Source organism: Streptomyces bikiniensis, assembly GCF_000716625.1.
GTDB lineage: Bacteria > Actinomycetota > Actinomycetes > Streptomycetales > Streptomycetaceae > Streptomyces > Streptomyces bikiniensis.
In genome coordinates this window covers 1-57671 of sequence record NZ_JNXJ01000039.1, presented here as the reverse complement: position 1 = coordinate 57671, position 57671 = coordinate 1, and the positions used below count along the sequence as shown (strand labels likewise).

Annotated in this window: 49 protein-coding genes, 1 tRNA gene and 1 pseudogene (1 of these 51 running past the window's edge); 16 read left to right on the top strand and 35 right to left on the bottom strand. The window is 73.5% G+C overall.

Going from position 1 to position 57671, the window contains the following annotated elements; translation table 11 throughout:
- The 23 genes and pseudogenes from atpD to OO47_RS26165 all read right to left on the bottom strand — a co-directional run.
- Positions 1 to 667, bottom strand: the start of a protein-coding gene (gene atpD, locus OO47_RS26275; protein WP_030218857.1) for a F0F1 ATP synthase subunit beta. It extends 776 nt beyond the left edge of the window; only the first 667 of its 1443 coding nucleotides appear in the window; its start codon is at positions 665 to 667; the stop codon falls past the left edge of the window.
- Positions 667 to 1584 carry a F0F1 ATP synthase subunit gamma gene (locus OO47_RS26270; protein ID WP_030218860.1) on the bottom strand — a complete coding sequence of 306 codons (918 nt, stop codon included), beginning with the start codon at positions 1582 to 1584 and terminating at the stop codon, positions 667 to 669. Before OO47_RS26270 ends, atpD begins: the two co-directional genes overlap by 1 nt.
- 20 nt (positions 1585 to 1604) lie before the next feature.
- Positions 1605 to 3203, bottom strand: a complete 1599-nt coding sequence (gene atpA / locus OO47_RS26265) for a F0F1 ATP synthase subunit alpha (RefSeq protein ID WP_030218863.1) — start codon at positions 3201 to 3203, stop codon at positions 1605 to 1607.
- Positions 3204 to 3343: 140 nt separating this feature from the next.
- Entirely contained in the window at positions 3344 to 4159 is an 816-nt protein-coding gene (locus OO47_RS26260) for a F0F1 ATP synthase subunit delta (RefSeq protein WP_030218865.1), read from the bottom strand.
- Positions 4156 to 4701, bottom strand: coding sequence for a F0F1 ATP synthase subunit B (locus OO47_RS26255; RefSeq protein ID WP_030218869.1), 546 nt, complete (start codon positions 4699 to 4701; stop codon positions 4156 to 4158). The genes OO47_RS26260 and OO47_RS26255 overlap by 4 nt, the downstream gene beginning before the upstream one ends.
- A gap of 41 nt (positions 4702 to 4742) precedes the next feature.
- Positions 4743 to 4973 carry an ATP synthase F0 subunit C gene (gene atpE / locus OO47_RS26250; RefSeq protein ID WP_006346597.1) on the bottom strand — a complete coding sequence of 77 codons (231 nt, stop codon included), beginning with the start codon at positions 4971 to 4973 and terminating at the stop codon, positions 4743 to 4745.
- A gap of 91 nt (positions 4974 to 5064) precedes the next feature.
- Positions 5065 to 5874 (bottom strand): F0F1 ATP synthase subunit A, encoded by an 810-nt coding sequence (gene atpB / locus OO47_RS26245; RefSeq protein WP_030218874.1) that lies wholly within the window; start codon positions 5872 to 5874, stop codon positions 5065 to 5067.
- Between the two features lie 222 nt (positions 5875 to 6096).
- A complete protein-coding gene (locus OO47_RS26240) occupies positions 6097 to 6510 on the bottom strand; it encodes a hypothetical protein (protein ID WP_030218877.1) in 414 nt (137 codons plus the stop codon).
- A gap of 262 nt (positions 6511 to 6772) precedes the next feature.
- A complete protein-coding gene (locus OO47_RS26235) occupies positions 6773 to 8086 on the bottom strand; it encodes an MraY family glycosyltransferase (protein ID WP_030218880.1) in 1314 nt (437 codons plus the stop codon).
- Positions 8087 to 8262: 176 nt separating this feature from the next.
- On the bottom strand, positions 8263 to 9510 hold the full coding sequence (locus OO47_RS26230) for a serine hydroxymethyltransferase (protein WP_030218883.1): 1248 nt from the start codon (positions 9508 to 9510) through the stop codon (positions 8263 to 8265).
- 250 nt (positions 9511 to 9760) lie between these two features.
- Positions 9761 to 10408: an arsenate reductase/protein-tyrosine-phosphatase family protein gene (locus OO47_RS26225; RefSeq protein ID WP_030218885.1), complete on the bottom strand. Its 648-nt coding sequence runs from the start codon at positions 10406 to 10408 to the stop codon at positions 9761 to 9763.
- Positions 10405 to 11052, bottom strand: coding sequence for an L-threonylcarbamoyladenylate synthase (locus OO47_RS26220; RefSeq protein WP_030218888.1), 648 nt, complete (start codon positions 11050 to 11052; stop codon positions 10405 to 10407). Before OO47_RS26220 ends, OO47_RS26225 begins: the two co-directional genes overlap by 4 nt.
- 58 nt (positions 11053 to 11110) lie before the next feature.
- Positions 11111 to 11992 carry a peptide chain release factor N(5)-glutamine methyltransferase gene (gene prmC, locus OO47_RS26215; protein ID WP_051716228.1) on the bottom strand — a complete coding sequence of 294 codons (882 nt, stop codon included), beginning with the start codon at positions 11990 to 11992 and terminating at the stop codon, positions 11111 to 11113.
- A 74-nt stretch (positions 11993 to 12066) separates the two neighbouring features.
- Positions 12067 to 13143, bottom strand: coding sequence for a peptide chain release factor 1 (prfA, locus tag OO47_RS26210; RefSeq protein WP_030218893.1), 1077 nt, complete (start codon positions 13141 to 13143; stop codon positions 12067 to 12069).
- A gap of 96 nt (positions 13144 to 13239) precedes the next feature.
- On the bottom strand, positions 13240 to 13464 hold the full coding sequence (gene rpmE / locus OO47_RS26205; RefSeq protein ID WP_030218896.1) for a 50S ribosomal protein L31: 225 nt from the start codon (positions 13462 to 13464) through the stop codon (positions 13240 to 13242).
- A 135-nt stretch (positions 13465 to 13599) separates the two neighbouring features.
- Positions 13600 to 14652, bottom strand: a complete 1053-nt coding sequence (locus tag OO47_RS26200) for an LCP family protein (protein ID WP_030218899.1) — start codon at positions 14650 to 14652, stop codon at positions 13600 to 13602.
- Between the two features lie 209 nt (positions 14653 to 14861).
- The gene (gene rho, locus OO47_RS26195) at positions 14862 to 16949 is read right to left on the bottom strand and encodes a transcription termination factor Rho (protein WP_030218901.1); all 2088 of its coding nucleotides are present in this window, start codon (positions 16947 to 16949) and stop codon (positions 14862 to 14864) included.
- Between the two features lie 414 nt (positions 16950 to 17363).
- Entirely contained in the window at positions 17364 to 18281 is a 918-nt protein-coding gene (thrB, locus tag OO47_RS26190; RefSeq protein ID WP_030218904.1) for a homoserine kinase, read from the bottom strand.
- 313 nt (positions 18282 to 18594) lie between these two features.
- Positions 18595 to 19665, bottom strand: coding sequence for a threonine synthase (gene thrC / locus OO47_RS26185; RefSeq protein WP_030218906.1), 1071 nt, complete (start codon positions 19663 to 19665; stop codon positions 18595 to 18597).
- Positions 19666 to 19671: 6 nt separating this feature from the next.
- Positions 19672 to 20964 (bottom strand): homoserine dehydrogenase, encoded by a 1293-nt coding sequence (locus OO47_RS26180; protein ID WP_030218910.1) that lies wholly within the window; start codon positions 20962 to 20964, stop codon positions 19672 to 19674.
- A gap of 144 nt (positions 20965 to 21108) precedes the next feature.
- Positions 21109 to 22500 carry a diaminopimelate decarboxylase gene (lysA, locus tag OO47_RS26175; protein ID WP_030218913.1) on the bottom strand — a complete coding sequence of 464 codons (1392 nt, stop codon included), beginning with the start codon at positions 22498 to 22500 and terminating at the stop codon, positions 21109 to 21111.
- Positions 22501 to 22516: 16 nt separating this feature from the next.
- A complete protein-coding gene (nrtL, locus tag OO47_RS26170; protein ID WP_030218916.1) occupies positions 22517 to 23491 on the bottom strand; it encodes an ArgS-related anticodon-binding protein NrtL in 975 nt (324 codons plus the stop codon).
- Between the two features lie 485 nt (positions 23492 to 23976).
- Positions 23977 to 24411 (bottom strand): annotated as a pseudogene (locus OO47_RS26165) (response regulator); the annotation flags it as partial.
- A gap of 160 nt (positions 24412 to 24571) precedes the next feature.
- Here OO47_RS26165 and OO47_RS26160 point away from each other — a divergent pair.
- Positions 24572 to 24643: transfer RNA gene (locus tag OO47_RS26160), tRNA-Arg, on the top strand.
- Between the two features lie 1523 nt (positions 24644 to 26166).
- Positions 26167 to 26859 (top strand): thioesterase II family protein, encoded by a 693-nt coding sequence (locus OO47_RS26155; RefSeq protein ID WP_324606529.1) that lies wholly within the window; start codon positions 26167 to 26169, stop codon positions 26857 to 26859.
- A 50-nt stretch (positions 26860 to 26909) separates the two neighbouring features.
- Here OO47_RS26155 and OO47_RS26150 read toward each other — a convergent pair whose 3' ends face one another.
- Positions 26910 to 27341 carry a PPOX class F420-dependent oxidoreductase gene (locus OO47_RS26150; RefSeq protein WP_030218921.1) on the bottom strand — a complete coding sequence of 144 codons (432 nt, stop codon included), beginning with the start codon at positions 27339 to 27341 and terminating at the stop codon, positions 26910 to 26912.
- A 624-nt stretch (positions 27342 to 27965) separates the two neighbouring features.
- On the opposite strand from OO47_RS26150, the gene OO47_RS26145 reads away from it, so the two are divergent.
- The 5 genes from OO47_RS26145 to OO47_RS26125 all read left to right on the top strand — a co-directional run bounded on the left by OO47_RS26145 (position 27966) and on the right by OO47_RS26125 (position 35711).
- Positions 27966 to 30221: a HEAT repeat domain-containing protein gene (locus OO47_RS26145; protein WP_030218923.1), complete on the top strand. Its 2256-nt coding sequence runs from the start codon at positions 27966 to 27968 to the stop codon at positions 30219 to 30221.
- A 132-nt stretch (positions 30222 to 30353) separates the two neighbouring features.
- Entirely contained in the window at positions 30354 to 31208 is an 855-nt protein-coding gene (locus OO47_RS26140; protein ID WP_051716229.1) for a hypothetical protein, read from the top strand.
- Positions 31205 to 32482, top strand: a complete 1278-nt coding sequence (locus tag OO47_RS26135) for a sensor histidine kinase (RefSeq protein WP_030218928.1) — start codon at positions 31205 to 31207, stop codon at positions 32480 to 32482. Before OO47_RS26140 ends, OO47_RS26135 begins: the two co-directional genes overlap by 4 nt.
- A 264-nt stretch (positions 32483 to 32746) precedes the next feature.
- Entirely contained in the window at positions 32747 to 34126 is a 1380-nt protein-coding gene (locus tag OO47_RS26130) for an FtsW/RodA/SpoVE family cell cycle protein (protein WP_030218930.1), read from the top strand.
- A 109-nt stretch (positions 34127 to 34235) separates the two neighbouring features.
- A complete protein-coding gene (locus OO47_RS26125) occupies positions 34236 to 35711 on the top strand; it encodes a penicillin-binding transpeptidase domain-containing protein (RefSeq protein ID WP_030218934.1) in 1476 nt (491 codons plus the stop codon).
- 37 nt (positions 35712 to 35748) lie between these two features.
- Here OO47_RS26125 and OO47_RS26120 read toward each other — a convergent pair whose 3' ends face one another.
- A complete protein-coding gene (locus OO47_RS26120; RefSeq protein ID WP_030218937.1) occupies positions 35749 to 36867 on the bottom strand; it encodes a ferritin-like domain-containing protein in 1119 nt (372 codons plus the stop codon).
- 235 nt (positions 36868 to 37102) lie between these two features.
- Between OO47_RS26120 and OO47_RS26115 the strand changes: the two genes are divergently transcribed.
- The 3 genes from OO47_RS26115 to OO47_RS26105 all read left to right on the top strand — a co-directional run bounded on the left by OO47_RS26115 (position 37103) and on the right by OO47_RS26105 (position 39548).
- Entirely contained in the window at positions 37103 to 37825 is a 723-nt protein-coding gene (locus OO47_RS26115) for a TetR/AcrR family transcriptional regulator (RefSeq protein WP_030218939.1), read from the top strand.
- Positions 37826 to 37850: 25 nt separating this feature from the next.
- Positions 37851 to 38147: a hypothetical protein gene (locus OO47_RS26110; RefSeq protein WP_030218942.1), complete on the top strand. Its 297-nt coding sequence runs from the start codon at positions 37851 to 37853 to the stop codon at positions 38145 to 38147.
- A gap of 126 nt (positions 38148 to 38273) precedes the next feature.
- Positions 38274 to 39548 (top strand): C40 family peptidase, encoded by a 1275-nt coding sequence (locus OO47_RS26105; RefSeq protein ID WP_030218945.1) that lies wholly within the window; start codon positions 38274 to 38276, stop codon positions 39546 to 39548.
- 5 nt (positions 39549 to 39553) lie between these two features.
- On the opposite strand, the gene OO47_RS26100 is transcribed toward OO47_RS26105, so the two are convergent.
- The 6 genes from OO47_RS26100 to OO47_RS26075 form a co-directional block, all read right to left on the bottom strand.
- Positions 39554 to 40081: a DUF6584 family protein gene (locus OO47_RS26100; protein WP_030218948.1), complete on the bottom strand. Its 528-nt coding sequence runs from the start codon at positions 40079 to 40081 to the stop codon at positions 39554 to 39556.
- Between the two features lie 76 nt (positions 40082 to 40157).
- Positions 40158 to 41393 carry a styrene monooxygenase/indole monooxygenase family protein gene (locus OO47_RS26095; RefSeq protein ID WP_030218951.1) on the bottom strand — a complete coding sequence of 412 codons (1236 nt, stop codon included), beginning with the start codon at positions 41391 to 41393 and terminating at the stop codon, positions 40158 to 40160.
- 40 nt (positions 41394 to 41433) lie between these two features.
- Positions 41434 to 42069 carry a GTP-binding protein gene (locus OO47_RS26090; RefSeq protein ID WP_030218954.1) on the bottom strand — a complete coding sequence of 212 codons (636 nt, stop codon included), beginning with the start codon at positions 42067 to 42069 and terminating at the stop codon, positions 41434 to 41436.
- 109 nt (positions 42070 to 42178) lie between these two features.
- Complete coding sequence (locus OO47_RS26085; RefSeq protein ID WP_051716235.1) at positions 42179 to 42610, bottom strand: DUF742 domain-containing protein; 432 nt, start codon at positions 42608 to 42610, stop codon at positions 42179 to 42181.
- A 5-nt stretch (positions 42611 to 42615) separates the two neighbouring features.
- Positions 42616 to 43107: a roadblock/LC7 domain-containing protein gene (locus OO47_RS26080; protein ID WP_030218958.1), complete on the bottom strand. Its 492-nt coding sequence runs from the start codon at positions 43105 to 43107 to the stop codon at positions 42616 to 42618.
- Entirely contained in the window at positions 43104 to 46169 is a 3066-nt protein-coding gene (locus OO47_RS26075; RefSeq protein ID WP_407696361.1) for a nitrate- and nitrite sensing domain-containing protein, read from the bottom strand. The genes OO47_RS26080 and OO47_RS26075 overlap by 4 nt, the downstream gene beginning before the upstream one ends.
- Positions 46170 to 46540: 371 nt before the next feature.
- On the opposite strand from OO47_RS26075, the gene OO47_RS26070 reads away from it, so the two are divergent.
- On the top strand, positions 46541 to 47374 hold the full coding sequence (locus OO47_RS26070; protein ID WP_051716236.1) for a hypothetical protein: 834 nt from the start codon (positions 46541 to 46543) through the stop codon (positions 47372 to 47374).
- A 4-nt stretch (positions 47375 to 47378) separates the two neighbouring features.
- On the opposite strand, the gene OO47_RS26065 is transcribed toward OO47_RS26070, so the two are convergent.
- A complete protein-coding gene (locus tag OO47_RS26065; RefSeq protein WP_078489928.1) occupies positions 47379 to 47825 on the bottom strand; it encodes a MarR family winged helix-turn-helix transcriptional regulator in 447 nt (148 codons plus the stop codon).
- A gap of 582 nt (positions 47826 to 48407) precedes the next feature.
- Here OO47_RS26065 and OO47_RS26060 point away from each other — a divergent pair.
- Together OO47_RS26060 and OO47_RS26055 are read left to right on the top strand one after the other, a co-directional pair.
- The gene (locus tag OO47_RS26060) at positions 48408 to 49253 is read left to right on the top strand and encodes a lysozyme (protein WP_030218969.1); all 846 of its coding nucleotides are present in this window, start codon (positions 48408 to 48410) and stop codon (positions 49251 to 49253) included.
- 209 nt (positions 49254 to 49462) lie between these two features.
- Entirely contained in the window at positions 49463 to 50362 is a 900-nt protein-coding gene (locus OO47_RS26055) for a lytic polysaccharide monooxygenase auxiliary activity family 9 protein (RefSeq protein WP_030218973.1), read from the top strand.
- A gap of 57 nt (positions 50363 to 50419) precedes the next feature.
- Here the strand turns inward: OO47_RS26055 and OO47_RS26050 are convergent, their stop codons facing one another.
- Both OO47_RS26050 and lon read right to left on the bottom strand, forming a co-directional pair.
- Positions 50420 to 51031: a DUF4240 domain-containing protein gene (locus OO47_RS26050; protein WP_033210359.1), complete on the bottom strand. Its 612-nt coding sequence runs from the start codon at positions 51029 to 51031 to the stop codon at positions 50420 to 50422.
- A 134-nt stretch (positions 51032 to 51165) separates the two neighbouring features.
- Positions 51166 to 53577 carry an endopeptidase La gene (lon, locus tag OO47_RS26045; protein ID WP_030218980.1) on the bottom strand — a complete coding sequence of 804 codons (2412 nt, stop codon included), beginning with the start codon at positions 53575 to 53577 and terminating at the stop codon, positions 51166 to 51168.
- 131 nt (positions 53578 to 53708) lie between these two features.
- On the opposite strand from lon, the gene OO47_RS26040 reads away from it, so the two are divergent.
- Positions 53709 to 54347, top strand: coding sequence for a GNAT family N-acetyltransferase (locus OO47_RS26040; protein WP_030218982.1), 639 nt, complete (start codon positions 53709 to 53711; stop codon positions 54345 to 54347).
- A 76-nt stretch (positions 54348 to 54423) separates the two neighbouring features.
- Positions 54424 to 55023 (top strand): hypothetical protein, encoded by a 600-nt coding sequence (locus tag OO47_RS26035; protein WP_158708696.1) that lies wholly within the window; start codon positions 54424 to 54426, stop codon positions 55021 to 55023.
- A 322-nt stretch (positions 55024 to 55345) separates the two neighbouring features.
- Here OO47_RS26035 and OO47_RS26030 read toward each other — a convergent pair whose 3' ends face one another.
- A complete protein-coding gene (locus OO47_RS26030; RefSeq protein WP_030218988.1) occupies positions 55346 to 56425 on the bottom strand; it encodes an alpha/beta hydrolase family protein in 1080 nt (359 codons plus the stop codon).
- 84 nt (positions 56426 to 56509) lie between these two features.
- Between OO47_RS26030 and OO47_RS26025 the strand changes: the two genes are divergently transcribed.
- Positions 56510 to 57475, top strand: a complete 966-nt coding sequence (locus OO47_RS26025) for an ArsR/SmtB family transcription factor (RefSeq protein ID WP_033210350.1) — start codon at positions 56510 to 56512, stop codon at positions 57473 to 57475.
- The last annotated feature ends 196 nt before the right edge of the window (positions 57476 to 57671 follow it).

The following is a 57671-nucleotide window of genomic DNA, read 5'->3' as shown; positions in this document are numbered from 1 at the left end:
AGACCAGCGCGGTCTTGTCGAGAACGCCGGCCTCCTCCATCTCGACCATGAGGTCGTTGCCCTCACGGGTGCGCTCGCCGACGCCCGCGAAGACCGACACGCCGTCGTGCAGCTTGGCCACACGGACGATCATCTCCTGGATCAGAACGGTCTTGCCGACACCGGCACCACCGAACAGACCGATCTTTCCACCCTTGACGTACGGGGTGAGGAGGTCGACGACCTTCAGGCCGGTCTCGAACATCTCGGTCTTGGACTCGAGCTGGTCGAAGGCCGGGGCCTTGCGGTGGATCGTCCAGCGCGGCGCGTCGGCCACGGTGGAGGCGTCGTCGTTCAGGACCTGACCCAGCGTGTTGAACACGCGGCCCTTGGTGACGTCACCGACGGGGACGGTGATGCCCGTGCCCGTGTCGGTCACCGGGGCCTGGCGGACCAGGCCGTCGGTGGGCTGCATCGAGATGGTGCGGACCATGCCGTCACCGAGGTGCTGGGCGACCTCGAGGGTCAGCGTCTTCTTCGCGCCCTCCTCGGCCGGGTCCGGAACCTCGACGTGCAGGGCGTTGTAGATCTCCGGCATCGCGTCGACGGGGAACTCCACGTCGACGACCGGGCCGATGACCCGGGCGACGCGGCCCGTGGCGGCGGCCGTCTCAACAGTGGTCGTCATTACTTGTCACTCCCCGCGGTCGCGTCGGCCAGGGCTGCGGAGCCACCGACGATCTCGCTGATTTCCTGGGTGATTTCGGCCTGGCGGGCCGCGTTGGCAAGTCGGGAGAGCGTGGTGATGAGCTCTCCCGCGTTGTCGGTGGCCGACTTCATCGCGCGGCGGGTGGCGGCGTGCTTGGAGGCAGCCGACTGGAGCAGCGCGTTGTAGATCCGGCTCTCGACGTAGCGGGGCAGAAGGGCGTCGAGGACGTCCTCCGCCGACGGCTCGAAGTCGTACAGCGGGCGGAGCGTGTCCGGCTCGCCGGCCTCCTTCGCCACCTCGTCGAGGCTGAGGGGCAGCAGCCGGGCCTCGACCGCCGTCTGCGTCATCATCGAGACGAACTCGGTGTAGACGATGTGGAGCTCGTCCACACCACCCTCGGCCGTGTCCTTCTCGATCGCCTCGATCAGCGGTTCGGCGATCTTCTTGGCGTCCGCGTACGTCGGCTCGTCCGTGAAACCGGTCCACGAGTCGGCCAGCTTGCGCTCACGGAAGTTGTAGTGCGCGATGCCGCGTCGGCCGACGACGTAGATGTCGACCTGGCGGCCTTCGGCCTCCAGCTTCCTGGTGAGCTGTTCCGCCGCCTTGATGGCGTTGGAGTTGAAGGCGCCGGCCAGACCGCGGTCGCTCGACAGGAGCAGGACCGCGGCGCGGGTCGGGTTCTCCGACTCGGTGGTCAGCGGGTGCTTGTCGTTCGCACCCGTGGCCACCGCCGTGACCGCGCGGGTGAGCTCGGTCGCGTACGGAGTCGACGCCTGCACCTTGCGCTGCGCCTTGACGACACGCGAGGCGGCGATCATCTCCATCGCCTTGGTGATCTTCTTCGTCGCGGTGACGGATTTGATGCGACGCTTGTAGACCCGGAGCTGCGCTCCCATGAGTCAGGTCCCTTCCGTCGTCACTTCGAGACGTTGACGGCGGCAGGGGCGTCCTCGCCGAGCAGCTTGCCGTCAGAGGTCTCGAACTGCTTCTTGAACTCCGCGATGGCGTCGCCGACGGACTGGAGGGTGTCGTCCGACATCTTGCCGCCCTCACGGATGGAGGTCATGAGGCCCGAGTGGTTCTGGCGCAGGTGCGCCAGGAGCTCGGCCTCGAAGCGACGGATGTCGGCGACCGGGACGTCGTCCATCTTGCCGGTGGTGCCGGCCCAGATGGAGACGACCTGGTTCTCCGTGGGCATCGGCTGGTACTGAGCCTGCTTGAGCAGCTCGACCATCCGCTGACCGCGCTCCAGCTGCGCCTTCGAGGCCGCGTCCAGGTCGGAACCGAAGGCGGCGAACGCCTCCAGCTCGCGGAACTGGGCGAGGTCCACGCGGAGGCGGCCGGAGATCTGCTTCATCGCCTTGTGCTGGGCGGAGCCACCGACTCGGGAGACCGAGATGCCGACGTTCAGGGCCGGGCGCTGGCCGGCGTTGAACAGGTCGGACTCCAGGAAGCACTGGCCGTCGGTGATGGAGATGACGTTGGTCGGGATGAACGCGGAGACGTCGTTGGCCTTCGTCTCCACGATCGGCAGACCGGTCATCGAACCGGCACCCATGTCGTCCGACAGCTTGGCGCAGCGCTCAAGGAGGCGGGAGTGCAGGTAGAAGACGTCGCCCGGGTAGGCCTCGCGGCCCGGCGGGCGGCGCAGCAGCAGCGACACGGCGCGGTAGGCGTCGGCCTGCTTCGACAGGTCGTCGAAGACGATCAGGACGTGCTTGCCCTGGTACATCCAGTGCTGGCCGATGGCCGAGCCGGTGTACGGCGCCAGGTACTTGAAGCCGGCCGGGTCGGACGCCGGGGCGGCGACGATCGTCGTGTACTCGAGCGCACCGGCCTCCTCCAGCGCACCGCGCACGGACGCGATGGTGGAGCCCTTCTGGCCGACGGCGACGTAGATGCAGCGGACCTGCTTGTTCACGTCGCCCGAGCGCCAGTTGTCGCGCTGGTTGATGATCGTGTCGACGGCCAGGGCGGTCTTGCCGGTCTGGCGGTCGCCGATGATCAGCTGACGCTGACCGCGGCCGACCGGGGTCATGGCGTCGACGGCCTTGTAGCCGGTCTCCATCGGCTCGTGGACCGACTTGCGCTGCATGACGCCGGGCGCCTGCAGCTCGAGGGCGCGGCGGCCCTCGGTCGCGATCTCGCCGAGACCGTCGATCGGGTTGCCGAGCGGGTCGACAACGCGGCCGAGGTATCCCTCGCCGACGCCGACGGAGAGGACCTCGCCGGTGCGCTGCACCGACTGCCCCTCCTCGATGCCGTTGAACTCGCCGAGGACGATCGCACCGATCTCGCGCTCTTCGAGGTTCAGCGCAAGACCGAGGGTGCCGTCCTCGAACTTCAGCAGCTCGTTCGCCATGGCCGAGGGAAGACCCTCGACCTTCGCGATGCCGTCGCCGGCCAGGCTGACCGTGCCGACCTCCTCGCGCGAGGCCGCGTCCGGCTGGTACGACTGGACGAAGTTCTCCAGTGCGTCCCGGATCTCCTCCGGCCGGATCGTGAGCTCCGCCATCTGGGTTCCCTGCTCTCCTTGTTGGGCCCGAAGTTTCTTAAGGGGTCTGGGGGCCGACCCCCAGGAATCTTCTGCAATCTCTGCACGGCCCAACCGGGCCGCTGGTGATGCTGTGATGCTTTTCTGCTGTGGTGACCGCGTCAGCCGGCCAGTCGACGGGTCGCCTCGTCGAGGCGCTCCGCGACGGTGCCGTCGATGACCTCGTCGCCGACCCGCACCGAGATCCCGCCGAGGACCGCGGGGTCCACGTCCAGGTTCAGGTGCATCTCGCGGCCGTACAGCTTGGCGAGGACGGCGCCGAGGCGCTGCTTCTGCCGGTCCGACAGCGGGACCGCCGAGGTGACGACGGCGACCATCCGGTTCCGGCGCGCCGCGGCGAGCTTGGACAGGGACTCGAGTCCCGCTTCCAGGCTACGTCCCCGGGGCTGGGTCACCAGACGGACGACCAGGCGCTCGGTGGTCGCGTGGGCCTTGCCGCCCAGCAGGCTGCGGAGCAGCGCGCCCTTGGCGGTGGCCGTGGCGGCCTTGTCCGTCAGCGCCGAGCGGAGCTCGGTGCTGGAGGACACGATCCGGCCGAAGCGGAACAGCTCGTCCTCGACTCCGTCGAGGGCGCCCGCCTTCTGCGCCGCGGTGAGGTCGGCGGTGTTCGCCAGCTCCTCGGTCGCGTCGACCAGGTCGCGCGAGCGCGACCAGCGGGAGCGGACCATGCCCGAGACCAGATCGGCGGTCTCGCCGCCCACCTGACCGCTCAGGAGTCGCTGCGCGAGTGCGGCCTTGGCCTCACCCGACTGGGCGGGGTCGGTCAGGACCCGGCGCAGCGACACCTCGCGGTCGAGCAGCACGGTGACGGCGGCGAGCTCGTCCGCGAGCTTCGTCGCGTCGACCGGGGTGTTGTCGGTCAGCGCGTCGAGGGACTCGCGGGCGGCTGCCAGTGCCTCACGGCTCGCTCCGTTCATCGGACGGCCTCGGCCTTCTCCTCGAGCTCGTCGAGGAAGCGGTCGATCGTGCGGCTCTGGCGGGCGGTGTCCTGGAGGGACTCGCCGACCAGCTTGCCGGCCAGGTCGGTGGCGAGCTTGCCCACGTCCTGGCGCAGCGACGCGGACGCCGCCTTGCGGTCCGCCTCGATCTGCGCGTGGCCGGCCGCGATGATCTCCTCGCGCTGGCGCTGGCCTTCCGCCTTCATCTCCTGGATGATCGCGGTGCCCTGCTCCGTCGCCTCCTGGCGAAGACGCGCGGCCTCGTGGCGGGCCTCGGCGAGCTGGGCCTTGTACTGCTCCAGCACACTCTGAGCCTCGATCTGGGCCGACTCGGCCTTCTCGATGCCACCCTCGATGGCCTCGCGGCGCTCGTCCAGAACCTTGTTGATGTTCGGGAGGAGCTTCTTGGCGAGGAAGCCGAAGACGATGACGAAGGCGATCAGGCCGATGACGAGCTCGTCGAGATGCGGGATCAGAGGAGGCTGGGGCTCCTCCGCCGCCGCAAGAAGCAGAGCGTTCACATCAGTGCCTTCCGTAAAAGTGGCTGTCGTCGAAATCGGGCTTAGTAAACGAAGCCCATGACGATGCCGATGAGGGCGAGCGCCTCACAGAAGGCGAAACCCATGATCTGGTTGGTACGGATCAGGCCGGCAGCCTCGGGCTGGCGGGCGAGGGCCTGGGTGCCGTTACCGAAGATGATGCCGACGCCGACGCCGGGGCCGATCGCGGCGAGGCCGTAACCGATGGCGGCGACGTTTCCTTCGACAGCGGCGAGGGTCTGGAGAGCGGACATGCCGGTTCTTCCTTCTCTTTCAAGGACCCGGTGGGGGTTGGCCACCGGACGACTGTTGGTTTGTGAGGTGTGCTGCCGGTCGGGGCCGGACTCAGTGGTGCTCGGAGAGCGCGCCCTGGATATAGCTGGCGGCCAGGAGGACGAAGACGTACGCCTGGACGGCCTGGATGAAGAGCTCGAACGCGGTCATGACGATGACCATCACGAACGACGTCGCGGCGTAGACGATGCCGAGGCCGTTGAGCAGGTACCAAGAGGCCAGCGAGAACATCACGATGAGCAGGTGACCGGCGAACATGTTCGCGAACAGTCGGACCGCGTGCGTGAAGGGCCGGATCAGCAGGTTCGAGAAGAACTCGAGGACGACGACCAGGGGAAGGATCGGGCCGAGCGACTTGTCGTAGCCGACGATGTTCTTCCAGCCACCGACGAAGCCGTGCTTCTTGAAGGTGAGCGAGACCCAGACGACGTAGACGACCAGCGCCAGGGCCACCGGGAACGCGATCAGCGAGGTGACCGGGAACTGGGCCAGCGGGATGATCGACCAGAGGTTCATCATCCAGACGAGGAAGAACAGCGTCACCATGAGCGGGACGTACTTCTCGCCGTCCTTCTTGCCGATGATCTCGTACACGATGCCGCGGCGCACGAAGTCGTAACCGGCCTCGCCGACCATCTGCATCTTGCCGGGGATCAGCTTCGGCTTGCGGAAGGCGGCCCAGAAGAACCCGACGACCACGACGGAGCTCAGGATCGCGAGCAGCATGGGCTTCGTCAGCTCGAAGCTGCCCCACGTGGCGATCGGCTCGTACATGAACGTGTGCAGGCCCGGCGCCGGGAAGCCACATCCGGTGAAGATGTGGCAATCCGGGTCGAAGGCAAGCGTCTGGTCAGCACTCACCGCGGGCTCCTTCAGCGTGGCGCATAGGTACGGCAACCTCGTTGTGTCGGCGCGGCACGCAGCCGCGGGTCGGCACTGGACTGGTCTTACGGATAAGGGGGCGGCGGTTCGGCTTCGAGCCTCGCGCTGGGACAGGCGTCTCGGATGCCCGCGCCCGCAGTGCCGCAGTTGGCACCGGACGATAGCAGGAAGCCGAACGCGGCTTTATCCCGGCCCTACCCTTCACGACTTCGGCCCCGAGTTTCCGGGGTCGATGTAAGCGATCTTGGCCTTCATGTAGGCCCGGGCCTGCGCGGCCACCCACACGACGGTGGCGGCGAGCAGTGTGAAGGCGAAGGCCTTGAAGTCGAACAGCGTGGTGTTCTTGAGCAACGCCAGGAAGATGAAGAGCACCAGGAGCTGGGCCGTGTAGAGCATCAGCCCCATCGCCTGGAACAGGTGCGGCAGCGACTTCGCCGTCCGCTGGAGAACCAGCTGGCCGATCCCCATGAAGAGGATGACCACCAGGGTGCCGACGACCCCGCCGAGCGCGCCCTTGCCACCGGCGACCACCCCGCTGACGACCGTGGCGACTGCGCCGACGGCTGCGGTGGGGACGGCGGTGTGCAGAAGGATGCGTGCGTCGTTGGACGGCATGGCGGTGTCTCCGCTTGATGGAGGGGGCGATGGTGTCGTCATGGACGAGCGTAAGCCCGGTCCGAGGTGGGTCTCGGGGCCAACGGACCGTCGCACTACGGTCTTTCGGCACTGTCGCCGGGTCTCGTGAACGGTATCACAAACTATTTGAATAGGTCTTTACCCATAAGGTGTGCCAGTTGTCACACATGAGAGTTACCCCGCGCGTGTGTGCGCGACAGCGGGGTGGCTTGTCTGGTAATGACCGCCGTCGCGGCCTTCGTCAACTTGGCGTTCCGGCCTTCCGCCGGTCGGTGAAGCGCGCGCGGTTGCCGATGGCGGTGGCGCCGTTGATGCCGGCGGGCACCGGCACCCGCTCCGTCCCGGCCGCGACCGGCTCCGGGGCCGCCTCCGCGACCGGGGCCGGCTTGCGGCGCCGGTAGCGGGGCGGCACGACGGACTCGGCCCAGCGGGGCGCGCGGGGCGTGAAGCGCGGCATCAGGAGCAGCACCAGGCCGATCGCGCTGAGCGCGACGACCCCGAGGACGATCCACATCGAGGTCGAGTGGACCGAGTACGCCAGCGTCCCGAAGGCGATCAGGGCCGACCAGAAGTACATGATCAGCACCGCGCGGCTGTGCGAGTGGCCGATCTCCAGGAGCCGGTGGTGCAGGTGGCCGCGGTCGGCCGCGAACGGCGACTGGCCCTTCCAGGTGCGGCGCACGATCGCCAGGACCAGGTCCGCCATCGGGATCGCGATGATCGTCAGCGGCAGCAGCAGCGGGATGAAGACCGGCAGGGCGGCGTGGGTGGCCTCGCGGGTCGAGCCTTCGAAGAGCTTCAGCACGTCGGGGTCGACCTGGCCGGTGATCGAGATGGCGGAGGCGGCCAGGATCAGGCCGATCAGCATCGAGCCGGAGTCGCCCATGAAGATCCGCGCCGGGTGCATGTTGTGCGGCAGGAAGCCCAGGCACATGCCGATGAGGATGGCGGTGAAGAGGGTCGCGGGGGCGGCGGCCTCGATCGTGTAGCCGTACCAGAGGCGGTAGGCGTACAGGAAGAAGGCGGTGGCGGCGATGCAGACCATGCCGGCGGCGAGGCCGTCGAGGCCGTCGACGAAGTTCACCGCGTTGATGGTGAGGACCACCAGGGCGACGGTGAGGAGCGTGCCCTGTCCGGGGGTCAGGGAGACGACGCCGACGCCGGGGATCGGCAGCCACAGGATCGTCAGGCCCTGCGCGACCATGACGCCGGCCGAGATCATCTGCGCGCCCAGCTTGATGAGCGCGTCCAGCTCGAACTTGTCGTCCAGGACGCCGATCAGCCAGATCAGCGCGGCGCCGGAGAGCAGCGCGCGGGGCTCGTTGGACAGGTCGAAGACGCTGCCGAGGTTCTGCAGGTGGGCGGCGACGAGGAGGCCCGCGCACAGCCCGAAGAACATGGCGATGCCACCGAGCCGCGGAGTCGGTTCTCGGTGCACGTCGCGGGCGCGGATCTCCGGCATCGCCCCGGTCGCGATGGCGAACTTGCGCACCGGACCGGTGAGCAGGTAGGTCACCGCGGCCGTGACACAGAGCGTCAGCAGGTAATCACGCACGGGCTGCCCCACAGGAATCGCTGGCCATCTCAGCCCCACACCCTAGCCGTGCCGTCCATGTGCTGGGAGACACGCGGGGGGCCCGGACGGTTGCGCCGGGGCCCGCCCGATGTCCGTACGACGGAAAACCCGGGTGTCCGTACGGTGGGGAAACCGGCGCCCGTACGGCGCGGAAGTCAGCGTGCGTACGGCGGGAACCGGCCGGTCAGCGCGCGGACCTCGGCCCTTACCCGGGCCGTCTCCCCGGGGTCGTCGCGGAGCGCGGCGGTGAACAGACCGGCGATCCTGGCCATTTCGGGGGCGCCCATGCCCTGGGTGGTGACGGCGGCCGTGCCGAGCCGGATGCCGCGCGCCTCCCCGTACGGCAGGGCGCAGGTGTCGAGGACGATGCCGGCGGCGGCGAGCCGGGTGCGGGCGGTGCGCCCGTCGACGCCGAGGGGGGCGGGGTCGGCGGTGACGAGGTGGGTGTCGGTGCCGCCGGTGATCGGCGCGAAGCCCTCGGCGGCGAGGGCGGCGGCGAGGAACCGGGCGTGCTCGACCACCCGATGGGCGTACGCGGTGAACGCGGGCGCCTCCGCCTCGCCGAAGGCCACCGCCTTCGCCGCGATCGTGTGCATCTGGGCGCCGCCCTGGCTGAACGGGAACACCGCCCGGTCGATCCGGCCCGCGAGCTCCTCCCCGCACAGGATCATCCCGCCGCGCGGGCCGCGCAGCACCTTGTGGGTGGTGGCGCAGACGACGTCGGCGTACGGGACGGGGCTGGGGGCCGCTCCCCCGGCGACCAGACCGATGGTGTGGGCCGCGTCGGCGATCAGGTAGGCGCCGGTCTCGTCGGCGATCTCGCGGAAGACCGCGTAGTCGAGGTGGCGGGGGTAGGAGATGGAGCCGCAGACGATCGCCTTGGGGCGGTGGTGGCGGGCGAGGGCGGCGACCTGCTCGTGGTCGACGAGCCCGGTCTCGGCGTCGACGCCGTACGGGACGAAGTCGAACCAGCGGCCGGAGAAGCTGGCGGGCGAGCCGTGGGTGAGGTGCCCGCCGTGCTCCAGGCCCATGGCGAGGACCGTGTCACCGGGCCTGAGAAGGGCCGCGTACGCCGCCAGGACGGCCGAGGAGCCGGAGTGGGCCTGGACGTTCGCGTGGTCGGCTCCGAAGAGCGCGGTGGCCCGTCGCACGGCGATCCGCTCGACGGCGTCGGCGTACTCGCAGCCGCCGTGGTGCCGGGCGCCGGGGTAGCCCTCGGCGTACTTGTTGGCGAGCGGGGAGCCGAGGGCGGCGAGGACGGCGGGCGAGGTGAAGTTCTCCGCCGCGATCAGCTGGAGGCTGTCGGCCTGCCGCCGCTCCTCGCCGAGCAGCACGTCGGCGACCTCCGGGTCCTGCCGGCGCAGGACGTCGAGGGCGTCGTGAGGGGGCGCGGTGACCGGCATGGCTGACTCCGGGCGTGGAGGGATGTCAGCACCAATGTAGGTACGGGCCGCCGGACCCGCGCGCCGAGAAGCACGGCCGGCCGGCTCAGCGCCGCGCCGCCACCCCGGTCAGAGCCGTCACCACGGGGTCCAGGGCCTGGTTGAGCACCCTCCCCGACGCGCCCCTCGCGCCGCTCGGCCCCGAGGGGCCTCCCGGGCTTCGGGCCGCTGCGCCGGACTCCGCCGCCGGACGGGGCCGGGCCCGATCGGCTCAGCGCCGCGCCGCCACCCCGGTCAGAGCCGTCACCACGGGGTCCAGGGCCTGGTTGATCTCGTCGCCGATCGAGCGGAAGAAGGTGATGGGGGCGCCGTACGGGTCGTTGACCTCGTCCGCGTCCGGGGACGGGGCCAGGAGCCACCCGCGTAGAGCCGCGGCCGCGCGGACCAGGGCGCGCGCGCGTTCGACCATGCCCTCGTCGCGCGGGTCCGGGAGCGTGGCCGGGTCGATGGCGCGGACCAGGCGGGTGAACTCCTTCAGGGTGAAGGTGCGCAGGCCCGCCGAGTGGCCCATCGAGATGACCTGCGCCCGGTGGTCGCGGGTCGCCGTCAGGACGAGGTCCGCGCGGATGACGTGCTCGTCGAGGAGCTCGCGCCCCACGAAGCCGCTGTAGTCCGCGCCGAAGTCGGCGAGGACCAGTTCCGCGTTGGCCTCCATCGGGGCCCCCTCGTGGCCCCAGGTGCCCGCGCTCTCCACGATCAGGCCGCCGCCGAGGGGGTCCCCGAGCCGGTCGCACAGGGCGTGGCGGGTCAGCCGCTCGGTGATCGGCGAGCGGCAGACGTTGCCGGTGCTGACGTGGAGGATGCGGAAGGTGTCGCTGTCGTCGTGCCCCGCTATGCCACGCCCCTCAGGGGCGGTCAATTGGCCACCTCGAGGTCGGGTACGACCTTCCGGAGCTCCTCCGGGGAGAGCGCCCCCTGCCGCAGCAGCACCGGCACCGGGCCGGTCACGTCGACGATGGACGAGGGGACGTTGCCGGGCGTCGGGCCGCCGTCGAGGTAGACGGAGACGGAGTCGCCGAGCATGTTCTGCGCGGCGTCGCAGTCCTCCGGCGACGGGTGGCCGGTGAGGTTGGCCGAGGAGACGGCCATCGGGCCGACCTCGGTGAGCAGTTCGATCGCGACCGGGTGCAGCGGCATCCGGACGGCGACGGTGCCCCGGGTGTCCCCGAGGTCCCACTGGAGGGACGGCTGGTGGCGGGCGACCAGGGTGAGCGCGCCGGGCCAGAAGGCGTCGACGAGCTCCCAGGCCTGCTCGGAGAAGTCGGTGACCAGGCCGTGGAGGGTGTTCGGGGAGCCGATGAGCACGGGCGTGGGCATGTTGCGGCCGCGCCCCTTGGCGGCCAGCAGGTCCGCCACGGCCTCGCCGCTGAAGGCGTCCGCCCCGATCCCGTACACGGTGTCGGTGGGCAGCACGACCAGCTCGCCCCGGCGGACGGCGGACGCGGCCTCGCGCAGGCCCGTCAGTCGGTCGGTCGCCTCGTTGCAGTCGTATCGCCGTGCCATCAGTTCCCGGCCTCCTCGTACGCGTGGTTCGTCATGGCGGTGGTGACGGTCGGGGCCGTCACGGCATTGCCTTGCGGGCGGTCGCGAAGCGCGGCCGGTTGTTCAGGTCGGGGTGGTCGGCGGCGTCCGCCCAGCCGGCCTCCTCGTTGAAGATCCACGGCACCTGGCCGCCCTGGGTGTCCGCGTGCTCGATGACGACGAGGCCGCCGGGGCGGAGCAGGCGGTGGGCGGTGCGCTCGATGCCGCGGATGGTGTCGAGGCCGTCCTCGCCGGAGAAGAGGGCCATCTCCGGGTCGTGGTCGCGGGCCTCGGGCGCCACGTACTCCCACTCGGTGAGCGGGATGTACGGCGGGTTGGAGATGACCAGGTCGACCTGGCCGTCCAGCTCGGGCAGGGCGGTGAGCGCGTCGCCCTGGTGGACGGTGACGCGGGAGCCCTCGGCGTTCCTCCGGGTCCAGACGAGGGCGTCGTCGGAGAGCTCGACGGCGTGCACGCGGGAGCGCGGCACCTCCTGGGCCATGGCGAGGGCGATGGCCCCGGAGCCGGTGCACAGGTCGACGACGAGCGGTTCGACGACGTCCATGGCGCGCACGGCGTCTATGGCCCAGCCGACGACCGACTCGGTCTCCGGGCGGGGCACGAAGACGCCGGGGCCCACCTGGAGCTCCAGGTAGCGGAAGAACGCCCGCCCGGTGATGTGCTGGAGGGGTTCGCGGGCCTCGCGGCGGGCGACCGTCTCCCAGTAGCGGGCGTCGAAGTCCGCGTCCTTGACGTTGTGCAGCTCCCCCCGCTTGACGCCGTGCACGAACGCGGCGAGCTCCTCGGCGTCGAAGCGCGGGGAGGGGACGCCGGCGTCGGCCAGCCGCCGGGTGGCCTGGGCCACCTCGGCGAGCAGCAGACTGCGGGGGCCTGGGGGTCGCCCCCCAGAAAGTGACTGCACGCTGGTCCTCCGTGGTGCGGGGTGGGGCTTGAGGGGTGGCCGTACGGTCCTCGCGGGCCGCACGGCCTCGGCGGCTACGCCGCGGCGAGCTTCGCCGCGGAGTCGGCGTCGACGCAGGCCTGGATCACCGCGTCCAGTTCGCCGTCGAGCACCTGGTCCAGGTTGTACGCCTTGAAGCCGACGCGGTGGTCCGAGATGCGGTTCTCCGGGAAGTTGTACGTCCGGATCTTCTCGGAGCGGTCGACGGTGCGGACCTGGCTGCGGCGGGCGTCGGCGGCCTCGGCCTCGGCCTTCTCCTGGGCGGCGGCAAGGAGCCGGGAGCGCAGGATGCGCATGGCCTGCTCCTTGTTCTGGAGCTGGCTCTTCTCGTTCTGGCAGGAGGCGACGATGCCGGTCGGCAGGTGGGTGATGCGGACGGCGGAGTCGGTGGTGTTGACCGACTGGCCGCCGGGGCCGGACGAGCGGTAGACGTCGATCCGCAGGTCGTTGGCGTGGATCTCGACCTCGACCTCCTCGGCCTCGGGCGTGACGAGCACGCCGGCGGCGGAGGTGTGGATGCGGCCCTGGGACTCGGTGGCGGGCACGCGCTGGACGCGGTGCACCCCGCCCTCGTACTTGAGCCGGGCCCAGACGCCCTGGCCGGGCTCGGTGGCGCCGTTGCCGCCCTTGGTCTTCACGGCGACCTGGACGTCCTTGTAGCCGCCGAGCTCGGACTCGGTGGCGTCGATGATCTCGGTCTTCCAGCCGACGCGCTCGGCGTACCGGAGGTACATGCGGAGCAGGTCGCCGGCGAAGAGCGCGGACTCGTCGCCGCCGGCGCCGGCCTTGATCTCCAGGATGACGTCCTTGTCGTCGCTGGGGTCGCGTGGGACGAGGAGCAGGCGGAGCTTGTCGGTCAGCTCCTCGCGGTCCTTCTCCAGCTGCTTGACCTCGGCGGCGAAGTCGGGGTCGTCGTGCGCCAGCTCGCGGGCGGTCTCGATGTCGTCACCGGTCTGCTTCCAGGAGCGGTAGGTGGCGACGATCGGGGTCAGCTCGGCGTAGCGCTTGTTGAGCTTGCGCGCGTTCGCCTGGTCGGCGTGGACCGAGGGGTCCGCCAGCTTCTTCTCGAGGTCGGCGTGCTCGCCGACCAGTTCCTCGACCGCCTCGAACATGCGGGGGCTCCTGGTTTTCGTCAGTTGCTACGGGGACGCCAAAGCGCCGGTCCCGGCCACCCGCGCGGGGCGACCGTGGACCGGCGCAGGGGCTCGCTACTTGTTGGCGGAGCCGGCGGCCTTGCCGAAGCGGGCCTCGAAGCGGGCGACGCGGCCGCCGGTGTCGAGGATCTTCTGCTTGCCCGTGTAGAACGGGTGGCACTCGGAGCAGACCTCGGCACGGATGGTGCCGTCGGTGAGGGTGCTGCGGGTGGTGAACGACGCGCCACAGGTGCAGCTGACCTGGGTCTCGACGTACTCGGGGTGGATCTCGCGCTTCAAGGTGTCTCCTATGTTCCGGGAGGGCACCGGGTCGCCGCCGCGGGTTGCGGCATGCGTGAACCGGGGCCGACGTACCAGTCTGCCAGGACCGGCCGCATCTCCCCAAACCGGGGTCGGGCCGGAGGTATTCCCGGCCTACCTCACGACGCCCCCGGCCGCTCCGGCGGCGGTGTCCTCCGTGACGGAGGCGGGGACGGGCAGGTCGTCCTTGAGCGCCTTCCAGAGCTGCGCGGACTGCCGCTCCAGGGGCACGACGCGGTTGGGGTCGATCCGGTCGTACGCGACGGGCAGGGTGACCATGTGGACGCTTCCGGCGTCGATGCCGGAGAGGCCCCGGGCGAAGCCCGTCAGCTCCTGGACCGAGTCGAGTTCGGAGTCGGGGGTGATGGCCCTGGTGACGGCGTCGGCGAGGCCGAGGAGCTTCGCCGGGTCGGTGAGGACGCCGACGCCCTTGACCTGCTCGACGAGGGCCTTGATGAAGGCCTGCTGGAGCTGTATGCGGCCGAGGTCGCTGCCGTCGCCGACGCCCTTGCGGGTGCGGACGAGGCCGAGGGCCTGCTCGCCGTCGAGGGTGTGGGGGCCCGGGGCGAGGTCGAGGTGGCTGTCGTCGTCCTTGATGGGCCGGGTGGTGGTGATCCCGACGCCGCCGAGCTCGTCGACGATCTCCTTGAAGCCGGTGAAGTCGACCTCGATGTAGTGGTCCATGCGGATGCCGGACATCGCCTCGACGGTCTTCACGGCGCAGGCGGGGCCGCCGACCTCGTACGCCGTGTTGAACATGGCGCGGTTCCGGCCGGGCACCCCGGCGCCGTGGGCGTCGGTGCAGTCCGGCCTCGTGATCAGGGTGTCGCGGGGTATGGAGACGACGCTGGCCCTCTTGTGGCCCTCGTGGACGTGGACGACCATCGCGGTGTCGGAGCGGGCGCCGCCCTCGTCCCTGCCGTAGGCGCCGTTGTCTCCGGAGCGCGAGTCGGAGCCGAGGACGAGGATGTCCATGGAGCCGTCGTCGACGTCGACGGGGCGCTGGGTGCCGAGTTGGGCGTTGATGTCGACGCCCTGGATGTTGTGGTCGAGCTTCTTGTAGGAGGCGTAGCCGAGGCCGGCGCCGCCGAGGACGAGGACCACGAGGGCCCCCGTGAGGAAGAACGGCACCTTGCGGCGTCGGCCACTGTTCGTCTGCTCGGTCATCGCCCGTCCTTCGGCCCTGGATTCACCTTCTGTGACGGGCGGGCGTCCGAAAGGGTTGCACGCGGCTCCGCGCGGATCCGCGCGGTTCGGGCGGAAAAACGCCGCGCCCACCGTGCGGACACGGTGGGCGCGGCGTTCGGCGCAGGTCACGGCGGGGTCACGGGCCGGGGCCCGGACCGCGCCGTGTGACGCGGATCTCGTGGACCGCGTCAGTCGTTGTTGCTCGCTCCGGGGGTGGTCTTCTGGATCTGGAGGAGGAACTCGCCGTTCGACTTCGTCTGCTTCATCTTGTCGAGGAGCAGCTCGATCGCCTGCTGCTGGTCGAGCGCGTGCAGCACGCGGCGCAGCTTCCAGGTGATGGCGAGCTCGTCGCTGCCGAGGAGGATCTCCTCCTTGCGCGTGCCCGAGGCGTCGACGTCGACGGCCGGGAAGATGCGCTTGTCGGCGAGCTTCCGGTCGAGCTTGAGCTCCATGTTGCCGGTGCCCTTGAACTCCTCGAAGATCACCTCGTCCATGCGCGAGCCGGTGTCGACCAGCGCGGTGGCCAGGATGGTCAGCGAGCCGCCGTCCTCGATGTTGCGCGCGGCGCCGAAGAAGCGCTTCGGCGGGTAGAGCGCGGTCGAGTCGACACCACCGGACAGGATGCGGCCGGAGGCCGGGGCGGCGAGGTTGTACGCGCGGCCCAGGCGGGTGATCGAGTCGAGCAGGACGACCACGTCGTGGCCCAGCTCCACGAGGCGCTTGGCGCGCTCGATGGCCAGCTCGGCGACGGTGGTGTGGTCCTCGGCCGGGCGGTCGAAGGTCGAGGAGATGACCTCGCCCTTGACCGACCGCTGCATGTCGGTGACCTCTTCCGGACGCTCGTCGACCAGGACGACCATCAGGTGGCACTCGGGGTTGTTATGGGTGATCGCGTTGGCGATCGCCTGCATGATCATGGTCTTGCCGGTCTTCGGCGGGGCCACGATCAGACCGCGCTGGCCCTTGCCGATCGGCGACACGAGGTCGATGATCCGCGTGGTCAGCACGCCCGGGTCGGTCTCCAGGCGGAGCCGGTCCTGCGGGTAGAGCGGGGTCAGCTTGTTGAACTCCGGACGGCCGCGGCCGGAGTCGGCCGCCATGCCGTTCGCGGAGTCCAGGCGGACGAGCGCGTTGAACTTCTCGCGGCGCTCGCCCTCCTTCGGCTGGCGCACGGCGCCGGTGACGTGGTCGCCCTTGCGCAGGCCGTTCTTGCGGACCTGGGCGAGGGAGACGTACACGTCGTTCGGGCCGGGCAGGTAGCCGGAGGTCCGGATGAACGCGTAGTTGTCGAGGATGTCGAGGATGCCCGCGACGGGGATCAGGACGTCGTCGTCGGCGACCTGCGGCTCGCCGGCCTGGAAGTCGTCGCGCCCGCGACGCCCGCGGCGGTCGCGGTAGCGGCCGCGACGGCCCCGGCGGCCGCCCGCCTCGTCGTCGTAGTCGTCCTGCGGACCGGACTGCTGGCCGCCCTGCTGGCCCTGGCCGCCCCCCTGGCCCTGGCGCTCCTGGCGGTCCTTGCGCTGGCCGCCCTGGCCGCCGCCCTGCTGGTCGTCGCCCTTGCGGTCGCGCTGGCGGTCCCGGCGGTCGCGGCGGTCGCCGCGCTCGCCGCGGTCCCGGCGGCCGCGGCCCTCGGCGCCGTCGACGGCGCCCTCGGTCCGGGTGTCGGTCTGCGGCGCCTCGGCCCTGACCTCGCGGGTCTCGGTGCGGGCTTCCGTACGAGCCTCGGTCTTGACCGCCTGGGCGGTCTCGGCCGGAGCGGCGCCGTCCGGCGAACCGGCGGGGGCGGTGGCGCGGCGCCGGCGGCGCTCGCCGGCCGGCTGCTCGTCGCCGGCGCCCTGCTCCGACGGGGTCTTGGGCGAGGGCTGGCCCGGGATGTCGATCTGCTGCTGACCGGCGGCCTTCTCGACCTTCTCCGCCTTGGGGGCGGGGGCCTCGGCCGCGGGCTCGGCGGCGGTCTCGCCCGTACGGGCCTTGGAGGTGGCGCGGCGCTTCGGCTTGGTCTCGGCGGCGTCGGCGGCCTTGGCCGGGGCGGCGGAGCCCCCTCCGGCCTGCGCCTCCTTGATGACCTCGATCAGCTGGCTCTTGCGCATGCGCGCGGTGCCCCTGATGCCGAGGCCGGACGCGACCTGCTGCAGCTCGGCCAGGACCATGCCCTCAAGGCCGGTGCCGGAGCGGCGGCGCCGTGCGGTGCCGCCGGTGGCAGCACCTGCGGCGGGCGCGGCGTTGTCGACACTGTTGTCGGCAGTCACGCCCATCAGATCGGTGGTGTCGCTCACGAAGGGTCCTTCCCTGGAGCGGACGTCGGCCATCTGGCTCGGCGACCGGTTGTGCTGTCCGGCAGGGTCCTGGTGTGTGGACCGAGTCCGGGGCGGTGGTCCCGCCGGGTGCGGCGGAAGAGAGGAAACGTGCTGTGGGTCCGGCCCGAGGCCCCCTGCTCGGCCCTCACGAGAGAAGAGCGAGGGGTGTCGTGCCGGTTCCGGAGCGTGCTCGAAACTGCTCAGGCGGGCTGCTCAGGCAGTCGGGGAGGCTCCCGGAAGAATGGGTGGTCCCTGAGGGGACACTCCGCACCGCTCCACAAAGAGGTCGGGTGCAGACTTGAGGTTAACACTACCGGCTCCAACAAACATTCCCCCTCTCGCTCACCGGCAATCTCCCGACCCGGGCGCTGCCCGGCGCCCCGGCCGTCTCACCTAGGGCGCCAGCGGCAGGACGCACGCGCCGGACGCGTCGAGGTCGAGCCGGTTGGCGGCCCATCCCTCGCCCGCGAGCAGGGCGACCTTGTCGGCGGTCCCCCGCTCGGCCAGCGCGAGCACCGTGGGGCCCGCGCCGGAGACGACCGCGGGGACGCCGTCCGCCCGCAGCCGGTTGACCAGGGCGACGCTCTCGGGCATCGCGGGGGCCCGGTACTCCTGGTGCAGCCGGTCCTCGGTGGCCGCGAGCAGCAGCTCGGGGCGGCGGGTCAGGGCCTCGACGAGGAGGGCGGCGCGTCCGGCGTTGGCGGCGGCGTCCACATGGGGGACGGTGCGCGGCAGGAGTCCGCGGGCGGTCTCGGTCAGTACGGGCTTTCCGGGGACGAAAACCACCGGAACGATGGAATCGGAGGGGTCCATCCTGATGGCCCGCGCGGCGCCGGACTCGGTCCAGGCGAGGGTGAATCCGCCGAGGAGACAGGCGGCGACGTTGTCGGGGTGGCCCTCGATCTCGGTGGCCAGCTCCAGGAGGGCGGCCTCGTCGAGCTTCGCGTCGCCGCCTATGGTCACGGCGCGGGCGGCGACGATGCCGGCGCAGATGGCGGCGGAGGAGGAGCCGAGGCCGCGGCCGTGCGGGATGCGGTTGGCGCAGACGACCTCCAGGCCGCGCGGCTGCCCGCCGAGCAGGTCGAAGGCCGTGCGCAGGGAGCGTACGAGCAGGTGGCTCTCGTCGCGCGGGAGCGTCTCGGCGCCCTCGCCGGCGATGTCGACGTGCAGCCCGGAGTCGGCGACCCGGACGACCACGTCGTCGTAGAGCCCCAGCGACAGGCCGAAGGCGTCGAAGCCCGGACCGAGATTGGCGCTGGTGGCGGGGACGCGCACCCGTACGGCGGCGGCGCGGAACGCTGGACCGGCCATCGCTCGATGACTCTCCTTGATTGCGACAACGGGCATTTCAACGGGTATTTCAAGAGAAGTACACCGGGACCCGGCGGGCCGTTTCGGCCACGGGGGCGACAACGGCAACGACACCGCGCATATGCGTCGGGGCGGGTCGGTACAGCCTATCGAAGGAAGGTTCTGTGGCGACATAGGGCGCACAGGAGGCGCACGATGCGTGTCGCGGGCCGACCTGTGCCCCTCTGTGCGTTCCTGATCGGGTTTCACCCCGCGCGCGTTCCCGTACGGGGGACGGTCCTGCGGGACTCGTCCCCCGTACGGAGGAACGGGATCAGGCCAGGCCGAGGCGTTCGGCGGCGGCCGCGGCGTCGACCGGGACGGTGACGGGCTGCGGGGCGCCCGCGACGGCCCAGTCGGGGTCCTTGAGGCCGTTGCCGGTGACGGTGCAGACGATCCGCTGGCCGGGGTCGACCTTGCCCTGCTCGGCGGCCTTCAGGAGGCCGGCGACCGAGGCGGCCGAGGCGGGCTCGACGAAGACGCCCTCCTGCGCGGCCAACAGGCGGTAGGCGCGCAGGATCTCACGGTCCGTCACCTCGTCGATGAAGCCGCCCGACTCGTCGCGCGCGGCGATCGCGTACTCCCACGAGGCCGGGTTGCCGATGCGGATCGCGGTGGCGATCGTCGACGGGTCCTTGACGACCTCGCCGCGCACGAGCGGGGCGGAACCGGAGGCCTGGAAGCCCCACATGCGCGGCCGGCGGGTGGCCAGGCCGTCGGTGGCGTACTCCTTGTACCCCTTCCAGTACGCGGTGATGTTGCCCGCGTTGCCGACCGGGAGGACGTGGATGTCGGGGGCGTCGCCCAGCATGTCCACGATCTCGAACGCGGCGGTCTTCTGGCCCTCGATGCGGACCGGGTTGACCGAATTGACCAGCGCCACCGGGTAGTTCTCGGAGAGGGCGCGGGCCAGGGTGAGGCAGTCGTCGAAGTTGCCGTCGACCTGGAGGATCTTCGCGCCGTGCACGAGGGCCTGGCCCATCTTGCCGAGCGCGATCTTGCCCTGGGGCACGAGGACGGCGGACACCATGCCGGCGCGGACCGCGTAGGCGGCGGCGGAGGCGGAGGTGTTGCCGGTGGAGGCGCAGATGACGGCCTGCGCGCCCTCCTCCTTGGCCCGGGTGATGGCCATGGTCATGCCCCGGTCCTTGAAGGAGCCGGTGGGGTTGGCGCCCTCGACCTTGAGGTGCACCTCGCAGCCCGTGCGCTCGGAGAGGACCTGAGCCGGAACGAGCGGCGTACCGCCCTCACGGAGCGTGACGACCGGCGTCGCTTCCGTGACCGGAAGGCGGTCCCGGTACTCCTCGATGATGCCGCGCCACTGGTGGGTGCCCTTGCTGGTCATGGGTCCTTACTCCCCTTCAACACGCATGATGCTGGCGACACCGCGCACGGTGTCGAGCTTGCGCAGCGCCTCGACGGTCCCGGAGAGGGCGGCGTCGGGCGCGCGGTGGGTGACGACGACGAGGGAGGCCTCGCCGTCCTTGCCCTGCTGGCGGACGGTGTCGATCGACACGCCGTGCTCGGCGAAGACCGTCGCCACCTGGGCGAGGACGCCCGGCTTGTCGGCCACGTCGAGGCTGATGTGGTACCGCGTGACGACCTCGCCCATGGAGCTGACGGGCAGCTGGGTGTACGCGGACTCCCCGGGGCCGTTGGCCTCGTTGAGCTTGTTGCGGCAGACGGCGACGAGGTCGCCGAGCACGGCCGAGGCGGTCGGCGAGCCGCCGGCGCCGGGGCCGTAGAACATGAGCCGCCCGGCGGCCTCCGCCTCCACGAAGACCGCGTTGTACGCCTCGCGGACGGAGGCCAGCGGGTGGCTGAGCGGGATCATCGCGGGGTGCACGCGCGCGGTGACGGACCCGCCGTCGGCGGCCCGCTCGCAGATGGCGAGCAGCTTGATGGTGCAGCCCATCTCCTTGGCGGAGGCGAAGTCGGCGGCGGTGACCTCGGTCATGCCCTCGCGGTAGACGTCGTCCAGGCGCACGCGCGTGTGGAAGGCGATCCCGGCGAGGATGGCGGCCTTGGCGGCGGCGTCGAAGCCCTCGACGTCGGCGGTCGGGTCGGCCTCGGCGTACCCGAGGGCGGTGGCCTCGTCCAGCGCCTCGGAGTAGCCGGCGCCGGAGGTGTCCATCTTGTCGAGGATGAAGTTCGTGGTGCCGTTGACGATGCCCATCACCCGGTTGATCTTGTCGCCGGCGAGGGACTCGCGCAGCGGCCGGATGAGCGGGATGGCGCCGGCGACGGCGGCCTCGTAGTACAGGTCCTGCCCGTGCCGCGCGGCGGCCTCGTAGAGGGTCGCGCCGTCCTGGGCGAGCAGCGCCTTGTTGGCGGAGACGACGGAGGCGCCGTGCTCGAAGGCGGTGGTGATGAGGGTGCGGGCCGGCTCGACGCCGCCGATGACCTCGACGACCACGTCGACGTCCCCCCGTTTGACCAGGGCGGTGGCGTCGGTGGTGATCAGCTCCGGGGCGATGCCCTCGCGGACCTTGTCGGGACGGCGGACCGCCACGCCGGCGAGCTCGACCGGGGCGCCGATGCGCGCGGCGAGGTCGTCGGCGTGCGTCGTCATGATGCGCGCCACCTCTGAGCCGACCACTCCACAGCCCAGCAGCGCCACCTTCAGCGGACGCGTACGCATCATCCGACCTCGTTTCTCGTCCTGCTTCGTATTTCCACGGTCGTGTTTCCACCGTCTCCACGGTGAGGACCAGTCTCACTCACCGGACGGGGGTTTCCGCCCATCGTCCGGATCGTGAGACATGAATTCCATCACCCGACTATTTCATCACCCGACGTCGAGGCGCAGGAGATCTTCCTCCGTCTCGCGGCGGACGATGACGCGCGCCTCGCCGTCGCGGACGGCGACGACGGGCGGGCGGAGCGCGTGGTTGTAGTTGCTGGCCATGGAGCGGCAGTACGCGCCGGTGGCGGGCACGGCGAGCAGGTCGCCGGGGGCCAGGTCGGAGGGCAGGAAGGCGTCCCGTACGACGATGTCGCCGCTCTCGCAGTGCTTGCCGACGACCCGGGAGAGCATCGGCTCGGCGTCGCTGGTCCGCGAGACGAGGGCGACGCTGTACTCGGCGTCGTACAGGGCGGTGCGGATGTTGTCCGACATGCCGCCGTCGACGCTCACGTACGTGCGCAGCCCGTCGAGCGGCTTGATCGTGCCGACCCGGTAGAGGGTGAAGGCGGTGGGCCCGACGATGGCCCGCCCGGGCTCGACGGAGATGCGGGGGGTCCGCAGCCCGGCGGCCTCGCACTCCCTGCTCACGATCTCGTTGAGCGCCTTGGCGATCTCGTGCGGCTCGCGCGGGTCGTCCTCGGAGGTGTACGCGATGCCGAGGCCGCCGCCGAGGTCGATCTCGGGCAGCTCGACGCCGTGCTCGTCGCGCACCTCGGTGAGGAGCTGGACGACGCGGCGGGCGGAGACCTCGAAGCCGGCCATGTCGAAGATCTGGGACCCGATGTGGGAGTGGATGCCGACGAGTTCGAGCCCGTCGAGCTTCAGCGCCCGGCGCACGGCCTCGGCGGCCTGTCCGCCGGCGAGCGCGATGCCGAACTTCTGGTCCTCGTGGGCGGTGGCGATGAACTCGTGGGTGTGGGCCTCGACGCCGACGGTCACCCGGATCTGCACGCGCTGCCGCCTGCCGAGGGACTGGGCGACGTGGGCGACGCGGACGATCTCCTGGAAGGAGTCGAGCACGATCCGCCCGACGCCGGCGCGCACGGCCTTCTCGATCTCCTCCTCGCTCTTGTTGTTGCCGTGGAAGGCGATGCGCTCGGCGGGCATGCCGGCGGAGAGGGCGGTGGTGAGCTCGCCGCCGGAGCACACGTCGAGGTTGAGCCCCTCCTCCGTGAGCCACCGCACGACGGCCCGGGAGAGGAAGGCCTTCCCTGCGTAGAAGACGTCGGCGTCCGGGCCGAAGGCGTCGGCCCAGGCGCGGCAGCGGGCGCGGAAGTCGGCCTCGTCGAGGAAGTAGGCGGGGGTGCCGAACTCCTCGGCGAGGTCGGTCACGGCGATCCCGCCGACGGTGACGGTCCCGCGCTCGTCCCTCTCCACGGTCCGGGACCACACCTTGGGGTCGAGGGCGTTGAGGTCGGCGGGCGGGGCGGAGTAGTGGCCCTCGGGGAGGACGTCGGCGTGACGGGGCCCTGCGGGGTGGGCGGAACGGCTCATGTCTGCGTCTGCTCTTTCAGATCCGATCGGGTGCGCTGATGCCGAGCACGGAGAGGCCACCGGCGAGCACCGTCCCGGCGGCTTCGGCGAGCGCGAGCCGGGAGCGGTGGGCGGCCGAGGGTTTCTCGTCGCCGAGCGGCAGCACGGTGTGCTGGAAGGCGAGCAGGGCGTCGGCGACGGCTTCGAGGTGCCGGGCGACCCGGTCGGGGGCGCGGTGGCGGGCGGCGGAGAGGAGGGCGAGGGGGTGGTCGCGGAGGGCGCCGAGGAGGGGGGCGGCGTGGTGGCGGGGGTGGCCGGGCCGGCCGGGTTCGGGGGTGAACCCGAGCTGCCGGGCGTTGACGAGCAGCCGGCGGGTGCGGGAGTGGGCGTACTGGACGCGGAAGAGCGGGTTGCGTTCGTGCGGGACGAGGAGGGGGCCGGGGTCGAGGGGCCGGTCGTGGGGGGCGGCCCGCAGGAAGGCCCAGCGGACGGCGTCGGTCCCGTGTCCGCCGGGGGCCCCGGGGTGCACGTGAACCCGCTCGCCGTCGCCCGACCCGGCCTCGACGCCGGCGCCCTGGGAGCGCAGCAGCCGGACGAGGGTCTCGGCCACGAGGGCGGCACGGGCCTCGGTGGCCCCGGCGAGGCGGACGACGGTCCCGGCGAGGGCGGTGCCGTGCCCGTAAGAGGTCCCGGCGGCCAGGATCTCCCGTACGAGATCGGCGTCGGTGTCGCTCCGCAGGGTGAAGTTCAGGAAGCCGGGCCCGGTGATCTCGACGGCCCGGAGCCCGGGAACGCCGCGGAGCCGCTCTTCGAGGATCCCGGCGACGTCGAGGGCGCTGCGCCCGGCGGGCCGGGCGAGGGCGAGCGCGATGCTGCTGGCGTACTCGCCCGCTCCCCCGGGCCGGGCCCGCTCGATCTTCACCCGGGGGGGGACGTCGACCCGCAGAGCACCGTCGTCGACCGCGCGGCGCACGGCGCGCAGCACGGTGAGGGAGAGGTCCGCGGGGGTCACGGGACAAGCGTAGGGGAGGAGGGGGGTACCGACGCGAACCGGTTTCGACATACGGGCAACGGGGTGCGAGCGCGGGCCGCGGCGCACGGGTCTCAGCACGGGAGCTTGGCGCGGAGGCGCGGCGGGGGGTTCGGCGCGAGGGCTCGGCACGGAGGCCCGGCGCGAGGGCTCGGCACGGAGGCCCGGCGCGAGGGCTCGGCACGGAGGCCCGGCGCGAGGGCTCAGTCGGAGAGGGGGTCGCCCCGCCGCTCGCCGGCACCGCCCAGAAGACCGTCGCGGGCCACGTCCCGACGGGGCTCCTGGGCCCCGCCCCGGGCCCCGCCCGAAAGACCGTCCCGGGCTCCGTCCGAAAGACCGTCCCGGGCTCCGTCCGGAAGGGTGTCCCGGATCCCGTCCCGGCCTCCGTCCTGGAGGCACTCCCTGCCGACGTCCCTGCCCTCGCCCCGGAGGCCGTCCGAGGGCCCGTCGACCACGGCGGGCGTCAGCCCGAGGACCGCCGCCGACTCCTCTCCGCCGTCCTGCCCGGCCGCCGCCCCGGGACGCTCCCGCCGCTCGCGGTGCATCAGCTGCCGCACGACGCGGACGAGCTCGGTGGGCTCGAAGGGCTTGGCGAGAAAGGCGTCGACGCCGGGGGCGGCCCCGTCAGCGGCCTCGCCGCAGGCGCTGATGATGGCCACCGGGAGATGCCGGGTCCGTGGATCGGCCCGCAGCCGCTCGGCCGTCCTGATCCCGTCGAGACGGGGCATGACGACGTCGAGGGTGACGACATCGGGCCGGACCCGGTGCACGACATCCAGACACTCGGCACCATCGGCCGCGGTCACGACCTCGAACCCCTCGAGTTCGAGATTGACCCTGATCAACTGCCGGATCACCTTGTTGTCGTCGACAACGAGCACCCGGCCGGACGCGCCTGACACACGAACGAGAGTAGGACGCCCCCGCCGACCGCGTCCGGGTTTTACCCACTTCTGACCCGTGCGGGGGACACGGCCCTCCGTGACACCCCGGAAATACCTGTTCACAGGCACGCCTCAGGAGCTGGTAGGGTTCTACCCGTCGCCGCCGAACGCGGCGGACGCCCCCGTAGCTCAGGGGATAGAGCAACGGCCTCCGGAGCCGTGTGCGCAGGTTCGAATCCTGCCGGGGGCACTTCGCAGGAAGTGCCAAAGGACCCCGTGATCAGCGGAAACGCCGATCACGGGGTCTTGTTGCATGTGTACGCATGTGCCGGGGTGGGCGGTCGTATGTCGGGGTCCGTGGACGAGGCGTGGCCGGGATCTCGGGGCATCGCCACAGGTGGGGGCACGGTGATGGTGGCTGCCTGGAGCGCTGCGAGGTCGCCCGGGTGAGCGGGGAAAGCGTGGACGCCTTCGAGCAGAGCGGCGTGCCGCGAAGAGTCCGCTCCCGTGAGGGGAGGATCCCCGGCCGAACTGGAGAGGCTGACGGACGGACACACGTACAACGTCAAACTCGCCTGCCAGATAAGGCTGTTCGTCTGACAGAACGCCGAACCGGCAAGGTGCACAACGTTAGACTCCGTCGCGACGGCGGTCAGCGACGGACAGCACGGAGGACGAGCAATGAGCGCGAACGGGACCCGCACTTGCTCTTGGTGCGGCAGGGGAGGGCACGACAGGCGGTCGTGCGACGTCTCTCCCAACGCGGGGAAGTGCAGCGTGTGCGACTACCGCGGGCATGACAAGCGAAACTGCCCGCGCAAGTAAGGAAGCACCACCGCACGAAGGCCCGGAACGAGGAAGGCTCCGGACGACATGACCGGGGCCTCAGTGTGGGGACGGGACGACTCACTCGTACCCGCGGAGCAGGTCCTCAACGCGGCGGTAGGCGACGCCCTGCCGTCCGTCGAGGCATTTCGCGTAGCGGGACGGCAAGAACCTCCGCGCTGTTGCCGCCGCGCTCGGCCGCCTCGGTCGGACCGGCACCGGCATGGAGCCGGGGCGACGGGCCGAGTACCGGAGGTCGTACGGCCGACTGGCGGGCGGCGAGGCGGCGGCGGCCGGCGGAAGCGCGAGGAGCCGAAACTCCTGCCGGACGCGGTAGCAGGTCGGGGACGGGACCGCCGAACCCTTTGCGCCGAAGAACAACCGCCCGTCATCCGCCGTGCCGAAGGCGACCGGGCGTCCCCGGAGAACGGCTACGGGATGAGGCGGGACGGGTACCCGCCGTACGTCCTCGACCGGTCGGTTCTCCGGCCCGCGGTCGTCGTGGGTCTCCCCCGGATCGTCCCCTGTCCGGGGGTCGACGGGCGAGTCCGGTGAACGAGTGCCGGTCCCCGTCCTCGCTCAGGAAGGACGAGGTCCCTCCCGGCCAGAGCGACGGCCTCTGCCGGGCGAAGACCGCCGAAGCACATCGCGGCGAAGAAGCCGACGGGGCGGCGACCGCGAGCGCGCCGGTACCCGCCCACGCGGGAGAAGGCCGCCAGAAGGTTCCGCGCCTGCTCCGGGTGGGCGTGCGCGGAGGTCGGTCGGTGCCGGCCGGCGGCGGAGCCCGGCGGACGCGGATTGGGGGCGGCCGGGCAGTGGACCTACGATGCCCAAGCTCTTCGGCGACGGTTCGAGTTCGGTGAGGTGGGCGGTATGGGGCGGTCGCGTGACGTCTGGTTGCGGCGCTTTCCCGGGGCCGGGGGTGGGAGCGGGGCGGGGTGGGAGGTGGTGTGCTTCCCGCATGCCGGTGGTTCCGCCGCCTACTGGCGGCCCCTCGCCGTGGCGCTCGGCCCCGGGGTCGACGTGGCGGCCGTGCAGTACCCGGGGCGGCTCGACCGGTTGCGCGAGGCGCCGGTGGAGGATCTGCACCGGCTGGCCGACCTGGTCGTGGAGGCGCTGGGGCCGTCGGGCGGGCGGCCCCGGGGGCTGCTCGGGCACAGCATGGGGGCCTCGCTGGCGTACGAGGTCGCCGTGCGGCTCGGCCGGCTGCCCGGCGGCGGGCCGGACCTGCTCGTCGTTTCGGGGCGCCGCGGGCCCGCCGCCGCCCGCCGGCGGGACCGGTACGTGCCGGTCGAGGACCACGAACTCGTGGAGAGGGTAAGGGCGTTGGGCGGGACCGATGCCGCCCTGTTCGACGAGCCCGAGTTGCTGGAGCTGGTTCTGCCCGCGCTGCGCGGGGACTACCGCGCCCTGTCCTCGTACGAGGACACCGGGGGCCGGCCGTTGACCTGTCCCGTCGTCGCCCTGACCGGCGACCGGGACCCCGAGGCGACCGTCGAGGAGGTCGGGGCCTGGGGCGCGCAGACCTCGGGCGCCTTCCGGACGCATGTCTTCGAGGGCGGCCACTTCTTCCTCAACGACCACGTCGAGGCGGTGGCCGAACTGGTCCGCCGCCTGCTGCCGACCCGCGCCGCCGGCTGAGCGGCAGGCGGTGCCGCGCGGGGGTGTGCTCCCGGGGCGCCGCCGCTCCGTCAGCTGATGTCGGCGCCGTACACGTGGTCGACGGTCATGGTGATGAGCACCCGGCGGTCGGAGACCATCACCGCCCGGTACTCGTCCCAGTCCGGGTGCTCGCCGGCGGCGGCCCGGTAGTACTCGACCAGCGCCTCGACCTCCGGTCCGTGCGGGTCGGTCCCCGGCCCGGTGAGCGTGGCGATCCCCTCGACGGTCGCCCAGGACATGCCGTCGGGGGCCGTGACCTCCAGGGTGGCCCGCGGGTCCCGCCGCAGGTTCGCCGCCTTGGCCGCCCCGGCGGTGGTCGACACGCGGACGACGCCCGCCGACTCGTCGTAGGAGGGCTGTACGGGGGAGAGTTGCGGACGTCCGTCCGCCTTGATGGTCGCGAGGACGCCGAGGCGGCTCTCGGCGAGCAGTGCCCTGGGGTCGAAGGATGCGGCAGTCATGGACCGCTCATCGGCCGCCCGGGAGTGGGTGGGTCAAGTGGACACCCGCCCGAACCCCTGCCCCACGGGGGCCGGACGGCCGCCGTACGCCCGCCGGGCGGCCCCTGGTCCGCGGTCGTCGCGTGCGGGTTCCTCCTCCCGCGCCCGCCGGAACGCGGCCTCCGGAGCGCGCCGGTACGGCCCCGTAGCGGTCCGCGTGTCGGCGCCCGCGCCCTGTCGCCTCCCGTAGAAGACGTTTGCCGGGAGACGCGACGCAGGGGGCCGCGCCGGGGAGTCCCCAGGGGCGACATCGCGCCACGTATGGAGCGGTACGGGAGGGTTCCCGGCCCCGCCCTTCGCGCCGGAGCGGGTGGCGGACGCGCCGCGGGCCGTGGACACCGACCGCTCGCGCGGGTGGTGACGGACCGGTCGGGGAGGTGGGAGGGAGGCGCGTCCGGGCGGGCGGGCGCGGGTCCGTGAAGGCGGGTACGCAGGGCAACTGCCTTGCTCCGCAGCGTACATGGCGCAAAGAGAGCGGAGGGCGGGCCTCCCTCGGGGTGGGTATCGGCGGTACGGCCTTGTTGTCCGTCCTGTGGTGCACACTTGCTGCCTGGTACAGCGCTCACGGGGAAGGCGGCCTGGCACATGCTGACGGGGATCGAGGAGGTCGACTGGGCCTCGCTGGGGCATGCGTACGGCCCCGCGGACGACGTGCCGGAGCTGCTCCGCGGACTCGCCTCCGCCGATCCCGCCGAGCGGGAGACGGCCCTCGACGGCATGTACGGGGCCGTGCACCACCAGGGCGACGTCTACGACTCGACGCTCGCCTGCATCCCCTTCCTCCTCGAACTCGTCGCCGATCCCGGCGTCCAGGACCGGGGCTGCATCGTCGAACTCCTCACCAGCATCGGGGGGATCGAGCTCGACGACGAGGAAGAGGAGGAGATGAGCGGACTTCCTTTCGACGACGGCGAGTTCATTCCCGCCGCCAACTACGCCATGGCCGCCGCCGCCATCGCCGCCGGGTCCGACGTCTTCCTCGGACTCGTCTCGGACCCCGACCCCGAGGTGCGGCTCGCCGTGCCGTACGCGCTCGCCTCGCTGCACCCCGAGCCCGCCCTGGTGCTGACCCTGCTCCGGGAGCGGCTCACCGTCGAGCGGGACACCGAGGTGCGGCTCGCCCTGGTGGCCGCCGTCGGGCAGATCGCCCTGCGGCACGCGTCGCTGCGCGCCGAGACCGTCGACTGGCTCGGCTGGCTCGCCCGGGCCGCCCAGGACCCGGGGCTCCGGCTCGCGGCCCTCGCGCAGCGGGCGCGCTGTGCGCCCGGCGAGATCCCCGACGACGTCGTGCCGTGGGTGACGGCGCTCCTTGAGGAGATCAGGACCGCGTCCGTCTCCGGGGCGGGGTCCGAGCCCCCCCGGGGCGCCGCCCCGACGCTCATCGGGCAGGTGCGGGAGCTTCTGGAGGAGCACGCGGCCGGGCGGCCCGCGCCCTGGACCGAGGAGCTGCTGCGGACGCTGCACGCCGCGCTCGACGACCGCGTCGACGACCGGATCGCGCTGGTCCTCGCCCAGCTGCGCAGCCCCGACTGGGGGCAGCGCTCGGACGCGATCTGGCTGTGCGGAGGGCTGATACGGGTCTGGCGCGGGCGGTACGAGGAGGTCGTCCGGCTCGTCGGCGACCAGCTCCACGACCCCGAGCCCCGGCTCCGGGAGGCCGCCACCTCCTTCCTGGAGCGGCTCTTCGAGCTGGGCGCGCCCGCCGCCGACGCGCTCGCGGCGCGCCTGGCCCGGGCCCCCCGGGGACCCGCCGACGGGTTCGGAGACGGGTCCGGTGGGTTCGGAGACGGGTCCGGTGGGTTCGGTGGCAGGTCCGGTGGGTTCGGAGACGGGTTCGGCGGGTTCGGAGAGGGATGTGGGGACGGGTTCGGAGGGGGAGGCGGAGACGGGTTCGGCGGCGGTTGCGGAGAGGGGTTCGGCGGCGTCGGGCGGTCCGGGCGGGAGGGGGCGCTGATCGCCCTCGCCCGTGCCGGGGACGTCCGCGCGGTGCCGCTGCTCGCCCGCGCCCTGGAGGAGGGCGAGGTGCGGCGCGAACTGCTGTACGCCGTGGACGGTCTCGGGCCCTCCGCGGCCGTGCTCGCCCCCCTGCTCCGGCGCCGGCTCGCCCGGATCGAGCTGGACGAGCGGCTGTACGACCGGGCGGCCCCGCTGCTCCACGCCCTGGCCGCCGCCCGGGGCGTCCAGGCGCTCCCCGAGGTGCTGCGGGTGCTCCGCGGCGCGCCCGCGAACCGGCGCGACCGGGTGCGGGAGGCCGCCCTGCGCACCCTCGCGGCCTTCGGGCCCGCCGCCGGGGAGGCCGTACCGGACCTGCAGGAGCTCCTGGCCGACGGGTCGGCCGGCGTCTCCACGGCGGCGGCGCGCGCCCTGTGGGCGGTCGAGGGGGACCCGGCGGAGGTGCTGCCGGTCCTGGAGCGGTGGCTGCGGCCGGTCCTGCCGGGCGCAGACCGGTGCGCCGCCGCCCAGGTCCTCGGCGAGATCGGCCCCGCGGCGGTCGCGGCGGCCCCGGCCCTGCGGCCCGCCCTCGCTTCGCGGGACCCGTGGGTGCGGGTCCGCGCCGCGGCGGCCCTGTGGCGGGTGACCGGGGAGACGGAGGCGACCCTTCCGGTGCTGCTCGCCGCCTGGGAGGAGAACCGGCACGCGCGCGTGGACATCGCGGAGTGCCTGGCGGAGATGGGCCCGGCCGCCTCGGAGGCCCGGCTGGTCCTCCTCACAGAGCTGACCCGCAGACGCCGCCACAACGCCCGCGAGGGCGCCTCCGGCACGCGCGACATCCACCTCGACGAGAAGCTCCTCACCCTGTGCCGGGCCGCCCTCGCCCGGATGGAGCGGGGAACGTACTGAGCGGACGGCACGGGGACACGCGGAGCGGGCGGCGGAGGAACGTACCGCGCGGGCGACAAAAAGGACTTCGGTCCGCATAAGGTCTACGGGGAGAGGGGCAGCCCCCAGACCGACCGAGGAGCAGGTGGCCACGTGGGACCGCGCGGAGTGCACGTCGCCGCCGTCGTCCTGTGCGCCCTGGGCGGTCCCGTGCTCGCCGGGTGCGACAGCGCCGGTACGGGCGTCCCGGAGAGCGCCGGGCCCACGCGCCCCGCCGTGGGGCCCGTACGGCTCTGGCCCGATCTGCCGCCCGCCACGAACCCGCCGATCGACTACGGCGAGTCCGACATCCAGCGCGTTCCCGGGATCCGGGTCGCCGGCGGCGACGTCCGCTCCGTCGACGCGGTGGAGGTCGTCCGGGCCGAGGTGCGCGCCCGTCCCGACGCGCGCAGCGGCGCGGACGGGCTGTACGAGGAGACCGCCCGGGCGGTCGGGGCGTGCGTGAGCGAGCCGGCCTCCTGCCCGGTCATGCGGCCGTACTACCGCGACCTCACCGGCGACGGCCGGGACGAGCTGATCGTCGGCATCCGGATGCCCGAGCAGCAGGTCGCCGTACGGGTCTACCGCGCCGAGAGGGGCGGGCTCACCCGGATCATGTCCACCGTCGACCAGGTCATCAGCGTGGAGCTGGCCGGCCGTGACCTGATCATGCGGGTCGGATCGGCGGGGATCCCGGGGTACGAGTACCGCACCGCCTGGTCCTGGGACGAGCGGCAGGGCAGCATGCTGCCCACCCGGGACGAGATCGTCCGGGTGGGTCCCTCGGGCGGCCGGACCCCCGCCGGCCGGCCTCCCGGACCGGGGCCCTCCGGGTCGGGGTCCTCCGGGTCGGGGCCTTCCGCGCCGGGCCCTTCCGGATCAGAGCCCTCCGGGCCGGAGCCTTCCGGGACCGCCGGTTCCTCCGGCGTCGGGCCCTCCCCCGTACCGCCTCCCGAGGGGACCCCGTGAGGGCGTTCCGGCGGCCCGCCTGGACCGCGACGCTCACCTGGAAGGCCGCCGTGTTCATCGCGGTGATGTGCTGCGCCCTCGCCGCGCTGCTCGGCACCCTCGTGCACGTGTCCGTGACCCGGCAGACCGTGGACGACGCCCGGGAGAAGGCGCTGGTCCGGCTCGGCGAGGTCACCGACCTCTACGAGGCGGGCGAGCCGCTCCCCCGGTTCGCGGGCGTCGACCCGCCGGACCTCCCGGCCGCCCTGCGGGCGCTGGCCCTGCGCGGCGAGCGCGGCACGGTGGTCGCCGACCGCGGGGGCCGGCCCGCGATGTGGGCGGCGGGCCCCGCCGACGGCCGGGCCCTCGCCGTGCGCCTCGACTACACCCAGAGCGCCGGGACGATCGACGCGCTCGGGCGTTCGCTGCTCGGCTCCTCCGTCCTGGCGATCGGCGCGACCCTGCTCGTGGGCGTCTTCGCCGTCACCCGGGTCACGCGCCGGCTGCACCTCACCGCCCAGGTGGCCCGCCGGATCAGCGCCGGCGACCTCGACGCGCGCGTGGACGACCCGAGGACGAAGGACCCCTCCCGGCCCCAGGACGAGGTGGCGACCGTCTCCGGCGCGCTCGACACCATGGCCTCCTCCCTCCAGCGGAAGCTGCAGAGCGAGCAGCGGTTCACCGCCGACGTGGCGCACGAGCTGCGCACCCCCCTGACCGGGCTCACGGCCGCGGCCGAACTGCTGCCCGAGGGGCGCCCCTCGGAGCTCGTACGGGACCGGGTGCGGGCGATGCGCGGGCTCACCGAGGACCTCCTGGAGATCTCGCGGCTCGACGCCCGCAACGAGACCGTGGACCTGGCCGTGCACGAACTCGGCCCGCTGGCCGAACGGGTGGTCCGCGCCTCGGGCACGGAGACGGAGGTGCGGGTCGTCCGGGACGCCGTCGTGGAGACGGACCGGCGGCGCCTGGAGCGGGTCCTCGGGAACCTGGTGTCCAACGCGCACAAGCACGGCGCGCCCCCGGTGGTGGTCACGGTGGACGGGCCCGTGGTGTCCGTGCGGGACCACGGGCCGGGCTATCCCGCGTACCTGCTGGAGTCGGGGCCGCAGCGCTTCCGCACCGAGAGCGGGGGCAAGGGGCACGGACTCGGACTGACCATCGCGGTGGGGCAGGCAGAGGTGATCGGCGCCGAACTGGTCTTCGGCGGGGCGCCCGGCGGGGGCGCCGAGGCCCGGCTGCGGCTCCCCGAGTACGTACGCCTGGACGATCCCCCGCCGGAGGGGAACGCCTGAGGACGCCCGATGCCCTCGGGTCCAGGGGGCATTGGGCCCGAGGGCATCGGGGAAGGCCCGAGAGGCGTCCGGGACGCCCGCGCCCGGAAACGCCCGGGGGCGTCCCGACGGCGTCCAGGGGCATCCGGGGGTACACGAAGGACGCCCCGAGGCACCCGAGGACGCCAGGGATACCCGAGGCCACCCAAAGGGCCGGGGCAGGAGCACGGCGGCACACCGTCACGCAAAAGGGACATAGCGCATACCGCTTGCTACGTTGCGGCCATGACCGCACCGCGAACGGACGCGCCCCCGCCCGGGGTCCGCGTCCCGAAGCGCCGCGGCGTGGAACTCTCCCTCCTCGTCTGCGCCGTCCTCATCTCCGTCTACGGCTACGCCGCGGTCGGCCTCGCCCGCGCCGGCGCCGTGCCGCCGGACGCCGCCCGTTACGGGGCCGGGCTCGGCCTGCTCGCGCTCATCGCCCACCTCGCGGTCCGCTTCGGCGCCCCGTACGCCGATCCGCTGCTGCTGCCGATCGCGGTCCTGCTCAACGGCCTCGGCCTGACCCTGATCCACCGGCTCGACCTGGAGACGCCGTACGACCGGGCGGCGACCACCCAGCTGGTCTGGTCGGCGCTCGGGGTGACGCTCTTCATCCTGGTGGTGCTGCTGCTGCGCGACCACCGCACGCTCCAGGGATACGCGTACGTCTCCGTCGCCGCCGCCCTCGCCCTGATGCTCCTGCCGGTCTTCTTCCCCGCCGTCAACGGCGCCAGGATCTGGATCCGGCTCGGCGGGCTCTCCTTCCAGCCCGGCGAGTTCGCCAAGATCCTGCTCGCGGTCTTCTTCGCCGCGTACCTCTCCGCCAACCTCAACGCGCTCGTGTACACCGGCCGCCGGATCTGGAGGTTCCAGTTCCCCTCGGGGCGGGTCCTCGGGCCCGTCGTGGCGATCTGGCTGCTGAGCGTCGGCGTCCTCGTCCTGGAACGGGACCTCGGCACCTCGCTGCTCTTCTTCGGCCTCTTCGTGATCATGCTGTACGTGGCGACCGGCCGGACCGGCTGGATCGCGGTCGGCCTGGTGCTCGCCTCCGCCGGCGCCTTCCTGGTCGGCTCGCTCGAACCGCACGTCCACGGCCGGGTGCAGGACTGGCTCGACCCCTTCGCCTCGATCCGGGCGGGCGAGGGACCGGGGCAGCTCGCCCAGTCCCTGTTCTCCTTCGCGGCGGGCGGGATGCTCGGCACGGGGCTCGGCCTCGGCCACTCCGTGCTCATCGGCTTCGCCGCCAAGTCCGACTTCATCCTGGCGACGGCCGGCGAGGAGCTGGGGCTCGTCGGCCTGACCGCGCTCTTCCTGCTGTACGCGCTGTTCGTCGGCCGCGGCTACCGCGCCGGCCTGCTGCTGCGCGACCCCTTCGGGCGGCTCCTCGCGATCGGGCTCGCCTCGATCGTGGCCCTCCAGGTCTTCGTGATCGCGGGCGGGGTGATGGGCCTCATCCCGCTGACCGGCATGGCGATGCCGTTCCTGGCGCAGGGAGGTTCGTCGGTGGTGACCAACTGGGTGATCGTCGCCCTCCTCGTCCGGGTCAGCGACTCGGCGCGCGCGCCGCGCCCGGAGCCCGCCGACACCGGGGAGCCCGAACGGGTCAAGGAGGGGGCCGCGTGACCGGGCGCACGGCCGGACGGACGGCCGGACGGGCGGACGGGCGCGCGACCGTACGCACGCCCGTTCCCGGAGCCGTACCCCCGCTCCGGCCCGCCCCCGGAGCCGCCCCGTGATCCGCTACATCCGGCGCGCCGCCGCGCTCTGCCTCCTCCTCCTGGCCGCGCTGATCGTGAACGCGGGCCGCGTGATGGTGGTCGAGGCCGGGCCGCTGAACGACGACCCGGCCAACCGGCGGATCGCGATCGGCCGGTACGCGCAGCCGCGCGGCGAGATCCTGGTCGACGGGAAGCCGGTGACGGGCTCCCGGGACAGCGGGCAGCAGCTCCGCTGGGAGCGGACCTACCGCCAGGGGCCGCTGTACGCGCCGCTGACCGGCCACGCCTCCCAGACCTACGGCACGACGCTGGTCGAGGACGCCGAGGACGCGGTCCTGGCGGGCACGGAGCCGATGCTGGCGCCGCTGCCGCTCCTGAACGGCCTCACCCGGGGCCGGGAGCCCGGCGGCGACGTGGTCACCACGATCAGGGCCTCGATGCAGGAGACCGCCTTCCGGGGGCTCGCCGGGAAGCGGGGCGCGATGGTGGCGGTCGAGCCGGCCACCGGCCGGATCCTGGCGCTCGTCAGCTCGCCCTCGTACGACCCGGGGGTGCTCTCCGGGACGGGCCCGGGGGTCAGGGAGGCCTGGGAGCGGCTGAACTCCGCGCCGGGCCGGCCGATGCTGAACCGGGCGCTGCGGCAGACGTACCCGCCGGGCTCCACGTTCAAGATCGTGACGGCGGCGGCGGCCCTGGACGCGGGCGTGGTGCGGGACGTGGACGCGCCGACGGACACCCCGGACCCGTTCGTGCTGCCGGGCACCCGGCAGGTGCTGCCGAACGAGGCGGAGGGCTGCGGCGACGCGTCCCTCGCGTACGCCCTCCAGTGGTCGTGCAACACGGTGATGGCCGGGCTCGGGGTGGAGGTGGGCCTGACGGGGATGGTCGACGCGGTGGAGCGGTTCGGCTTCAACGACACGGCGCTTCGGGTGCCGTCGTGGGTGGCGAGGTCCACCTTCGACCGGGAGATGAGCCCGGACCAGCTGGCGCTCTCCTCGATCGGGCAGTTCGACACGACGGCGACCCCGCTGCAGATGGCGATGGTGGCGGCGGCGGTCGCCAACAACGGCGAGATCGCCCGTCCGCACCTGGTGGACCGCACGACGACCTCCGGCGGCGCGACCGTGGAGCGGACCGCCCGCCGCGCCTACCGGCAGGCGATGAACCCCTCGACGGCGCTCCGGCTCCAGGAGCTGATGGTGCGGGCCGTGGAGGACGGGACGGGGAGGAACGCGGCGATCCCGGGGGCCCGGGTCGGCGGCAAGACCGGCACCGCCCAGCACGGCTTCGGCAACACCGGTACGCCCTACGCCTGGTTCATCGCCTGGGCGCAGGGCGAAGGCTCCGCCCGGCCGGCGGTGGCGGTGGCGGTGGTCGTGGAGGACGCGGAGGCCTCCCGTACGGACATCAGCGGGGGCGGGAGCGCGGCGCCGATCGCGAAGGCGGTGATGGAGGAGGCGCTGCGGCTGGAGGCGGAGGGGAGGCGGTAGGGCGCGGGCCTGCGCGCGGGAGGCCTCCGCGCCGGGGTCACTCCGGGTCCGCCGCGCGGCTCCCCGCCTCGATCGCCGCCGCCACCTCCGCCGCCCGGTCCCGCTCCTCCGCCGCGAAGCGCTCCGCGTCGAGCCGTTCCGCGACCTCCTCGTCCTGGGCCATCAGCAGGTCCAGGTTGGAGTCGCCGAGGTCGAAGACGCCCATGTCCAGGTAGGCCTTCTGGAGGCGCGGTCCCCACAGGCCGATGTCCTTGACGCACGGGACGATACGGCTGAAGAGCAGTTTGCGGAAGAGCCGCAGGAACTCGCTGCGCTCGGTCAGCTCCTCGGCCTCCTTGCGGGCGACGCCGAAGTTCACCAGGACATCGGTGGCGCGCAGCCGGTCGCGCATCAGGTGGCAGCCCTCGATGACGAACTCCTCGCGCTCGCGGAGCTCGGCGTCCGAGAGCTGCCGGTAGTGGTCGCGCAGGGCCATCCGGCCGAAGGCCACGTGCCGGGCCTCGTCCTGCATCACGTACGCGAGGATCTGCTTCGGCAGCGGCTTGTCGGTGGTGTCGCGGATCATGCCGAAGGCGGCGAGGGCGAGGCCCTCGATGAGGACCTGCATGCCCAGGTAGGGCATGTCCCAGCGGGAGTCGCGCAGGGTGTCGTCGAGGAGGCCCTTGAGGTTGTCGTCGATCGGGTAGAGCATCCCGACCTTCTCGTGGAGGAAGCGGCCGTAGATCTCGGCGTGCCGGGCCTCGTCCATGGTCTGGGTGGCCGAGTAGAACTTGGCGTCGAGGTCGGGGACGGACTCGACGATCCGGGCGGCGCAGATCATGGCGCCCTGCTCTCCGTGGAGGAACTGGCTGAACTGCCAGGAGGAGTAGTGGCGGCGCAGTTCGCCCCGGTCCTTGCCGGTCAGCTTGGCCCAGTGGCGGGTGCCGTGGAGGTCCAGGGCCTCGTCCGGGGTGCCGAGCGGGTCGTACGGGTCGACCTCCAGGTCCCAGTCGATGCGGGTGGCGCCGTCCCACTGCTTGTCCTTGCCCTTCCGGTAGAGGGCGAGGAGGCGGTCGCGGCCGTCGTCGTAGTCCCAGGAGAAGCGGGCGGCGCCGGTGGCCGGCACGTCCCAGACGGCTCCGCCGGGGGCGTTCGTGCAGAGGTCGTGCGTCGACATGGACGACTCCTTCTCCCGGCCCTCTTCGACCGACCGGCTTCGGTCCGACCCCAGCAGGCTCACACGCTGTTGACGGTCCGTCAATAAGTCGCGCGGGAGTGGTGCGGGCGCGAGGCGCCCTGCCGTGCTCCCCTTCACCGGGCCCGCGCACGGTCCGCCCCCCGGAGGCCGGACCGTGCGCCCGGGAAGCGGACCGCACCCCCGGCCGGGAGGCCGCGCGGTTACGCTGCGGAGCATGACGAGTCCCGCCACGCCCGCCTACCGCAGGCTCAGCGTCGAGGAGCGGCGCGGCCAGCTGCTCGACGCGGCCCTGGGGCTCTTCGCCCACCGGACGCCCGAGGACGTCTCGCTGGACGACGTCGCCGAGGCGGCCGGCGTCTCGCGGCCCCTCGTCTACCGGTACTTCCCCGGCGGCAAGCAGCAGCTGTACGAGGCCGCCCTGCGCTCCTCCGCCGACACCCTGAACCGCTGCTTCGCCGAGCCGCTCGCCGGGCCGCCCACGGAACGGCTCGGCCGGGTGCTCGACCGCTACCTGGCCTTCGTGGACGAGTACGACGCCGGGTTCAGCGCGCTGCTGCGCGGCGGCAGCGTCGTGGAGACCCCGCAGACGACCGCGATCGTGGACGAGGTGCGGCGGGCCGCCGCCGAGCAGATCCTCCTCCACCTGGGGGTGGAGCGGCCGGGGCTCCGGCTCGGGATGCTGGTCCGGACGTGGATCGCGGCCGTGGAGGCCGCCTCGCTCATCTGGCTGGGCGAGGGGAAGCGGCCCCCGGCGCCGGAGCTGCGCGACTGGATGGTGGACCATCTGGTCGCCCTGCTGACCGCGACGGCGGCGGGCGACGAGGAGACGACGGAGGTCGTCCGGCGGCTGCTCGCCCAGGAGACGTCCGAGGGGCCGGTGGCGGACCTGGCCCGCCGGTTGCTCCCGGTAGTAAGCGAGGCCGCCCACCTGCTGTGAGCGGCGCGCGGGGGAGACTGGAGGGGTGAGAAGCGAGAACACGCCCTTCCGCGGCGGTCCCCTGGACGGCCGGGTCCTGCCGATCCTGCTCGGCCCGACCGGCCACCCGCCGAAGTGGTACGAGGTCCCGGTCCCGGCGCACGACGGGAACCCGCCGAGGGTGTACGCCTACCGGCGCGAGCCCGCCGGGTACACGAAGCGGCTCGGGCTCCAGCGCGGCTGGGTGTACGAGTACGCCCCCGGGGGACGGGAGCGGCGCGAGCTGAGGTGGCCGTGGTCGAAGCCGGGCGGGGGCCGCCGGGACTCCGACCCGACCGAATGAGTCCGAACGAACGAGTCCGAACGAGTCCGGACGAGTGAGTCCGAACGAGTGAGGGCGCCGGACGCGCCCCCGTTCGTACGGTGATCACATGAAGTGAACCGTCATCATCCCCGTGGAGGTGGTGACGTGTCACGAAGGCTGCTGCGCACGCTCTGCGCGGGGGCGCTCGCCGCCCTCGCGGTGCTCACGGGCCCGCCCCCGGCGGGCGCCTACCCGGCGGACCCGCCGGTGGAACCTCCGCCCCAGGCCCCGATCGCCCGTCCGGACCCGGAGCGGGAACCGGTGGGCCCGGTGGACCCGGAGGTCCCCGACGCTCCCGCATCGGACACCCCTGCCGTCCCGGCTCCCGAAGACGACGCCGCCGCCCTCGCACCCCCCGGCGGGACCTCCGTCGCCGGCCTGCTCACGCGCCTGCGCACGCTCTACCGGCAGGCCGAGGAGGCCACCGAGCGCCACAACGCGGCCGAGGAGAAGCTGCGGCTCCAGACCGCCGACGCGCAGAAGCTCACGGCCCGGCTCGCCGCCGCGCGGGCCGATCTCGACCGGGGCCGCGCCGAGGCCGGGCGGATCGCCCGGGAGCAGTACCGGGGCAGGTCGGAGCTCTCCTCGTACCTGGACGTGCTCTTCGCCCCGGATCCGCGGGCGGCGATGGACCGGGAGCGGCTGGCGGCCCGGGCGGGCCGGGACCGGGCCGGCGCCGTCGCCCGGCTCGAAACGGCCGCCCGCCGGGCCGACGCCCTCGCGACCGCCTCCCGCAAGGCCCTGGACCGGCAGCGACGCCTGTCCGCCGAGCAGCGCGTCCGGCGCGACGAGGTCCGGACGAAACTGAAGGAGGTCGAGAAGCTGCTCGCCGGCCTCTCCCCGACCCAGCTCACCCGGCTCACGGAACTGGAGCGGACGCAGACGGCGGGCGCCCAGCGCGAACTGCTGGACTCCGGAGTCCTGGACGGCCCGCGCACCCCGTCCCGCGCGGGCGCACAGGCCCTGCGGTTCGCGGTGGGGCAGATCGGCAAGCCGTACGAGTGGGGGGCCGAGGGCCCGGAGGCGTACGACTGCTCGGGGCTTGCGCAGCGGGCGTGGGCGGCGGCGGGCCGCGAGATCCCCCGCACCAGCCAGGAACAATGGGCGACGCTCCCCCGGGTTCCCCTCTCGGAACTGCGCCCCGGGGACCTGGTGGTCTACTTCCCGGGCGCCACGCACGTGGCGCTCTACCTGGGCGAGGGCCTGGTGGTCCATGCCCCGCGCCCCGGCGCGAAGGTGAAGGTCTCCCCCGTCGCGGCGAACCCGCTGCTCGGAGCCGTACGCCCGGACCCGACCGGAACGGCCCTGCCCTCGTACACCCCACCGGCCCTCCCGGAGGGCGCGGGGGACGGCGGGGACGAGGGCTTCGACGGCGGCTGAGCCGCTCAGTCGGCGATCGTGACGAGGCCGACCACCCAGATCCCCAGGTTGAGGAGGACCCCCACGGCGCAGCCCCCGCACACGAGCACGCCCTTGAGCGTCCAACCGGCGCTCCCCGGCACGGGGTGGTCGTACGCCCGCTCCTCGTACGAGGCGGGATCGTCCCAGTCGACCGCCCGCCCCAGCTCCCCGGCGCGGGCGGCGCGCACCGCCGCGAGCTGCTCCCGGGCGAACGCGGTGGCGGCCGGCGCCTCGGGCCCGCGCCAGGCGAGGGCCCTCATCCGCCGCGCGGGGGACGCGTACCGCTCCTCGAACGCGACCGTCTCGTCCTCCCGCCGGTCCTCTTCGAGGTACATCCAGCGCCCCGCCTCCGCCGCGTCCCCGTACAACCGGTACACCTCGGCGAGCCGTCGGCGCAGGGTCAGGTCGTGCGGAAAGGACGAGACGAGCCCGCGCAGCCGCTGCCGCGCCACGGGCACCCGCCCGGCGGCGAGGTCCGCGTCCACGCGGTCCAGTGTGTTCAACAGGGACATGCCCGCATGATCGAACAGGACGGGCCGCCGCCACGACCGGTTTTCGGCGGTCGTGGCGGCGGCCCGCCCGTCCTCGTCAGCCCTGCGTCAGGGACGCCAGGTACGCGTTCGTCCTTTCCGGGTCGTAGAAGAAGTTCTCGAAGTCGGAGGGGTCGTTGAAGCCGTTGGCGAAGCGGTCGGCGGCGGGCTGGAGCCGGCCGGCGGCGCCGAGGAGGTTCAGGACGTGCTCCGGGGGCGGGGCCAGCATCGCGTTCGTCCACTTGGTGACGTGCCGGGCCGTCTGCCAGTAGCGGTCGAAGGTGGCGTTCATCCAGGCCTCGTCGAAGGGCGCCTCGCCGTGTTCGACGATCGAGGAGAGGTACGCCGCCGCGCACTTGGAGGCCGAGTTGGAGCCCTGGCCGGTGACCGGGTCGTTGGCGACGACGACGTCCGCGACGCCGAGGACCAGGCCGCCGCCGGGGAGGCGGCCGATCGGGTTGCGGACGGTCGGGGCGTAGCGGCCGGCGAGGGTGCCGCCCGCGTCGGTCAGTTCGACCTTGGTGGCCCGCGCGTACTCCCACGGCGTGAAGCGCTCCATCAGCTCCAGCGTGAGCGCCAGGTGCTCGGAGGGGTCCTTGACCCCCTTGAAGACGTCGAGCGGGCCGCCCGGGATCCCCTCCCAGAAGAGGATGTCGGCGCGGCCCCCGGTGGTGAGGGTCGGCATGACGAACAGCTCGCCGACCCCCGGCACGACGTTGCAGCGGACCGCGTCGAACTCCGGGTGCTCGGGGCGCGGGCCCAGGCCGTGGACGTACGCGACGGCCAGCGCCCGCTGCGGCGCGTCGTACGGGGAGCGCGAGGCGTCCCGCTCGAACATCGAGACCAGCTCGCCCTTGCCCGCCGCGACGAGCACCAGGTCGTAGTTGCGGGAGAAGTAGTCGAGGTCCCCGACCGCCGCGCCGTGGATGACGAGCTGGCCGCCGCGCTGGGCGAAGGTCTCCATCCAGCCGGCCATCTTCACCCGCTGGTCGACGGACTGGGCGTAGCCGTCCAGCTTGCCGACCCAGTCGATCAGGCGGGAGGAGTCGGGTCCCGCGACCGAGACGCCGAGGCCCTCGATCCGGGGGGCCTGGGACTCCCAGAAGTTGAGTCCGAGGTCCCGCTCGTGCTGGAGGGCGGTGTCGAACATGCACTGGGTGGACATGACCCGGCCGGCGCGGATCTCGTCCGCCGTCCGGTTCGACATGAGGGTGACCTCGTACCCCCGCGACTGCAGTCCGAGGGCGAGCTGGAGGCCGGACTGCCCGGCCCCGACTATGAGTATCTTCCGCATGGGTGGTGCTCCTGGCGTGGCGTAAGTGAGGGGGGCGGGGCTATTCGGGGGTGGCTTCCAGGGCGTGCGCGACCATGGCCAGCAGGGTCTCGACCACGCTGTAGCGCTTGCGCGCGTCCATGATCACCACGGGGACGTGCGGGGGCACGGTCAGCGCCTCCCTGACGTCCTCCGTCTCGAACAGCTCGCTGCCCTCGAAGTGGTTGACCGCCACGATGTACGGGAGTCCGCAGCTCTCGAAGTAGTCGAGGGCCGGGAAGCAGTCGGTGAGGCGCCGGGTGTCGGCGAGCACGATCGCCCCGATCGCGCCGCGCACCAGGTCGTCCCACATGAACCAGAAGCGCTGCTGTCCCGGCGTGCCGAAGACGTAGAGCACCAGGTCGTCGTCGAGCGTGATCCGGCCGAAGTCCATCGCCACCGTGGTGGTGAGCTTGTCCGGCGTGGCGGTGAGGTCGTCGGTGTCCTCGCTCGCCCGGGTCATCAGGGCCTCGGTCTGGAGCGGGGTGATCTCCGAGACCGCGCGGACGAAGGTGGTCTTGCCGACGCCGAAGCCGCCCGCGACGACGATCTTCGTCGCCGTGGGGGCCTTGCTGTGGTCGAGCTGCCAGTCCTGCGCGCCGTCCTCGGCTTCCCGTTCGAGAGGATCGGAGGGGCCGGGGCGGGGCTGGGCGGGGATGCCGACGGCCGCCGGTGATTCGGGGACGGCTTCGGCTACGGTGCCGGAGGCTGTTCCGGAAGTGGTTCCGGAGGCGGTTCCGGAAGTGGTTCCGGAGACGGCGGCGGCGTCAGAGACGGCGGAGTCCACTCAGCACCCTTTCGAGGAGCGCGCGGTCGGGCTGGCCGGTGCCGTGACCGGTCCCGTACACACGGATCTTTCCCTGGTCGGCCAGGTCGCTGAGCAGCACCCGGACGACCCCCAACGGCATCTTCAGAAGCGCCGAGATCTCCGCCACCGTCCGCATCCGGCGGCAGATCTCGACGATGGCCCGCATCTCCGGCATCAGGCCGCGCGCGCCGGTCCCGCCGTCCGTCAGGACCTTGCGGGCGGCGGGCGCTTCGAGCGCCGCCACGAAGGTCTCCACGAGCAGCACGTGGCCGAAGCGGGTCCGGCCGCCGGTCAGCGAGTACGGGCGCACGCGCGCGGGGCGGCGCCCCTCCCCCCGTACCGGCAGCTTGAAGGCGTGCGGAAGCGAGGACACCGAGGCCGTCGAGGACACGGCCGTCACCGGGGGCCCTCCAGCGACTTGCGCAGCTCGCTGCGGACCTCGGGGGTGAGCACGTGGCCGGCGCGGCCCACGAAGAGCGCCATGTGGTACGCCACGACGCTCATGTCGCAGTCGGGCGTGGCGTGCACGCCGAGCAGCGAGCCGTCGCTGATCGACATGACGAAGACGCTGCCCTCGTCCATCGCCACCATGGTCTGCTTGACCCCGCCGCCGTCCATCAGGCGCGCGGCGCCGACGGTCAGGCTGCCGATGCCGGAGACGATGGTGGCCAGGTCGGCGCTGGAGCCTCGCGGGCCCCGGGGAGCGCCGGGCTCCTCGGCGGACGCGGCGCCCTGCGGGGGCTCCGGGTCCGAGGACAGCAGCATCAGGCCGTCCGAGGACACGACGGCCACCGAGCGGACCCCCGGCACCTCCTCGACCAGGTTCCCCAGCAGCCATTGCAGGTTGCGGGCTTCCGTACTCAGTCCGAACGTTCCCGTCGCGGTCAACTGCGTGCCTCCTCGACTGTGTCCCCCGTCTTCTCCTCTGTACGTGCAGTCCTTGCGTTCGCTATCCCCGCCGTGTCCGTTCCCCGCGCGGTCGTTCCCCGCGTGTCCATCTCCGCCTCCACGTCGCGGCGGCCGGCCTCGGCGCCCCGGTGGAAGCCGCCGAGCCTGCGGCGCAGGGCCTCGGCGTCCACGCCGCCCTTGCGGGGCGCGGCGGCGGGTCCGGCCTGGCGCACCACCTGGGGGGTGCGCTTGGGCAGGCCCTTGTCGGTGACCCGCTCCCACTGCGCGGGGCGCGGCCCGGGAACCGACGGGTCGAGGGGCGGTTCGGGGGCGGGGGCCGGAGCGGAAGCGGGGTGGGCGGCGTCCGGGCCCTCGTCGGCGGCGCGCTCGTGGGCGTCCGGCTCCGGCGGCGGGACGGGCAGCCGGACCTGGAGCGTGGTCTCGGAGACGGACTCCGGGGCGTGGACCCCTTCGCCTTCGTACGGCTCCGAGGGCGCGGGCTCCGGTTCGGAGGCGTACGGCTCCTCCGCCGTCCGGCGCGGTTCCGGGTCGTACGGGTCCTCGGAGACGGCCTCCGGCTCGTACGGCTCCTCCGGCGCGCCCTCCGGCCCGTGCGGCTCCTCCGGCCGCCCCCCGGCGGGCTCCGCCTCCGCGAACGCGCGTTCCGCCGCCTCCACCAGGGGGTCGCGGGTGCGGGACGGCAGGGTGTTGGAGTTGGCCTCCGCGACCGAGCCGGGCAGCTGGATCACGGGGGCCGTGCCCGCGACCCGTACGGGCTCCGTCACGGCCGCCGGCGGGGTGGTGGGCAGCAGGGGCAGCGGCAGGACCACGACGGCCGCCGTGCCGCCCGGCTGCTGCTCGCGCAGCTCGACGCGGACGCCGTGGCGGGCGGCGAGCAGGGCGACGACCCGCATGCCGAGCCCCTCGCCCTCGAAGGCGTCCGGGTCGGCCTCGGCCAGGCGCGCGTTCAGCTCGGCGGAGCGGGCGGGGGTCATGCCGATGCCCGAGTCCTGGACGGAGAGCATCACCTCGCCGGTCTCCAGGAGCCAGCCGGAGAGCTGGACCTCGGCGTCGGGCGGCGAGAAGGAGGTGGCGTTCTCCAGGAGTTCCGCGACCAGGTGGCTCAGGTCGTCCGCGGCGAAGCCGGCGACCTGGGCGTGCGGCGGCAGGGACTGGATGGTGACCCGCTCGTACCGCTCGATCTCGCTGACGGCGGCGCGCAGCACGTCGACCAGGGGGACGGCCCCGGCGTGGCCGTGGACGTGCTCGTGGCCGGCGAGGACGAGGAGGTTCTCGCTGTGGCGGCGCATGACGGTCGCCATGTGGTCGAGCTTGAAGAGGGTGCCGAGCCGGTCCGGGTCCTGTTCGCGCTCCTCCAGCTTCTCGATGACGCCGAGCTGGCGTTCGACCAGGCCGAGGTTGCGCAGGGAGAGGTTGACGAAGGTGTGCCGGACGGTGCCGCGGAGCTTTTCGAGTTCGGCGGTGAGGAGGGCGACCTGCCCCTGGAGTTCGGCGCGCTGGGTGGCCAGTTCGGCGGCGAGGGCCTCCTTGTCGGCGGCCAGGTCGGTTCGCTCGGCGGTGAGGTGGCCGGTGCGCGCGGCGAGGTCGGCGAGCCTGCCGTGCAGGGTGTTGAGGGAGCGGACGGCCTGCGCGAACTCGTCGTTGCGGCCGGTGAAGCGGACCGGCTCCTCGGTGTGCGGCTCGGGGGCGGCGGCGAGCCGGGCGGCGCCGATGCGGAGCACGGCGAGCGGCCGGGTGAGGGTGCGGGCGACGTAGGTGGAGACGCCGACGGCGAAGAGGAGGCAGCCGCCGAGGAAGGCGAGGCGCAGTTCGAGGGCGGTGACGTCGTCGTCGCGGAGCGCGGAGAGGCGTTCGACGCGCTGGGCGGCGAGGGTGGACTCGACGCCGCGCATCTGCTCGATGCGGGCGGAGAGGGCGGCCTCCAGGGCGGCCGGGTCGGTCCTGCGCTCGGCCTCGGTCAGCCGGGGCTGGTCGGTGAGGGAGGCGAGGGAGCGCTCGGCGCTCTTGACGTCGGGTCCGGCGACGGTGCCGGCGAGCGAGTCGCGGGCGGTGGCGCCGGCGGCCTGGTCGAAGTCGCCGAGGGCGGCGAGTTCGCGGACGCGGGCCTGCTGGGCGGCGGCGGCGAGGCGGTCGCGGGTCCGGTTCGCCTCCGCCGCGCCCTTCGGCTCCTCGGGGACGTAGGTGCCGGTCGTGTCGTCGTAGCGGAAGTCGCCGGTGGGCTCGGGCTGCGGCACGGCGAGCGCGGCGAGGAGCAGGCCGCGGGTGGCGGAGGCCTGTTCGACGGCGCGGCCGAGGGCGGCGGGGGCGCGGGTGGCCTCGGTGAGGGAGGCGTCGGCGGCGCGGGCCGGGGTCCGGTCGGCCAGTTCGTCGGCGAGGGCCTGGAGCTTGTCGATGACGTCCGAGTAGGCCTTGTGGGCCTCCAGGGCGGTGCCCTCGCCGGTGAGGGCGGTGCGGCGGACGGAGGGGACGCCGGCGAGGTCGCGGCGGAGCTCCGTGGAGGCGGCGGGGCGGATCTCGTCGATCTGCCGGTCGACGCGGGTGGAGCGCACGGTGGTGACCTGGCGCTTCTTCTTGGCGTCGCCGGTCTGGGCGTCACGGCCCGCGGCGATGTACGCGACGACCTCGTCGCGCTCGTCGGCGAGGGAGTGGGCGAGGGTGACGGCCTGGCGGTCGAGTTCGGCGAGGGTGACCAGGCGCTGGGAGTCGGTCAGCTCGGCGGAGGCGGTGAGGATCGCGGGGGCGCCGGCGGCGAGGACGGTGACGCCCACGAGGGCGACGCCGGCGACGAGGCGGTTGCGGACCCGCTTGGAACGGCCGGCGGGGGCGGCGGGCTGCGCGGGGGCGGTGGGCTGCGTCGGGGTGGCGGGCGCGGTGGACGTGGCGGGCCGCGTCGGGGCCTGGATGTGGGCCTGGGCATGGTCGGCGGCCGGGCCTCCGGCGGGGGCCGTGGCGGCGCCGCCCGGGGCCGGCGGGACACCGGGGTTCTGGCTCCGCGTGCCGTTCTTGCTCCGAGGCCGCTTCATCTGCACCGGTGCTCGCATTCTTGACTCGTCCACCCACAAAGCAGAGGTGACGGCCGGTCACATGGAGCGCCCCCACCCCCGATACGGCTTCCGACCATTCCAGCGCTTCCGGGAAGGGGACGGGCATCGGCCGCTCCGCCACCCGAACGAGTGAACAACACTCCGGAGTTGGCGAACAACTTCGCCGGGCCGGGTCCGGGGGCCCGGGAACGGCCCCGGTTGGATCTTCCGCGCGGCCTTTGGCAGGATGCCCGCCCGCAGCTCCGCGGGGGCGCCCGTTCCGCCCCTCCCGCCGCACCCGCCGCGTTGGTACAGGCCTTTTCCCGTCATTCGCAGGTCCGGTGAAGGGCCCGCCGGGGGCGGGCGCGGGGCCGGGCACACTGGGCTCCATGCGCAGCGACGTCGCCTCCCTCCCCGGCAGCCCCGAACGCCCCAATGAGGACTGGGCGACCACCGTCCTGTCCGCGGCGGAGGGCAGGGGGGCGGTCGTCCTCCTCGACGGCGTCACGCCGCCCGCCGGTGATGACGGTTGTGTGCACGGCGTGCCGTGGTTCACCGCCCGGCTCGGCGGGGCTTTGACCGAACTGTCCGCTTCCCGTCCGGACGTCTCCCTGTCCGAGATCCTCTCCCTGGCAATCCGGCGCACCGCGGACTCCCATCGGGGGACCTGTGACCTTTCTCACGTACGTACGCCTCAGGCAACCGTGGTCCTCGCCCGCTGGGACGGGGCGGCGGTCGAGTACCTCGTCCTCTCCGACTCGGTCCTCCTCCTGGAGGGGCCGGGCGGGGCGGTGCGGGCGGTCCTCGACGACCGGCTCGACCGGGTGCCGGTGGAGGTGCTGCGGTCCGTGGCGGCGACGGACCGGCTGCGGAACCGGGAGGGCGGCTTCTTCACCGCGGCGGCCGATCCGGCGGTCGCGGGGCTCGCGGTGACCGGGGCGGTCCCGCGCGCGGAGGTCCGGGCCCTGGCCGCACTCACGGACGGGGCGAGCCGCTGGGTGGACCTGTTCGGCGCGGGCGACTGGGCGGACTGCCTCGGCGTCCTGCGCGCGGAGGGCGCGTCGGGGCTGCTCGGGCGGGTGCGGGGGCGGGAGCTCGCGGACGCGGAGGCGGGGGGCGTACGGCGCTGGAAGCTGCACGACGACGCGACGGCGGTGTACGTGGAGCTGGAGCCTCCCGAGCCGTCCGAGCCACTGGAACCGCCGGAGCCGCCGGGGGGCTGAGGCCTCAGCCCTCGGACCGTACGTTGAAGTGGTTGAGGAGCCGGGCCAGCTCGGCGACCTCCGCGCGGTCCCAGTCGGCGAGCTTGCGGACGTAGCGCTCGCGCCGGGCGTCGCGGACGCGGCGGAAGCGGTTCCGGCCCTCCTCGGTGAGGCGGACGAGGGAGGCGCGGCCGTCGGCGGGGTCGGGGTCGCGGGCGACGAGCCCGAGGTCTTCGAGGGCCCGGAGCTGGCGGCTCATGGTCGCCTTGCCGACGCCGAAGTACCCGGCGAGCTCGGTGGCCCGCTGGGGTCCGGCGTCGTCGAGGCGCACGAAGAGGCCGTAGGCGGCGGGCTCCAGCTCGGGGTGGACCTCCCGGGCCATCTCACCGGACTGGGCACGGGCGCGGCGCAGGAAGACCGCCAGCTCGCGTTCGAGGGCGAGGAACTCCCGGTCCACGGGGGCGGACGGCACGGCTCCGGCCTCGCCGGGAGCCGGACCCGGACCCGGAGCCGAAGTCGAAGCCGGAGCCGAAGTCGGAGCCGGAGTAAGAGCCGGAGCCGAAGTCGAAGCCGGACCCGGAGCTGAAGCCGGACCCGGAGCCGAAGTCGGAGCCGGAGCCGGAGCCGAAGTCGGAGCCGAAGTCGGAGTAGGCGCCGGAGCCGGAGTCGGCAGGGCCGCTTCGTTCTCGCCGGGGGCGGGCGGAGCGGCCCCCGCCGCATCGGGCGCGGGCGCGGCGGCTCCGGGCTCGCCGGGGGGCCGTGGGGCGGTCCCGTGCCCGCTTCCCGTACCGCTTCCGTGCACGTCAGCGCCTCCCACGTGTTCCCCGGTGGCGTGAGCCCGCCACACCGGCGGCCTTCCGCCGCTGAAAGTTTCTTCCCGTCGCGGTCGTTTCCGCAGCTCTTCCAGTATTTCGCAGGCGTAGACCAACGGCGGTGTCCGGGCCCCCTTCCACGGGCGGGTCTACGTGCGTAGCGTCGCTTCCACCGCCTCTAATGACATGTCCGCGACAGGACGTGTCATCCCCTCTCTCCACAAGCCTTTCGGAGGCACGCCATGCGTGTGCACAGATCCGGAACGACCCTCGCCGGCGCCGCCCTGACGGCCCTGGCCCTCCTCCTCCCCCTCGCCGGCTCCGCCGGAGCCGCTCCCGACGCGGACACGGCCGCAGCCGCCCGGGAGACGCCCGCCCGCGGCACCGCCGACATGGGCATGGGCGTCCTCGCACACGACGGGCGCGGCACGACGGCGCCCACCGGCGCCCCGGTCCGGGCCGCCCAGACGGAGGGCGTGGACGTCTCCAGCCACCAGGGGAACGTCGCCTGGACCACCCTGTGGAACAGCGGCGTCCGCTGGGCCTACGTGAAGGCGACGGAGGGCACGTACTACAAGAACACCTCCTTCGCGCAGCAGTACGACGGCTCGTACGACGTCGGCATGATCCGGGGCGCGTACCACTTCGCCACCCCGGACACGGCGAGCGGCGCGGCCCAGGCCGACTACTTCGTCGACAACGGCGGCGGCTGGTCGAAGGACGGCAGGACCCTGCCGGGCGTGCTCGACATCGAGTGGAACCCGTACGGCGCGACCTGCTACGGCAAGACCCAGTCGGGGATGGTGGCCTGGATCCGCGACTTCCTGGACCGCTACAAGGCCCGGACCGGGCGGGACGCCGTCCTCTACACGGCGACGAGCTGGTGGACCCAGTGCACCGGCAACCACTCCGGCTTCGCCGCCACCAACCCGCTGTGGATCGCGCGGTACGCCTCCTCCGTGGGCGAACTCCCGGCCGGCTGGCCGTACCACACGATGTGGCAGTACACCTCCACCGGCCCGGTGGTCGGCGACCACAACCGCTTCAACGGGGACCTCTCGCGCGTGAGGGCGCTCGCGAACGGCTGACGCCCCGCCCACCCCCTTCCCGGCGGCCTCCCGGGCGCACGGCGCGCCCCGGGGGCCGTTCGGCCTTTTCGGCTCCACCCCCTTGCCCATTGGTATGGACCAATGCGAGGCTCTATGACGGTCGCACGGAGTTCAACTTCCGTGCGCCCCGCGCGCGTTGCTCATTCCGTACTCCCCCACGCACGAGAGAGAGCCCCCGCATGCCTTCCCTGCCTTCCGCCCGGCGCGCCGCCGCCACCGGTGCCGCCGCCCTGTCCGCCGCCGCGCTCGTCGGTCTCACCCCCACGGCGGCCAGTGCCCACGGTGCCGTCTTCAACCCCGTGAGCCGGTTGGCCGCCTGTTACGCCGAGGGCCCCGAGACGCCCAGGTCGCAGGTGTGCAAGGACCTCGTCGCCGACTCCGGCACCCAGCCGCTCTACGACTGGAACGAGGTCAACATCGCCAACGCGGACGGGCAGCACCGGTCCCTCATCCCGGACGGCAAGCTCTGTTCGGCGAACCGCGAGAAGTACCGGGCCCTGGACTGGGCGCGCACCGACTGGCCGGCGACGGCGGTCGCCGCCGGCTCCTTCGACTTCAGGTTCCGGACGACGGCGGCCCACTCGGGCACCATGACGGTCTACATCACCAAGGCCGGCTTCGACCCGACGAAGCCCCTGAAGTGGTCGGACCTGGACGCGACCCCGGTCGCGGTGTACAACACGACCCGCACCGCCACCGACGGCTACTACAACTTCACGGGCACCCTGCCGGCCCGCACCGGCCGCCACGTCGTCTACAAGGTCTGGCAGCGCAACGACAGCCCCGAGGCCTTCTACAGCTGCTCGGACGTCACCTTCGGCGGTACGGGCCAGGCCGGTGCGGCGACCGGGGCCGGGGCCCGGACGCAGGCGCAGGCCCCGACCGAGGCGAAGATCGCGGCGGGCGCCGCCCTGTCCACCGTCAGCCACGCGGGCCACGGCGGCGACGAGCAGCCCCCGGCGCTCTCCGCCGAGACGGCCGGGACGTCCTCCCCCCTGGTGCCGGCCCTCGCGGGCGCGGGCGCCCTCGCCGCCTTCGCGGCGGGCAGCCTGCTCCTGGGCCGCCGCCGGAACGCGTCCGGCTCCTGACGCGCCCCCACGCGTCACCGACGGCGCCGCCCGGCCCCGAGACCGGCCGGGCGGCGCCTAGGAGCCGGACGGCACGAGCGGGAAGAGGGCGGTGAGCCGGGGCAGGGCCGACCCCCCCGGCCCGGACGCCCCGCGCTCCTCGTCCTCTTCCCGCTCTTCCCCCGCTTCCTCCCCCGCCTCGGCCTCTTCGGCCTCCTCGGCCTCCTCGACCGCGTCGAGGAACTCCTCACCGTCGTCGTCCTCCTGGCCGGTCAGCTCGTCGTACACGTCCTGGGCGACGTAGTCGAGCTCCTCCCACTCGGGCCACTCGTCGTCGTCCCACTCGTCGTGGTGCCGCCCCGCGAGCGCCCGCACGTCCGGCAGGTCGGCCAGCGCGTCCGGGTCGGCGAGCACCGCCTCGTACGCCTTCCGTCCCTGGCCCACCAGCCAGAGCGTGAAGCAGTGGAAGCCGTCGTCCGTGCAGGCGCCGCCCTCGATCCGGTTCGCCGCCCGCCACACCGCGTGCGTGTCGGCCGCCCCGCACGCCTTCTCCAGGCGCACCTGGAACGCCACGCTCTCCTCGGCCGGACGCCGCAGCAGCTCTCCCTCCAGCCACTCCAGCCGCTCGTCCCGGGTGCCGGGGCGGCCGCTCAACTCGTCGATGAGAGCCCAGAAGGCGTCTTCGTTCATGCGTACGATCATGACAGCCGGGACTGACATCGCGGACCCGCCCCCGGGCCGGTGTCCGGCCCCTCTCCGCGCCCCTCCCCCGGACGTGCCGGAGCGGGGCGCCCCCGAGGGAACGCCCCGCTCCTGACCGGGGATCACGCCGCCGCGCCCACCGGCACCTCCGCCGGGGCGAGGGCGATCTCCAGGACCTGCCGGACGTCCGTCACGGGGTGGACCTCCAACTTCTCCAGGATCTCGGCCGGGACGTCGTCCAGGTCGGCCTCGTTCCGCTTGGGGATCACGACCGTCGTGATGCCCGCCCGGTGCGCGGCGAGCAGCTTCTGCTTCACGCCGCCGATCGGCAGGACCCGGCCGGTGAGGGAGACCTCACCGGTCATGGCCACGTCCGTGCGGACGAGCCGGCCGCTCAGCAGGGAGGCGAGGGCGGTCGTCATGGTGATGCCCGCGCTCGGCCCGTCCTTGGGGACCGCGCCCGCCGGGAAGTGGATGTGCACGCCCCGGTCCTTGAGGCCGGTGACGGGCAGCTCCAGCTCCGCGCCGTGCGAGCGGAGGAAGGAGAGCGCGATCTGCGCCGACTCCTTCATCACGTCGCCCAGCTGCCCGGTGAGGGTGAGCCCCGCGGCACCGGTCTCCGGGTCGGCCAGGGAGGCCTCCACGAAGAGGACGTCGCCGCCCGCGCCGGTCACCGCGAGGCCGGTGGCGACGCCCGGCACGGACGTCCGGCGCTCGGACGGGTCCTGCGCCGACTCGGGCACGTGGTGCGGCCGCCCGATCAGCTCCCGCAGGTCCTCCGGGCGGACCGTGAACGGCAGCTCCCGGTCGCCCAGTTCGTGCTGGGCCGCGACCTTCCGCAGCAGCCGGGAGATCGCCCGCTCCAGGGTGCGGACGCCCGCCTCGCGGGTGTACTCGCCGGCCAGCTTCCGCAGCGACGCCTCCTCCAGGACGACCTCGCCGGGCTCCAGGCCGGCCCGCTCCAGCTGCCGGGGCAGCAGGTGGTCGCGGGCGATGACGACCTTCTCGTCCTCGGTGTAGCCGTCGAGCCGCACCAGTTCCATGCGGTCGAGGAGGGCTTCCGGGATGGACTCCAGGACGTTCGCGGTGGCCAGGAAGACCACGTCGGAGAGGTCGAGCTCGACCTCCAGGTAGTGGTCGCGGAAGGTGTGGTTCTGCGCCGGGTCGAGGACTTCGAGGAGGGCCGCCGCGGGGTCGCCGCGGAAGTCGGAGCCGACCTTGTCGATCTCGTCGAGCAGGACCACCGGGTTCATGGACCCGGCCTCCTTGATCGCGCGGACGATCCGGCCGGGCAGGGCGCCGACGTACGTGCGCCGGTGGCCGCGGATCTCCGCCTCGTCCCGGACGCCGCCGAGGGCGACCCGGACGAACTCGCGGCCCATCGCGTGGGCGACGGACTCGCCGAGGGAGGTCTTGCCGACGCCGGGCGGGCCGACGAGGGCGAGGACGGCTCCGCCCCGGCGTCCGCCGACCACGCCGAGTCCGCGGTCGGCGCGCCGCTTGCGCACCGCCAGGTACTCGGTGATCCGCTCCTTCACGTCGTCCAGGCCGGCGTGCTCGGCGTCGAGCACCGCGCGGGCGCCCCGGATGTCGTACCGGTCCTCGGTCCGCTCGTTCCAGGGCAGTTCGAGGATCGTGTCGAGCCAGGTGCGGATCCAGGAGCCCTCGGGGGACTGGTCGCTGGACCGCTCCAGCTTCTCGACCTCCTTGAGGGCGGCCTCGCGCACCTTCCCGGGCAGGTCGGCGGCCTCCACGCGGGCGCGGTAGTCGTCGGACTCGTCGCCCTCCGACTCGCCGTTGAGCTCGCGCAGCTCCTTGCGGACGGCTTCGAGCTGGCGGCGGAGCAGGAACTCGCGCTGCTGCTTGTCGACGCCCTCCTGGACGTCCTTGGCGATGGTCTCGGCGACCTCCTGCTCGGCGAGGTGCTCGCGGAGCTGGGCGGTGGCCAGGCGCAGCCGGGCGACCGGGTCGGCGGTCTCCAGGAGCTCGACGCGCTGGGCGACGGTCAGGAAGGGCGAGTAGCCGGAGTTGTCGGCGAGGGCGCCGACGCCGTCGATCTGCTGGACGCGGTCGACGACCTGCCAGGCGCCGCGCTTCTTGAGCCAGGTGGTGGCCAGCGCCTTGTACTCCTTGACCAGCTCGGTCACGGAGCCGGGCAGCGGGTCGGGCAGGGTCTCCTCGACGGCGGTGCCCTCCACCCACAGGGCGGCGCCGGGGCCGGTCGTACCGGCGCCGATGCGGACGCGGCCGCGGCCGCGCACGAGCGCGCCCGGGTCGCCGTCGGACAGGCGTCCCACCTGCTCGACGGTCCCGAGGACGCCGGTCCCGGCGTAGGTGCCGTCGACGCGGGGCACGAGCAGCACCCGCGGCTTCCCCGCTCCGGGCCGTGCGGCCGCCTGGGCGGCCTCGACGGCGGCCCGTACGTCGTTGTCGGACAGGTCCAGCGGCACCACCATTCCGGGCAGCACGACCTCGTCGTCGAGCGGCAGCACAGGCAGAGTGAGCGGCGCGGACGCCATGGACTCAGAAGCCATGATCTCCCCTTCGGCAGTCAAGTTGAGCTGTACGGACTCAATGCTTGTGAGCCCATGAATGTTCCCGGACGCCTGTTCGCTGTGAGCGATCACTCTCGCGCACCTCCCCGAACGGCCGATGTAATACCTCCATGGATATGCGAGCCATTACATCGGCGTGGGTGAGGGGCTGGACGGCCTCCCGGGGCACCCCGGCCGCCGTGGACCGGCCCTGGGGGTACCGGATCGACGTGGGCCTCCCCCGGCACGTCCTGCGGCACGTGCTGCCCGCGCCCGACGCGGCCACCGTCCGCGCGCTCTGCGAGCGGCTCACCGAGCCGTACAGCTGGCTCAAGGTGATGGCGGACGCGGAGGAGGTGGCGCCGTGGATCGCCGAGGGGTGGACGATCCCCGACGACCCCGGCTTCATGATGGTCAAGGCGCTGGACCCCGGCGTCCGTCCGGCGCCGCCCGAGGGGTACGTCCGGAACGTCGAGGTCCGGGACGGCGTCGTCCGGGTCCGGATCCTCGCCCCGGACGGCACCCTCGCCGCCCGGGGGCAGATCGCCCCGACCGGCGCCACCGCCGTCGCCGACCAGATCGAGACGGACGCGGCGCACCGGCGCCGGGGCCTCGGCGCGAACGTCGTGCTCACCCTGGAGGCCGCCGCCGCCCGGGCCGGCTCCACGACCGGGGTCCTCTCCGCGACCGTGGACGGCCGACAGCTCTACGGCGCGCTGGGCTGGGAGTACCGGGGGCCGCTGACCGGGATCGTACGGGGGGAGGGCTGAGGCTCGGGCACCTCGGGCAGCAGCGGAATCCCGCCGTCCGGCTGCGGGGAGGCGCCCCGCCGGGCATGCTCCTCCCATGAGTCCCGTGAGGCGAGGCGGATGGGGAAGGCGACGCGCGGCCGTGCTGCTCGCGGCGGCCCTGGCGGGCGGCGCGTCCGGCTGCGGCTCGGACGCGGGGCCCGGGGCCCCTCCGGCGCCCGGCGCGCCGGGGACCACGGCCGGGCCGGGCGCGTCCGGGACCCCGGCTCCGACGAGCGCCCCCGGCACCACGACCGCGCCGGGCACTCCCGGGACCGCCACCGCTCCGGCCGTCCCCCGGCCGGACCCCCGGCCGGGCGAGGTCCTCGTCCAGGTGGTCGTCACCGGCGGCTTCGCCGGGGTCCGGAACCGGCTCGTCGTCCACCGGGACGGGCAATGGACGGTCCGCTCCGGCGACAAGCCGCCCCGGACCGGCCGGCAGACCCCCGCCGAGGCCGCCGGGCTGCGCGGGGCCCTGGAGGACCCCGCGTTCGCCCTCGTCCCGGCGCGGCCGACCGGGCGCCCGATCGCGGACGGGTTCCGGTACGAGGTGACCTACGGCCGCCGCGTGGTCGTCGCGGGCGACGGCGACCGGCCGCCCGCCCTCCGGCGCGTCTTCGACGCCCTCCCGGAGGGCGGGCCGCCGACGAGCCCGTAGCCGGGCCGGGTCCACGGGCCGGGCACGTGAGCGGTTCCCGCCGGCGGGCCCGTGAACGGATCCCGCCGACCGGGCGTGCGGGCCGCGCCTCCAGCCGGCGGACGCCCCGGGCCACGCACCGGATCGGGCCCCGGGGAAGGGCGTGGGACTGTCGCGCCCCGCACGGGAAACCGGTGTGCCGGGTGCCGCGGACAAGGCAGGTGCCGCGGACGAGTCGGGACGTCCCGGAGATGTGCGCGGCGCCGCCGGATCGCGCGGGGCCGAGGAGCGCGCGGGGCTCCGGGGACCGGAGCAGGCCGCCGGGCGTCGCCTCGTGGTCCCGTCACGGCAGGCGGCGGGCGAAGAAGGTCCCCACCCGGCGCCGCACCCGGGCGAGTGTCGCCGCGGAGTCGCCGGTGCCGACGAGCGCGGTCCGCGCCGCCGCCGTCACGAGACCGGAGGCCCGGAGCCGGGGGACGAGCGAACCGTAGTCGGTGAACGCCCAGTGGTTCGCGTCGGGGAGCAGCCCGCGGCGGCCGGGAAGACCTGCCCAGGACGACTCGATCCGGGCGGCGCCGTCGAACCCGTCGGTGCGGAACAGCAGCAGCGGCCGGTCGAAGCCGGTCGGCTTCGGGTCCAGGTCGAGATACCCCTCCAGGTTCGCCACCGCGCCGACCCGGCGGTCGTCACGGGCCGCGTACACCACCGCCGTGCCGCCTGCGGAGTGCCCGTACATCCCGATCCGGCAGAGGTCCATGACCGGTGCGAGCGGCAGGTCGCCGAGCCGGTCCAGGACCAGGCGGAGGTCCCCGATCCGGGTGTCCACCATCGTGCGGAAGGCCGCCGGGTCCGGAGGTCCGGTCAGGACGGTCGTCCGCATTCCGGTGGGCAGCTCCACCTGGGAGGCGTCACCGGGGTGGTCGACGAGCACGACCACCCGGCCGTGGCTCGCCAGGTCCTCGGCGAGGGTCGTGCCGAGCGTGCGGGAGTCACCGCCGCCGGGCGAGTACACCAGCACCGGCCGCCGCCCGGGAAGCGGCGGCGCGCCCCTGTGCCCGTGGGTGAGGACCGCGCCCCAGTCCACCGTTCCCGGCTGCGGCAGTCCGGGGTGGACGTGGGGCGCGAGGCCGGCGAACTCCCGTGCCTCGGCCGGAGTGAGCTGCGGGGCCCGGGGGAAGCCGTGTGCCGACCGGGCCGGGTACAGGACGGTCAGCATCAGCTCCCGCGCACCGCCCGCCCACGGATCGGTCCGGGACGGGTCCACGAGGTGGACCGTCCGCATGCCCACGGGGTGCGGGCCGGTGGGCGCGGGCAGCCGGAGAACCGGGCCGCTCCCGGGCGTGCCCGCGGCCGCGGCCGCGGGCAGCAGGGCGGCGGCACTCCCGCACAGGGTGCCCTTCAGAAGGGTGCGTCGCGAAGTCATACGGGCATCCTCGGCACGGGGCCGTCACGACGCGAAGGTTCAGGCCCCGGCCGAAAGGCCTGACCGGAGCGAGGAGTTGTGAGAGTGCTACGGGTCCACTTCACCGCGGAGGACTTCGCCCGCACCCGGTTCGCGGCCCGCCCGGCGCCGCTCCAGGAGTTGCACGCCGCCCTGACCACGGCCGTGAGCCGGAGCGGCGGGCCGCTGTTCGCGCCGTGGCGCGGTCGCGTCCTGCGCTCCCTCCCGGCCGCGAGCGGCCCGCTCGCCGACCTGGTTCCGGCGGGTCGCCCGCCTTCCTTCCTCGACGTCCTCGGCTGCACCGTCGCCGAGGGCTTCGAGCACATCCGCGCCACCAGTCCCGTTCTCGTCCGCTCCGAGCTGGAGCGGGTCCACGGGGCGGCGCCCGCCCCCCGCTGGATCCACGACCTGCACGGGGGCGACGAGACGGCCTGGCACACCCTGCGCCGCGCCCAGCAGGCCGCGTACGAGACGGTCCTCGCCCCGGTCTGGTCCGTCGTGCAGGACCTCCACCGCGAGGAACTCACCCGCTACGCCCTGACGGTCGCCGAGCACGGCGTGGCCGCCGCCCTGACCGGCCTGGCCCCGGGCAGCCGGCTCCACGGGGGCGTGTGGGAGTGGCCCGGTGCGGCACCGGCCCGCGACGTCCGCCTCGACGGGCGCGGTCTGGTCCTGCTGCCCACCTTCCACCACCCGGCGGGCCCGCTTCTCCACGACGCACCGGGCCGCCCCGCGGTCCTGACGTACCCGGCCGGTCCCGGGCTCCCGCCCACCGCGGGGGGCCCGGTCGTCTCCGCCGAGGCCCTCGCCGCCGTCCTGGGCCGCACACGGCTGGACGCCCTGCGCCTCCTCGCCGAACCCCACACCACGACGTCCCTGGCCCGCGCCCTCCGCGTCAGCAACGCGACGGCCTCGTCCCACGCGGCCGCGCTGAGATCGGCGGGCCTGGCGACGACGACCCGCACGGGCCGCTCGGTCACCCACCGGCGCACGGCCCTCGGCACGCTGGTCGCGGGCGCTTGGCCGCCGTAGTGCGCCGAAGCGGCCGAGGGCCGCGGCACCGCCCCGCGCGCTCCTCGGAGGCGTCGAGGGACGGCCGCCTGCGCGGCGGGTACCGCCCCGTACGCGTGGCGGGGCGCCCGGCGCGGGGCCGGCGGGCGTCGAAGCGGCGGCCCCCGGGGGGCCCGGCGCGTGGCCTCCCGGCGTCGGGGCGGGGGTGGGGCGGGGC

Coding starts and splice junctions, on each gene's coding strand:
- OO47_RS26030 (WP_030218988.1), bottom strand. CDS start 56,425: ATGACTTCGCGACGCACCCTTCTGAAGGGCACCCTGTGCGGGAGTGCC.
- OO47_RS26115 (WP_030218939.1), top strand. CDS start 37,103: ATGACGAGTCCCGCCACGCCCGCCTACCGCAGGCTCAGCGTCGAGGAG.
- OO47_RS26270 (WP_030218860.1), bottom strand. CDS start 1,584: ATGGGAGCGCAGCTCCGGGTCTACAAGCGTCGCATCAAATCCGTCACC.
- OO47_RS26100 (WP_030218948.1), bottom strand. CDS start 40,081: ATGTCCCTGTTGAACACACTGGACCGCGTGGACGCGGACCTCGCCGCC.
- OO47_RS26200 (WP_030218899.1), bottom strand. CDS start 14,652: ATGACCGAGCAGACGAACAGTGGCCGACGCCGCAAGGTGCCGTTCTTC.
- thrB (WP_030218904.1), bottom strand. CDS start 18,281: ATGGCCGGTCCAGCGTTCCGCGCCGCCGCCGTACGGGTGCGCGTCCCC.
- OO47_RS26180 (WP_030218910.1), bottom strand. CDS start 20,964: ATGATGCGTACGCGTCCGCTGAAGGTGGCGCTGCTGGGCTGTGGAGTG.
- OO47_RS26040 (WP_030218982.1), top strand. CDS start 53,709: ATGGATATGCGAGCCATTACATCGGCGTGGGTGAGGGGCTGGACGGCC.
- OO47_RS26260 (WP_030218865.1), bottom strand. CDS start 4,159: ATGAACGGAGCGAGCCGTGAGGCACTGGCAGCCGCCCGCGAGTCCCTC.
- thrC (WP_030218906.1), bottom strand. CDS start 19,665: ATGACCAGCAAGGGCACCCACCAGTGGCGCGGCATCATCGAGGAGTAC.
- OO47_RS26075 (WP_407696361.1), bottom strand. CDS start 46,169: ATGCGAGCACCGGTGCAGATGAAGCGGCCTCGGAGCAAGAACGGCACG.
- OO47_RS26230 (WP_030218883.1), bottom strand. CDS start 9,510: ATGCCGGTCACCGCGCCCCCTCACGACGCCCTCGACGTCCTGCGCCGG.
- atpE (WP_006346597.1), bottom strand. CDS start 4,973: ATGTCCGCTCTCCAGACCCTCGCCGCTGTCGAAGGAAACGTCGCCGCC.
- OO47_RS26120 (WP_030218937.1), bottom strand. CDS start 36,867: ATGTCGACGCACGACCTCTGCACGAACGCCCCCGGCGGAGCCGTCTGG.
- lon (WP_030218980.1), bottom strand. CDS start 53,577: ATGGCTTCTGAGTCCATGGCGTCCGCGCCGCTCACTCTGCCTGTGCTG.
- atpA (WP_030218863.1), bottom strand. CDS start 3,203: ATGGCGGAGCTCACGATCCGGCCGGAGGAGATCCGGGACGCACTGGAG.
- OO47_RS26095 (WP_030218951.1), bottom strand. CDS start 41,393: ATGCGGAAGATACTCATAGTCGGGGCCGGGCAGTCCGGCCTCCAGCTC.
- OO47_RS26050 (WP_033210359.1), bottom strand. CDS start 51,031: ATGAACGAAGACGCCTTCTGGGCTCTCATCGACGAGTTGAGCGGCCGC.
- OO47_RS26035 (WP_158708696.1), top strand. CDS start 54,424: ATGAGTCCCGTGAGGCGAGGCGGATGGGGAAGGCGACGCGCGGCCGTG.
- OO47_RS26070 (WP_051716236.1), top strand. CDS start 46,541: ATGCGCAGCGACGTCGCCTCCCTCCCCGGCAGCCCCGAACGCCCCAAT.
- prfA (WP_030218893.1), bottom strand. CDS start 13,143: ATGTTCGAGGCGGTCGAGGAACTGGTCGGCGAGCACGCCGACCTCGAG.
- OO47_RS26220 (WP_030218888.1), bottom strand. CDS start 11,052: ATGGCACGGCGATACGACTGCAACGAGGCGACCGACCGACTGACGGGC.
- OO47_RS26145 (WP_030218923.1), top strand. CDS start 27,966: ATGCTGACGGGGATCGAGGAGGTCGACTGGGCCTCGCTGGGGCATGCG.
- OO47_RS26060 (WP_030218969.1), top strand. CDS start 48,408: ATGCGTGTGCACAGATCCGGAACGACCCTCGCCGGCGCCGCCCTGACG.
- OO47_RS26130 (WP_030218930.1), top strand. CDS start 32,747: ATGACCGCACCGCGAACGGACGCGCCCCCGCCCGGGGTCCGCGTCCCG.
- lysA (WP_030218913.1), bottom strand. CDS start 22,500: ATGAGCCGTTCCGCCCACCCCGCAGGGCCCCGTCACGCCGACGTCCTC.
- OO47_RS26150 (WP_030218921.1), bottom strand. CDS start 27,341: ATGACTGCCGCATCCTTCGACCCCAGGGCACTGCTCGCCGAGAGCCGC.
- OO47_RS26240 (WP_030218877.1), bottom strand. CDS start 6,510: ATGCCGTCCAACGACGCACGCATCCTTCTGCACACCGCCGTCCCCACC.